Here is a 57,671-nt window from a genome sequence, read left to right as displayed (position 1 = left end):
GCCGCGAAGGTTCAATGCTTCAGCAAGCTCATCAACACGGCGCTTCGTGCGTCCGAAGATGATTGCCAATTCTGGAGATTGGATATCAAGAAGTCGTGTAAGAACATCGAACTTGTTCTTCTCTTGTACTTCAACATAGTATTGCTCGATCAAAGGAACTGTCATTTCCTTCGCTTTGACACGAACAACTTCCGGATCCTTCATGAAGCGCTCAGCGATCTTGCGGATCGGTCCTGGCATTGTTGCCGAGAACAATAATGTCTGGCGTTCGTTAGGGATTTTTGCAAGGATTGCTTCGATATCTTCGATGAAGCCCATGTTCAGCATTTCATCTGCTTCGTCAAGGATGACTGTCTCTACAGTATCAAGACGAATTGTCTTTCTGTTGATATGGTCAAGAAGTCGTCCTGGAGTTCCGACGATGATGTGAGGACCTTTTTTCAATGCGCGGATCTGGCGGTTAATATCCTGACCGCCGTAAATCGCAAGAACTCCGACTCTTTTCCCAGCACCGATTTTGTATAGTTCTTCGGAAACCTGGATGGCCAATTCACGAGTTGGCGCAATGATGATTCCCTGGATATTATGGTTTTCTTTCTTGATCTTTTCAACTAGAGGAATACCGAAAGCAGCAGTCTTACCAGTACCTGTCTGTGCCTGGCCGATTACGTCTTTATTCTCTAGGCTGATCGGAATCGTTTCTGCCTGAATTGGAGTTGCTTCCTCAAAACCCATATTCTTTACAGCTTTTAATGTTGCGGGGCTAATGCCCATCTCTTGGAACATTGTCAACTTTGCTCATTCTCCTTTTTATTCACATTTATCCCGCACCGGTTCTTTCGATGCATCGTTTATTTAAGTGGCTGTTTAAGGATCCAAACCATTTCTGATTCTGGTTAGTTTGTCGTACCTTTACGGCGAAATAGGTGTTCGCACCTTGTGTTTTAAGCAGGGCTGAATCAGCAATTACAACACGCTGAAGCACAGAACCTGAAATATTAGCAAAAAAAGACATTCTCCATCACGGGAGTATGTCCGCTTAAAGGATTTTCTCAGTTAGACACTCAATATTCATGATACCATCTTTAGGAAGGAAAAGCAATTTTTGATGAATTGCTTCAGTTCCTGATTCCCACTCTCGGTTTGGAGGTCAAAAAATTATATACCTCGTCAAATAAGTGTTCTTTTTCATCACAGTGACAAATCAGATGTTTGGAGTTCTTATAAAAAATCAGCCGTTTTTCTTCAGCGCCAATATTTTCATATAGATAATGGGCGCTTTTCGGGGGCACGATGCCGTCACTCTCGCCTTGTGCGATTAAGGTAGGCACCTTCACATCATTGAGAACAGGCTTAATTTTGGTCACAAGCCTGCGAAACTGCAAGGTAGCGGTCATGGGTGTTTCTCTGATTTTTCGTGTATAACGCCTGAATAATTCATTTTCTTTAAGATTCCCTTTTAACGTGTCCCTCATCATTTCCTTGATATCGAACGCAAGCTGTTTAGGATTCACATAATAAGCAGCCGCACTGAGCAGGACAAGCTTATCAACCGGGTAAGTCGAGGCAAGATAGCTGGCAATCAGCCCGCCCATCGAAAATCCGACAACATATACAGTGTCACACTGTTTCAACAGCGCCTTCAATTCATTCTCAGCATGGTCAATCCACTCATTATGTTGGATTCCCTTCAAATTCAGCTCAATGCCATGGCCAGGCAGGGTAGGAACAACTATTTTCCAATCGGTCCTCTCTTTCAGCGACTGGGCTAGTGGTTCCACTTCAAACGGAGACCCGGTAAAGCCATGGATTAAAAGACAACCTATCATAACCAATCACCCATTAGTTTTTCTCGTATTTAATCTTTCCCCATTTTAAATCATTTAACCCAGATTTTCCTCGAAAATGCCTTGTGGAAAAGAACAAAAAGATGTCCAGTAGAACGGACATCTTCTTGTTGTAGATTACTTCTGCAATGCATGGACGACTTCCTCGAGCGCCATGCCGCGTGATGCTTTTACGAGGACAATGGTTTCACCTGTTACATATTTCTTCAGTTCATTGCTTAACTCCTGCTTATCCTGGAAAGCAAATGCCCTTTCATCGCCTAGAACTTCTTTTGCGCCTTTGGCAATGGATTCACTTAGCTTGCCAAAGGTAAATACGTAATCGATTTTCCCTGGTTCAAGGGATGCTCCAACCTTGTAATGATACTCCTCCTCAAGAGGTCCAAGCTCGAGCATGTCACCAAGCACAAGGATTTTACGGCTGTAGCCTGACAGATTGGCAACGAGGTCAATTGCCGCATTCATGGATGTCGGGCTGGCATTGTAGGCATCATTGATGATTTTTTCTCCATGAGCGCCTTCGGAAAGTTCCATCCTCATATTCGTCAGCTTCAAACCTGCAAAGCCATCATTCATTTTTTTAAAAGGAACGCCCAGGAAATCTGCAGCAAGCATGGCTGCCAGCGCGTTCAGGATATTATGGTTGCCAAGCACCGGCAAGTAGAAAATTTCATCAACAAGGTTCGTCTTGAACTTATTGCCATTTTCAAGCGGCTCGATGCTGAGGGGATAAAGGTCATTGTCATGGCTTGCTCCAAATGTTTTAAGCTCCCCATTCCCTTTGTAATCCTTCAGTCTCTCTTGAAGAAGTGGCTCGTCTCCATGGAAAATGATTAGCCCGTTCTCCTGGAGACCTTCGATGATTTCCAGTTTCGCGTCGGCAATCGCTTCCCTTGAACCAAGATCAAGCAGGTGAGATTCTCCGATATTCGTGATGATCACTGCATCAGGTCGACCCAATTTTGTTAAAAACTCTATTTCGCCCTTGCTGCTCATGCCCATCTCAAGCACAGCGACCTCTGTATCTTCACGCAAACGAAGAAGCGTCAGCGGCAGGCCAAGGTGATTATTGAAGTTGCCTTCAGTTTTTTGGACCTTGTATTTTTGGGCAAGGAGATTCGCTGTCATGTCCTTGGTCGTCGTTTTTCCATTGCTGCCGGTAATCCCTACAACCTTGATGTCGAGTGAATTGCGGTAGCTTCTTGATAACTCCTGCAATGCAGTCGTTGTGTCTTCAACAATGATGATTGGCAGGTCTTCTGGCGGATTTGGTACATCTTTTTGCCAGAAGGCTGCAGCAGCTCCGCCGTTTCGGATGACGTCAGCTACAAAGTTATGTCCATCTGTCCGTGCCCCTTTAAAAGGGACAAACAAGTTTCCTTCTTCGATTTTACGCGTGTCGATTGAAACGCCCTTCACCTCTACATCAACAAATTGGCTGACATCATTCAGCGCTCCTGCCATTCGGGCGATTTCTGATAGTGGTTTTTGGATCATTTTTATTTCCTCCCATGAAAAGAGAACACGGCCGCCGCCGTGTCTCCCTGGTTGATTGATTTATAGGTTAAAATGTATATTTGATCTTCTGCTTTTCAGCGTGGCGTTCAATTCCGAGGTTCACCAGCTTTTCGATCAGCTGCGGATACTCGACACCTGTATGCTTCCATAGGAGCGGGAACATGCTGAATGGAGTGAAGCCAGGCATGGTGTTGACTTCATTGATCAGCAGCTGGCCATCCTTTGTCAGGAAGAAATCGGCGCGAACTAGACCAGAACAATCGAGCGCCTTGAACGCAGTAATCGCCATTTCTTTTAGATCAGCATATTGCTGTTCTGTGATTTCAGCAGGGATAATCATCGCTGTATCGCCATCTTCATATTTTGCTTTGTAATCATAGAAATCTTTCTTAGGGACGATTTCACCAACAACTGAGCATTCTGGTTCATCGTTACCAAGTACGCCAATCTCAATTTCACGGGCGACGACACCCTGTTCGATAATGATTTTACGGTCGAATTGGAAGGCCTCTTTGAAGGCTTCCTCAAGCTCCTGCTTGTTGGATGCCTTGCTGATCCCTACGCTGGATCCAAGGTTTGCTGGTTTTACAAAGCAAGGATAGCCAAGTCTTTCTTCAACAAGGCTGTATACCTTTTCGCTGTCTCTTTCCCATTCGCTTCTAAGAGCAGCCACATAGTCCACCTGAGGAAGTCCCGCCTGTGCGAATACATTTTTCATGACGATTTTATCCATGCCTGCAGCTGAGGCAAGTACACCATTGCCGACATAAGGCAGGTTCAACAGTTCCAGCAAGCCTTGAACCGTACCATCTTCACCGTTCGGTCCGTGAAGCAATGGGAAGATTACATCTAGAGTCTGGTTGGATTCTGCACCGCCTGCCTGGAATAATGCTGGTGTGAATGAAGGAGTCGGCAGATTCGAGTTGTCGTTAAACTCAAGCGCCTTTATATTCTCTGCAGGAGCATTGAGCTCGGGACCCTTGACCCACTCTCCTTCCTCCGTTATGTATATAGGATAAATCTCGAATTTTTCAAAATCCAATGCTTTCGTCACAGCCAAAGCTGTCTGCATTGATACTTTATGTTCAGCCGATTTGCCGCCGTATAGCAGCCCGATTCTTGTCTTCATAAAAATAGACCTCCAATAAATTCAATCTGGCTCCACTTTCCGCTTCCTATTTTACCACTTTATTTTTAAATTACGGAATTGTTATCAATTTTTAATAATAACTCTCAAGCTATACTATTTCCTGTTTTTCAGGCGTGAAACCTGCAGGCGAGTTAAAAGTTAACATTCACAGAATAAGTTACCTTTTAAATAGCCGCTAATAGGCAGTAAACCTAATTTAAGTGCCTAAATTACCATATGAATCAACCTTTAATTCTGTGAATGGCTAAATGTCTTAATAATTCATCTATAATCCACCTAACAAAACAAGCGGGAGAGTGAAACAGAAGCATCTGCATATATGTAAAAAACGGCTGAAAAAAGCACCATCAATTCTAGACACTACCTATTAATTGGGAGGTGCCTTTCTTTTAGCTGGAAAAAATCGAGGTTTATTTCCAATTCGCTATAAAAATGTTATTTTCGCTATAATAATCGGATTTTCGCTATAATAATGATATTTTCGCTATATTATTTGGATTTTCGCTATAAAAACTAAGCTGCCGCCCCCATTACAAACTTTTTTAGCCAGCATCCGGCCTATTACGCTATAAAATTAACACCTATAAAGAAAAAAACGCTCAGGTTGCCCTGAACGCTGGTTATTTTACGATTAGTACCGGTGCTTTCACTCGTTTTGCGACTTTGTGGCTGACACTGCCAAGAACCATTTCCTGCAGGCCGTTCAAACCGCGGCTGCCAACGACGACGACATCGAATGCATTCTTGTTGGCATAGTCAACAATGGCCGGGCCTGGTTCACCGAGCAATTTTTCAAACCTGAAGTTCAAACTCTCTTCTTCTAGCATGTTTGTTACTGGCTGGAGCCTGATTTTTCTTTTTTCCTCGACTACTGTCCGATCTGGATTGTGCAGGACATCTTCCTTGGAAGTCTGCCCATCGACAACATAAACAACCGTAATTTCACTATCTCCGTTAAGCTTTGCCAGCTCAACCGCTTTTTTCGCTGCGCGCACCGAATGGTCAGAACCATCAGATGCTAATAAGATTCTCTTAAACATGCTATTCCCCCTACATTTATTTCCATTATCTTATATATAAAGAAAGCACGCTGATTCGTCAACGCGCTTTCCCAAAATATAATTTACGTTTTAATGTCCGGATAGCTTAGCGCCTTCCTGTTTGTGAACGGCTAGTTTGTCAATCAAGTGAGAGCTTGGGTCATTGAGACCGTGCAGACGGACAACTGTCCCGTTCTCTCTTAGTTTAATGACAATTTTATCAATTGCCGCAACGGCTGAGTCATCCCAAACATGGGCATGTGTCAGGTCGACGACAACTTCTTTTGCATTTTCCTTCAAATCGAAGGATTCAATCAGGTCAGTTACTGAAGCGAAAAATACTTGTCCTGTTACAAAGTACGTTCGGCGATTCATTGCAACGTCAAATGTTGATGTGACTTTCACCTTGGAGATTTTCGCCACGAAGAAAATCGCACTCAAAATGATTCCGGCAAATACACCCTTTGATAGATCATGTGTGAACACGGTTGTGACGGTTGTGACAACCATAACGATTGAATCTGTAACAGGTGTCTTTGCCATGCCTTTGATTGATGACCAGTCAAATGTTCCGATTGATACCATGATCATGACGCCAACCAGTGCTGCCATCGGAATTTGGACAACAATATTTCCTAGAACGATAATCAGGAACATTAGGAAAGTACCGGCAACAAGAGCAGACAATCTGCCTCGGCCGCCAGATTTAACATTGATTACCGACTGGCCGATCATTGCGCATCCTGCCATACCGCCGAATAATCCGGCAACGATGTTCGCAATCCCCTGGCCGCGGCTTTCTTTATTTTTATCACTCGGAGTATCTGTCATATCATCAACGATTTGGGCAGTCAGCAAAGATTCAAGCAAGCCGACAATAGCCAAAGCCACTGAATATGGGAAAATAATTTTTAATGTTTCCAGGTTGAATGGGATATCTGGGATCAGGAACATCGGCAATGCAGATGTAAGAGTACCCATATCACCAACCGTCTTAACACCACTGTTGGTCATGATTGCAACTAATGTAATAACAATGATTGCCACAAGTGGTGAAGGAACTGCTTTCGTAACACGCGGCAAAAGATAGATGATCGCCAGCGCGCCAGCTACCATCGTATACATTACCCATGTAGCGTCTACAAACTGCTCGAGCTGTGCCATGAATATCAGAATCGCCAGCGCGTTAACGAAGCCGATCATTACCGAACGCGGAATGAATTTCATGAACCTTGCCAATTTAAACACACCAAACAGAATCTGCAGGACTCCTGTCAAAATCGTAGCTGCCAATAAATATTGCAAACCATGGTCAGCAACAAGCGTCACCATCAACAGAGCCATCGCACCGGTCGCTGCTGAAATCATGCCAGGACGGCCGCCAACAATCGCGATTGTCACAGCAATAGCGAATGAAGCGTAAAGTCCTACCATCGGGTCAACACCAGCAATAATCGAAAAGGCGATCGCTTCAGGAATCAAAGCAAGCGCAACGACAATTCCTGCAAGGATATCTCCTTTAACGTTGCCAAACCATTGTTCTTTAATTGTATTAGTATTCAAGTAAACACCCCTTAAGTTTTTTTGTGGCTTCCTACTCTCAAGCAAGCCGGGTCCGATAAAAACAGGATTTATCATAACATATTTATAAAATTGAGCAACCATCATTGTAAGCGCTATAACTTTTATTTATCTGCGAAATTCGACCGATATCTTCATTTTTCACCTATACATGTTAAAAACCTTAAAATGTAAATTCATCTCAACTGATTAGCTTCTTGCAAGCTTTTAACGAGAACATTTTGATATGATGGTTTGGGAGGTTTTTACATGAAGACATCAGGATTATCTGCACCATTCAAGACGAACTTTTATTATGGCTGGGTCATCGTTTTCATCGCAGGGCTCGGCGTGTTTTTTTCTGGCCCGGGTCAAACATATTCGGTTTCTGTATTTATTGATTCCTACATAAAAGATTTTGGATGGAGCCGCTCCCATGTATCCGCAGTCTACTCGCTCGCGACCCTTGCTGCCGGCATCTGTATGTTCTTTGTCGGCCGCTTCGTTGATAAATGGGGACAAAGAAAAATGTCTGTTATTGTTGGCATCGGGTTGGCACTGGCCAGCTTTTGGAACAGCATGGTCGTAAACACCGCGATGCTGTTCATTGGCTTTTTCCTAATCCGGGTCCTCGGTCAGGGTTCGATGAGCCTGATTCCAAACACCCTGGTACCGCAGTGGTTCATTACGAAACGCGGGAAGGCAATGAGCTTGATGGCCATCGGCGGATTTGCCAGCTCAGCGGCGCTTCCGCCATTGAATGCCTGGCTAGTTGCCACATGGGGCTGGAGCTTTTCGTGGAAGGTCTGGGGCGTCCTGCTTCTCGTCATCTTTGTTCCGCTTGCCTATATTTTAATTAGAAACAAACCGGAGGATATTGGAGAATATCCAGATGGAGTCAAGCCTGAGTGGACAAATGATCCTTCCGATTCAAACAGAACAAGCAATCCTTTTGAAGAGGTGAACTGGACAGTCCAGGAAGCAGTCAAAACTCGTGCATACTGGCTATTGCTGTTTTGTGTAGGAATTCCCGCACTCGTTAACACCGGACTTACTTTTCATTTGATTTCCATTTTTAAAACAAATGGGATTTCGCCGGGAATTGCCGCACTTGTATTAAGCTTGATGGCTTTGATTGGTTTTCCGGTTACTCTGATTGCAGGACCGCTGCTCGACCGGGTAAAAGTACAGTACGTGCTCGCAGGGATTTTTGCAGGGGAAATTATTTTCATTCTCGTCCTGCTGGCAGCTGATCAAACAGCAATCGCGATTGCATTCGGGGTATTATGGGGAATCAGCGGGGGATTTGAAAGGATTACCTTGAATTACGTATGGCCGAGCTTCTTTGGAAGACAGTCACTTGGCAGCATCAAAGGATCGGCCATGACCGTTACCGTGCTCGGTTCCGCCTTGGGCCCTCTTCCATTTGGCCTCGCTTACGATTATTTTGCCGGGTATCAGGAAATTCTGCTGATGTCCATTATTCTTCCGGTGCTTGGGATGGCAGCCGCGCTTCTTGCCAAGAAACCGGAGAAGGAACTTTTGTGATTAATAGGTGTTCCTTAGTTAATTACAACTTATATTAAACGCAGGATTTGGCTTGTTACCGAAATCATGAGGCTTACCGGTTTTCGGGCACATGTTGACCTTACTTGTTACCGAAAGCACCGCTCCTCGCGTTTTTCGGGCACATGTCGGCCTTACTTGTTACCGAAATCACGAGCCTTCCCGGTTTTCGGGCACATGTCGGCCTTACTTGTTACCGAGATCATGAGGCTTCCCGGTTTTCGGGCACATGTTGGCTTTACTTGTTACCGAAATCACGGCTCCTTTCCGTTTTCGGGCACATGTTGGCCTTACTTGTTACCGAAATCAACGCTCCTTTCCGTTTTCGGGCACATGCTGGACTTACTTGTTACCGAAATCACGGCTCCTTTCCGTTTTCGGGCACATGTTGGACTTACTTGTTACCGAAATCACCGCTCCTCGCGTTTTTCGGGCACATGTCGGCCTTACTTGTTACCGAAATCACGAGGCTTACCGGTTTTCGGGCACATGTCGGCCTTACTTGTTACCGAGATCATGAGGCTTCCCGGTTTTCGGGCACATGTTGACCTTACTTGTTACCGAAATCATGAGGCTTCCCGGTTTTCGGGCACATGTTGGCTTTACTTGTTACCGAAATCACGGCTCCTTTCCGTTTTCGGGCACATGTTGGACTTACTTGTTACCGAAATCAACGCTCCTTTCCGTTTTCGGGCACACGTTGACCTTACTTGTTACCGAAATCACCGCCCCTCGCGTTTTTCGGGCACATGTTGGTCTTACTTGTTACCGAAATCAAAGATCCTTTCCGTTTTCGGGCACATGTTGGACTTAATAGTCACTAAAATTCAGAATTAGTCTCATTAGCTCACAAAAAACAACAAAGTCCTGCAGCTCAATGAACTGCAGGACTTTTTTCATCCAATCGGGGTGCATATTTCGATATAATGTCCATCCGGATCTGCTGCATAAGCGACCACCTGGCCCCATGGCTTTTCGGTTGGCTCGAGCAGGATTGGGATTCCGGCGGCACGCAGTTTTTCTACTGCGCCCTTGACGTCCTCTGTTACAAATCCGAGCTCAAAGGTTTGTTCCTTCCTTATTCCATCCGGGATTGGGAGCGTCGTGATTTCGCGGCCGCTTTCCCGGGTGTTCATCGAAAGAACGGTATTGCCAGTTTCATACTCGATATATGTCCCAAATTCATTACGAAGTTTAAGACCAAGCAGCTCACCGTAAAAATGCTTTGCTTTTTCCAGGTCGGAAACATATAAAATGACATAGCCCATTTTCAATTCCATCATCATCACCTCTTAAAAAATAAATTCGAGATGGAATGTCGGGTTTCCTTCATTTATGTTCAATCCCTTTTTTACTCGCTCTATACTTCAATATCGCTTCCTTCGTGCAAGTATAAATTCCCTCGCTGATCAGCTTACCGAGCGGTGTAGCGGTGCCTGCGTAAGAAATTGTTCCTCCCTGCTGGGTGGCGGCGATGCAGATACTATCCGTAGAAATGCCAGCTGACTGGCCAGTAATGCCAGCCCCGCTTCCCTCTAGCTCCTGTAAAACACTAATTTTTGCTTCTGCTGCAGTCATTGCGCTCTGGATAAAAGCTTCCTCGGAAATTCTGTGGTTAATGAACAGCCATGTGTTGATATTCCGTGGTCGGTCCCGATGAGTGTGACCAGCGGAAACCAGGATGAAAATTGACATTCCGTCTGCCTGAAAAAAACGGTATGAAGCTGTGTCTGCTGGCACAGCCGTCATCATCCCAACAGTTTCGCTTGGAAGAAACCCATTTTCCTGCAAATACTCGGCCATCTCCGCCTTATGGTCGCTGCAGTCATACTCCATCGGTACAATCCGGTGCACAAAGGAACTGTGCCAGCCGATTCCGGCACCGGTTATTCCCGAGGACATCGTCCGCAATTTTACCGGTGACTGCAGGACAATCCGGTCTTGCCCGACGTCAAGATACCTGGAATCAATATTAAGGTCACCCTTATGATCGACGTCCGTTTCAGGCACCAGCAGCAGTTGCGGCCTGGCAATTTCCGGGTGGGGATGGTTTTTGATCTGGGTCTTATAGACACTTTTGATTCGCTCTTCCTTTAAAACCTCAGCAGGAGTATCGACAATTAGAACCTCGCCGTTTTCCATCAGCAGCAGCCTGTCACAATATAAAGATGCCAGGTTCAAGTCGTGGAAAATTGAAACGACCGTCAATCCCTGTTCGGATGCCCATTTTTTCAGCAAGTCCAGCAGCTCTTTTTGAAAACTCAGGTCGAGATGGTTCGTAGGCTCATCGAGCAGCAGAATCCTCGGCTGCTGCGCCAATGCCTGAGCGAGGTAGACTCGTTGTTTTTCGCCGCCGGATAGTTCTACGATTGATTTTTCCTGAAGGTGGGTGATGCCCGTCTGTTCCATTACCTTCTGGACAATCTCTTCATCCTCAACTCGCCAGCTATTGAACCAGCCTTTCTGGTGCGCATAGCGGCCGAGCGAAACGGTTTCTTTTACACTATAGGGAAAGGCTTGATCCGCATGCTGCGGCAGGACTGCCATCATCCTCGCAAGCTGTTTCGGTGAATACTGAGTCAATGGCCGGCCATCCAGCTCAATGGCACCTTCCCTGAATTCCAAAGCCCCGCTGATCATTTTTAACAGTGTGGTCTTACCGCTGCCATTTGGACCGAGGATGCCGAACAGCTCTCCTTTGCCTACCTGGAAACAGATGTTCTTCAGGACCTCGCCGCCTGAATATCCGCCTGTCAAACTTTTCACTGTGATCATCGGCCAGCACTTCTTTCCCTGCGATTTTTCATTAAAATAAACGCAAAAACCGGAGCACCGATTAATGCCGTGATCACGCCAATCGGCAATTCCGAAGGGGCGATGATCGTTCTTGAGATCAAGTCTGCAAGGATCAGGAAGCCGCTGCCAATCAGGACGGATAACGGCAGCAAATGACGATGATCAGGCCCCCAGATCGTCCTTGTCAGGTGTGGAATGACGAGACCGACAAATCCGATCGTCCCTGAAACAGCTACGGCTGATCCTGTTAAAAGAGAACCAGACAGCAAAATCAGCAGCTTGCGGCGCTCGACATTGACACCGAGATGCTGTGCCCTTTCCTCACCAAAGGACATCGCATTCAGTTCCCTTGTATTGGCAAGCAAAATCACTAAACCAATCATAAAGAAAGGGAAAATTATTTTAATGTATTCCCAGCCGCGCATCGATACACTGCCAAGCAGCCAGCCGATGATTTGCCGCAGCTCTTCGCCAGATAAAGCAATCATTAAAGAAATGAATGAACCAAGAAATGAACTTAATATAATTCCGGTTAATATTATGGTTTCTACCCTAAGGAGCCTGTCAATTCTCCGGGCAAAAAAGAGCACAAACAAGACGGTGGCGAAGGCGAACAGAATGCTCAGCACCGGCAATGTGAAGGCACCGATCAGCGGAAGCGAAATACCGAAAAACAGCGTAACGACTGCGCCGATGGAGGCACCTGAAGAAATTCCAAGCGTATAAGGGTCTGCCAGTGGATTGCGCAACAGGCCCTGGAACGCGGCACCGGCAATCGCCAGCGACGCACCGACAAGCCCTGCCAGCAATACACGCGGCAGTCTGATTTCCATGACAATACTTGCATACATCGGGTCGATTCCCTGTCCCTGAAAGCGGAAAATCTCAGCACCAATGAGTTCTATAATGGCGGATACAGGGATGGAAACCGTTCCGATGGATATGCCCAGCAGCATCGAAATGATCAAAAACACCGCCGTGATTAGATAGGCGATTGATTTGTTATTTAAAAATGTCCGGGTAAATGGCTTTTGCAAGCTCCTCTGCTCCTTCAGCGAGCCTTGGACCTGAACGGGTTACAAGGTCGGAGTGGACATCGTAAACCTTCTGCTCCTTGACCGCTTTCACATTATTCCAGCCCTGCCGAGCAAGCACCTGGTCAACTGGCTTTTCTGTATAGTATCCATAGGTTGTCACAACCACATCGGGATTACGCTCAACAATCGCTTCAGGATCGACCTTCGGCCAGCCTTCCATATCACCGGCAGCGTTCTTTGCGCCAATCAACTCAAGCATTTCATTGATAAAAGTGTTCTTGCCGGCTGTGTAGATTTCCGGTGCCGGTGAGACCTCTACAAAGACCGTCTTTTGCTCTTCCGGTTTGATTGTTTCAGCCTTCTTTTTCAATTCTGCAAAACTGCTCTTCATATTTTCTACAAGCTCATCCGCCTTTTCTGTCTCGCCAATGGCTTTGCCAATCATTTCAATTGATTGATACACTTCTTCAAATGACTGTGCGTCATTCACAACGACAACAGCAATTCCCGCATCCTTTAATTGCTGAAGGCCTTCTTTTACAGTGTCCGCAGTTGATCCAGGAGCAAGGACAAGATCTGGCTTCAGAGAGATCATTTTCTCGATATTGAATTCCATGCCGCCGATTTTTTCCTTCGACATCGCGTCCTCTGGATAATTGTCGAAATCGGTGACGCCGACAATTGCCTCTCCGTTCTCAAGTGCGTAGACAATTTCCGTATTGCTCGGAATCAGGGAAATGATCCTTTCAGGCTTATCTTCAATGACAACTTCTTCATCAATTGCGTCTTTTACCGTGACAGGGAATCCTGTCTTTTGCTCCTGTGCGGTTTTTTCGCTTTCTTTCTTTTCTGGCTGTGCTTCCGTACTGCAGCCTGCCAAGATCATGGCTGCTGCCATCATTAACATTAATAACTTCTTCATTTGCTTCTCCTCCGATTTTCGATTAACTCTGATAAGTATGGCTTAAAGACAGCCAAAAAACTAAAAAACATCTCCACCTGAAGGGGAGATGTCCGAGTAAGCAAATGTTTTTATCATCATAAAAGACATAGAGCCTGTCGGCACCTCCCTATCCTCGTAGGTTTGTTGGTGCAATGGACAGGCAGGTCTCCTGGCTCATGGTCAATGCTTGCTGCGCCTTCCCATACATTTGTACAGTGGCCGTTGCAGCTTGCTCCCATTTACAGTGGCGGGACCGCGTTGGATTTTCACCAACTTCCCTATTAAGTCTCTTTTAAAAGACACCTGTTCATTTCGATATGTAATTTTCCGCTACATTCAATTATACACGGTTTGCCAAAAATTGCTTCAAATATTTTGTTTTTTCGACTTTATTGGGGGCTCTTTTCTCAAACTTTGTTGCTATTGACTACAAACTAGGACGGAATGATCTATGTTTCTTTGCAAAGTTGACTCTTTTTTATGAGAAATGAGCATGCAAACTTAATACCGACCTGCAAAATAAGCTTTATATTACGTTAAAATCGGCTTTACGATTTTAACATCAATCTTTACGAAAACAGCTTTATTGGGCAAGCAAGCTCCATTCTTTCGCTTTTTTATCGAAGACAATCCTGCCATCCGGATTGCTGCGGCTTGCTTCCTTATATTCATCATGCATGTCATCCATGTTGGCAAAATCCCCGATGATCCAAATTGGTATTTCAATTCTGTTGCGGTTTTGCTGGATGTTCTTCAGCGAAAAAACCGCCCCTTCCCTCAAGGCTGGTGTCAATGATTTCAGGATTTCCTTGCTGACAAAAGGATAGGATTTCTTTTTACGGATCCCGAGCAGCGTTTTTTCCGGCTTCATTTCCCCCAGTTTGCCTGACAGGACATATCCAAGCATGCGGAAAAAGTCATTGAGATTACGGTAATAGGTTTTGTTGTACCAGCCATCTTCAGTGGACAGGAACACAAAGCGATTATTAAGTTGATTATAGAAAGGCAGTTTCAAATGGTGCTTGATATGCCCAAGATATAGAAGCTCAGCGATCTCCTGGGCAGACAACACATTCAGTGCTTCCACTTCCTCAAAATCGATCCAGCAAAAATCTCCGAATGCATGGACATTGGCTTCGACCAGTTTTTCGACGCTGTCCTCAGGCACATATTCAAATAAAGTATGTCTGTTGAACTCACCATCTTCATAGCGATGCTTCAACAGCAGCAGATGGTTGAGTGAATCAGACAATGATCTGGCGAATTCATGGAATTCAATCCCATGCGAGAGCACGTACTGGTCCCGTTCGTTCATATGGACATAAAGTAAATCCCTGCTATAAGGATGGTTCTTTTTCAAAGGCAAGACCTCCCGGAAAAATTCTCAGCTGCAAAATTGCCAGCGGCTCCGTTCAAAATAACACTTCTTCCATTCTAACAAAAACGGCAGAAAATATCTTATTCTGACTCTTCAAAAACATAATTATTATCGGCTTCTTCCGTAAAATAATCCTCGCCAAAGAAGAAACTATTCTCCCTTACTATTCGTCTATTACTTATAGGAAAATGTTACCTCGTCAGGGATTGTAAGGATATTTTATCTCTGCTAGCATAGTATTGTAGAAACGTATCGGACAGGGTGTGGCAAATGGATAAGCCTCTAAAAAAATTTGACCGGTTTGATTGGACATTGACGCTCCTTTTATTGCTGTTTTTTCTGACAAGCTGCTTAGCGATTTACAGCGCCCAGAGAACAGGCCAATATGTTGGACAGAACTTTTTATACAAGCAAATCTTTTGGTACATCGTTGGGTCGGGCATCATTGGCGTCGTCATGATGTTCGACAGTGAACAGTACCGCAAACTTTCATGGTATTTGTACGGTTTCGGAGTCTTTCTGCTGATCTTCCTGTTTTTTGCTCCTGCCAGCATAGCCGAGGAAAGGAATGGCGCCAAAAGCTGGTTCTTCATCGACCCATTCGGTTCGATCCAGCCCTCAGAATTCATGAAAGTCTTTCTGATTCTTGCCCTGAGCAGCACGATCTATGCTCACCATAAAAAACATTCGATAAAAACACTGCAAACTGACTTTTTGCTTTTCATCAAGCTTGGCTTTATAACCGCTTTGCCACTAGGAATGATCATGCTTCAGCCCGACCTGGGCACCTCTCTCGTCGTGCTTGCGATTTTCACCGGAATCATCCTTGTTTCAGGCATCACCTGGAAAATCATTCTTCCGCTCTATGGCGGAGGTGCCGCATTTGGAGCTGGCATATTGTATCTCGTCATCTGGAAGCCGGAAATCCTAAAAGAATACCTGGGTGTAAAAACGTATCAGTTCGGCCGCATTTATGCGTGGCTTGACCCAGAGAGCTACCCTGAATATGGCTATCATCTGCAAAAATCACTCAGTGCCATTGGTTCCGGCATGCTTACCGGGAAAGGCCTAAATGGCAGTGAAGTCTACATTCCCGAAAGCCATACGGACTTCATCTTCAGTGTGATCGGCGAGGAATTTGGCTTTGCGGGCGGCAGCTTTGTCATCAGCCTATACTTCCTGTTAATCTACCATCTGACAAAGACCGCACTGGATACGAATGACCCGTTCAATACCTATATCAGCGCGGGAGTCATCAGCATGATCACCTTTCACGTCTTCCAGAATATCGGGATGACGATCCAGCTGCTGCCGATTACCGGCATCCCGCTGCCCTTCATCAGTTATGGCGGAAGCTCGCTCATGGGCAATATGCTCGCGATGGGGTTGATTTACGGAATCCGGTTCCATCATAAAACGTATATGTTCGCCTCGAGAGACAGGAGTTTTGATATCTGATAATAGTAAGCCCTTATCGAGAGAAGGGTGTTTTGATATATGATTTTTGAAAACCCTTAACAAGTGAATGGAGTTTTGATATATGATTTTTGAAAACCCTTAACAAGTGAATGGAGTTTTGATATATGAAGCTAGTAAGCCATTACCGCGAGAATGAAGTTTTGAGGAATAATTTTACCCAGCTGGCCGCTGACATTTTCGGCATTGATTTTACCAATTGGCATGAAAAGGGCTATTGGGGTGATCGATACATCCCGTTTTCCTTTGCCGACGGAGACCGGATTGTGGCCAATGTATCGGTCAACATGCTCGATTTTATCATTGAAGGAAAAAGCTATAAAGCCCTGCAGATTGGCACCGTCATGACCCATCCTGAATATCGGAACAAGGGGCTGTCAGCAAGCCTGATGAATCATGTTTTGGATGTGTACGAGGGAAATTATGATTTTATCTACCTGTTCGCCAATGACAGCGTGCTCGATTTTTATCCGAGATTCGGGTTTGAAGAAGTTGAGGAGTATCAGTATTCGACAAAGGTTTCTGCTGGGCAGAACCCATTTATTTTGAGGAAACTCGATCTGGCACGTGACCTTGAACTTATCGAAAAAGCGGTTTACGGAAGAGTGCCGGTTTCCCAGGCTTTTTCGACTGCCAATTCCGCCGGCATTACGATGTATCATATTCTGAATGTTTTTCCTGACCACCTTTACCATCACGCAGAAAAAGACGCTATTGTTATTTTTACGAAGGATAACGGGATGGTCCAATTGTATGATTTCATCAGCACTGTACCTGTAGATATGAAAGACATTATGGCGATCTTCGGAGACACAGCTACTGTTCAATTCCACTTTACACCGTATGACAGTGATCTCCAATACCAGCGCTTTCCTTTTAAAAGAGATGGAGCATTGTTTGTAAAAAAGAGAGTCGGACTAGAGTTCCCTCGATTTGTTAAGCATCCTTTTACATCCGAAGCGTAAGCAAAAAAGGAGCAGATCTGCTCCTTTTCTAGTTCTGACCCTCGTTTACCCATAGCTCCACTTTCTTTTCCATTTCCTCCATTAACGCATCGAGGTTTCCAGTATCTTCACGCACTGATTCCAGGTACCTGTCAGGAAATATTTTTTCCAGAGATGACTGATATCGTGTGCCATCTTCTGGTTCTTTATAGCTGATAAATGTATAACCCTCAGCTTCTTTCTTAAGTTTTATGACTGCAGGAACAATATGGCCAGATGGTTCCGACCCTTTTTTCATCCCGACCATATAAGAGTACAAATATACGGTCATTTTCCCATTTTCTTCGTGGGTGCCATATACCTTATGCACTTCGAAGAGTTGGTCTTTATCGTCGTATATATCTGCATATTCATCGATAACGAAGTTCGATATCGCTGTGTTCAGTTTTTCTGGGAGGTGGTCACCCCGGTCGGTGTATCCCGCTTCGCTTTTCTCACAGCCCCATAAAACTGATGTCAATAGCATAAATACCAGAAACCATTTATTCAATAGCACCCCTCCTGACTATGTATAATTTTACCATTAGGCCAGGGTATTTTGGGTGTATTTTATTCAGACTTGATCGTCTGCTTTGCTTTCGTTACCTTTACTATTGAACGGGCAAAGAAAAATGCTATGAACAGCCCCATGATCAAGAGCCCAGTTTTATTCAAATCAAACAACTTAAGCAAAGCCCCTGCCAGAGTTGCAAGATAAAGCAGGCCAAGCATCGCGTTCATTTCCCTGTTTTCAAAATAACCAGTCATTCTTGCGCCGAACTGGGAGCCGACCAGCGTGCCAGCAATCAGCATCAGGCCAATGAAGTAATCGATCTCCGTATTGACCGCATAGGAAATGAACCCCACTGAAACGATGAGCAATACCGCAAACAAACTCGTTCCGACTGCCTTTTTAGGATTGAAACCCAGCGATGTAATGATCAGCGGAACGATGATAAAACCGCCTCCCACTCCAAGCGTTGCCGAGACGAAGCCCCCGAGGAACCCAACAGCCAAAAGCTTTGGCAGTGAAAAATTGGCAGGTGCAGGGATTTCCTCGTCTTTCCTTCTTCCCTGCCGGATCATTTTTACCGCAAAATAAGCAAGCAGAACAATATAGAGGAACGGAATGACGATTTCATCCCAGCCCTTCGCTTCAAGGGCATAGACAAGCGGTCGGGCCAGCTGCGTCGCGGCAATACCGCTCAAACCCATGATCAACCCCTCTTTCCAGAGGATATTCTTCAGGCGGATATGGGCTGTAATTCCCGAAACCGATGTACCCACAGTGAAAAACAAACTGGTTGTGATTGCCTCAAGCGGTGAAAAGCCTAACAATAACAAAATGGGCGTCAGGATAAAACCGCCCCCTACTCCGAAAAAACCAGAGAGGACACTGATCAGGCCGCCCAGCAGCAAATAAAGTATGTATTCCATAGACAACTCCCTCTTCTAATCGAGTTCCTTTATAGAGTACCACTTTTTTCCTATAAATAAAGTATGCGTCACCTTTCTCTGCCGATAAGAGGAAATCATGAAATCGCAGTTAAGCTCCCATTGCTGAAATAGTTGGCTCTGGCAGAAGTAAAAATGGTATACTTCTAACTAGGTTTATTTTGCACGACTTACTATAACAACTCAAAGGAGCTACTGTTTCATGTCTGAATGGATTCACGCGATAGAAGAATGGCTGCTTGAATTTGGTTCATGGGGATTATTCTTCGTGTCTTTCCTGGAATCTTCCTTTTTCCCGATCCCTCCCGATGTTTTGATGATTCCTATGGGTATTGCCAATCCTGACAAGGCACTCTGGTATGCCTTCATCACAACAGCAGGCTCTGTACTCGGTGCCCTGCTTGGCTGGTACATCGGTAAAAGAGTCGGCCGTCCGATCTTGCGTTATTTTATAAAAGAAGAGAAAATTGTCCTGGTCGAACGCTATTTTGAAAAATACGGTGCAATGGCTATTCTGATTGCCGGTTTCACTCCTATTCCATATAAGGTCTTCACGATTTTTTCCGGAATCTCTAACGTCAGGATTCCAACACTCATTATCTGGTCAATCATCGGTCGCGGCCTTCGTTTCTTCCTTGAAGCAGCTATCATCGTCGCACTAGGTGACAAAGCCATGCCATTCATCGAAGAAAACTTCGCGATGCTGACAATCGTCCTCGGAGTCGTTGTAATTGCTGGGTATTTAATTTACGCATATTTGAAGAGATCGAAAAAAGCATAATCATGAAAACCGGGCTGATGCCCGGTTTTTTATTGTTTTTAGACTTTCACAATCGATGGCTCACAAATGTAACCACACAAACCTCTCCTTATATCAATATCTTGTCATCTCTTTAAACCGATGTTCTCCACTTTGTTTATATAGACAGCAATTGGGTAGATTAAAGTAAGCTTGCTAGCTAACTAAGGACTATTTATCGAGTTTAAGGGCTGTATCAGTTCTCGTTCATATCCATACGCATTTCGCAGCCCAACTTTAAAGTCCAATTTAAATAAGGAGTGAGGAGCTTGAACAATAATTTTTACAATGGCTGGGACAGCATTCTTGGCAAGCTGCCAAATGTGCTGATTGCGCTGGCAGTCCTGCTTGTCGGATGGCTTGTCGCAAAATTAATCGAAAAAGCAGTGTACAAGGGGCTGCAGAAAACCAGTCTTGATAACAAGCTTTTTTCAAATGTAAACAATAAGAAGTATTCAGCTGAAAAAATCATCAGTAAGATTGTCTATATTTTGATTCTAGTATTTGTCTTCATCATGTTCCTGAATATCTTAGACTTATATGTATTGACAGAGCCGCTCGTCGGAATGTTCTCAACGATTGCTGCAGCAATTCCGAACATCCTGAAGGCAGGATTGATCCTGTTATTTGCCTGGCTGATCGCTTCAGGCTTGAAATTCCTGATTCAGAAAGGCGGCAAAACACTTGGTGTCCATGAAAAGTTAAGCAAGTACAAGCTTACCGATGACAACCAACAGACTACAAACGCGGTAGATACGGTTGCGAATATTGTATTCTATCTGGTGTTGCTGATGGCCTTGCCTGCGGTATTGTCCGCGCTGAACCTGCATGGTGTTTCAGAGCCATTCGAAAACATGATAGTGGGAATCCTGTCATTTATTCCTAAACTTTTTGCGGCTGCGCTGATTCTTTTAGTCGGCTACTTTGTCGCTAAAATTGTCCGCGATATTCTGACGAACTTCTTGCAAAGCATTGGCACTGAAAAACTAGTCCAGCGTTTTGGGCTTTCCCGCTTGTTTGAAGGCACAAGCCTTTCACGAGTGATCGGCACGATTGCTTTCGTATTGATTTTGATTCCGACAGTTATTGCTGCACTGGAGCGTCTCGATGTCGAAGGAATCTCTGAACCAGCGATCGCAATGCTGAATGACATCCTGACGATGATTCCGAATATCGTCGTAGCCATCATTCTTGTCATGATTGGCCTATGGCTTGGAAAATGGCTGAAGAAATTCACTGCTGATTTGTTAAGAAGAATTGGTTTTGACTCTTATTTTAAAGGCATGGGCTTGAGCAGTTCAGCTAATCGTCCAAACTCGTTAAGCTTATCTGACATTGTAGGCTATATCGTTCAGGTCATCGTCGTCCTTCTGTTTGTAGCAGAAGCATTGAACGTCGTGAAGCTTGATTTCTTCGTCGACCTTGCACGTGGTGTAATCGCGTATCTTCCGCATGTCATTGCCGCGATTGTCATCCTTGGTGTCGGCCTATGGCTTGGCAGCCTTGCGAAGAAAGTACTCAGCAGCATCCTGCAGGGTGATTCTTCAAACGTGCTGGCAACTGTCGCAAAATATGCGATCATCACCATCGCAGTCTTCATGGCCCTTGACCAACTTGGAGTCGCACCTGCGATCGTGAACGCAGCCTTCATCCTGACCCTTGGCGGATTGGCGCTCGCATTCGGACTGGCATTCGGACTTGGCGGCAAGAACTTCGCTTCGAAATACCTGACCAAGTTTGACGAGAAAATTGAAAAAACCAGCATTGATCAGGCAGCGGTCCAGCAGCAGAAAATGAAAAAGAGCAATCCCGTCAACCCGAATCCTGCGACACCTCCGAACTTGAACAATTTGAACCATAACCCGAACCCTGGTTCAACGCCAAACTTGAACAACCCCAACCAGAACAGAAACAATAACCCTATGGATCCGCATAACGGCGACAACCCGTTGAATCCTTAAGAGAACAAAACACAGCTGCCAGTTACGGCAGCTGTGTTTTTATGTATTAGCTGAAATTATCAATGAAGAATATGACGAGAAACACAATGAAGGCATAAAAACTAAGATGCAGCAGCACAGTAGTGAAAAATTCCTTCAGTTTGTCAAATGAAAAAGGTTCACTCTTCCTAGTCCTTGCTCTCATAGCCAGCCTGTCCCCCTCTAGTAAAACTATCCATAAAGCCCATTTTTTTCTTTTAAATAATCATAGCATAATCTAGTACTTTTGTGCCCCTATATTTTATGGGGGAGCCTCATAGCATAGAAAAAACCCTCTAAAAAGAGGGTCATCTCTGGCCGTAGCTCTCGAATTTCTTTGACAGCCGTGCCATTTCTTCATCAGATAGTTCTGTAGGTTCACCAATCGCTTTTGCCTGGTAATAAATCTGGGCGCTGAATTCGATTTCCTCAGCAACTGTAAAAGCAGTTTCAATATTATGGGCACCGGTAATCATGCCATGGTTCGCCAACAGCACGGCTCTTCTGTCCACCATGCCTTCAAATGCTTTTTCCGCCAGCTCCTTCGTCCCGAATGTTGCATAGGGAGCGCATCTTACATTCGGGCCGGCAAACGCCACCAAATACGTGATCGGCGGGATGTCCCACCCTAGAGTCGCAATCGTTTTTGCATATGGTGAGTGGGTATGGACAAGTGCGTTCAAATCATCTCGGCGCTGGTAAAAAATCAAATGCATGTCCAGCTCGCTCGAAGGCTTTTTGCTGCCATCGACGATTTCGCCATCCAAATTTATGATGACCACATCTTCAGGCTTCGTATCGTAATAGTCAATCCCGCTCGGACTGATGGCAACCAGCTGCTTTTCCCGATTGAAAATGCTGATATTTCCACCCGTCCCCTTTGTCAGGCCGCTTGAAATGATTTTCTTGCCGTATTCAACGACTTTCATCCGTTCTTCCAGAAGCAACATGTGATGCGCCTCTCTTTCTCTAAAAATCTAGATAGGGAACGTCTTATTATCGCATATTATGGCTTGAAGCTGAATCCTTTAGTACTTGTAAAAACTGCTCTCCCGTTTTGTAGGCTGCAGAATTCAAGATGAACTGCTTTGCGACTGACAGACAGATTCTCTCCGCTGTAACACGCTGCTTTTCGTCAGCAATCGACGTCAAATCCTTCACCTTTGCCAATCCTGCAATACGGCGTATCATCTCCATTCCAGTTACGGAAGCCGTATCCTGAAGGACAGAATCCAGATACCAGCGATCGAAGCCCTGCTCCTTTGCCATGATATCAGTGACATTTTCCTTCCAGACTGCCAGGAATTTTTCCGCAAAAAGGTTCACCGTATCTTTCATCGTTTCCTCCAGCCAGGAAACATACTTCTCATCAGCATTCGTTACATATGCACGCGACCAGGCGAACATCAGGTTAGCCACTACATTCCCAACGTCATAACCCATCGGTCCGTAAAACGCGAATTCAGGATCGATTACTTTCGTAGAATCTTCCTTTACAAAAACAGAGCCTGAATGCAAATCACCATGCACAAGCGCCTGGGCATTGGTCATGAAAGCAAATTTCAGCTTTGCAGCTTCAAAGCGCAATTTGTCATCACCGTAAATATTCTCTTCAATCCATTCCTTATTGGCCGGGAACAAATCATTTCGGCTGTTATGGTCGGTGAAAGGTTCAGAGTATACAAGGTCCTCGGAAATTTCGCACAATTCAGGGTTGATATAATCCTGGACAAGCGCCTTCTTCGCTTTATGCTCCATGACCACATCCGATGTCAGCAAAAGAGTATTGACCATGAAAGTCGTCAGGTCATCCGCAAGCTTCGGAAAAATCCGTCCTTCATTAAGCGCTGTGCGCAGAATCGTATGATCAGACAGGTCCTCCATCACACAGCAGTTCATTACATCATCAAATAGGTATACATCAGGAACCAGACCAGGCGCCAATTCTCCCTCAAGCTTAAGCACATTGGACTCAATCCTGATCCGGTTTGTAGAAAGCTTGAACTCATCGGAAATCCTCGCTGTATCACCAGCCTGCTTCACAATCAATGATTGATCCGATTTCCCATCTATGACACGGAAGACGTAATTCAAATTGCCATCCCCAATTTCCGTACAGCTCAATTCAGCCTCTTTATCAAAAAAATCGGTCTTTTCCTTCACATATGAAATGACTTCATCAGCCTTCATCAAAAAATAAGTATTAAAATCAGACATGCAGTCCTTCCCCTTTCTCGTAAACAATTATGAAAATCTTTTAAAAATTATTATAGCTTAATCATGTATTTCGACGCACTAAAAAAACTTCCAACCCTGAAATGCAGAGGCGACTGGTTAACTCCGGCAAGCAGTTGATTGATGCGATCTTCGTATTTCTACCTATAAAAAAAGAAGACCGTTATCTGCCTTCTCTTTCATTTTTAATCTCGCTTTCTGGCTTCCGTTTGTACGGTAGGTTCTTTTTATCGGACACTTTCTCTCGCTTCCGCCTTCTGTTTGTCCGATAGAGCCCTTCTATCGGACATTCCCTCTCGCTTCCGCCTTCCGTTTGTCCGATAGAGCACTTCGACAAGAAACGTACTCTCTTACTCGCATGGCAGCAGGATCGTAAATGTGGTGCCTTTTCCTTCTTCACTCTCGACATTGATTTTCCCTCTCATCCTTTGGATGATATCAAAGGAAATCATCATTCCGAGACCTGTCCCTTTTTCCTTTGTCGAATAGTAGGGGTGGCCGAGTCTGTCGAGCTGTTCTTTATTCATGCCGACGCCCTCATCACGGAATTGGATCCTTACATTTTCCCTGTCCACCTTGGCGATGATGTAGATGCTTCCACCTGCGGGCATTGCTTCAATGCCATTTTTCAGGATATTGATAAAAACCTGCCTGATTTCATGGGCATCGCCTTTGATGCAAAGGTCCTTATCAATCGCCTCCACCAATTCTGTATTGGCGAGATGGGAGTAGGATCTCATGAAATCGATCGTTTCTTTTAAGAGTTCACTTACATTTATTTTTGCCATGCTACCAGTATTTGGTTTGGCCAAAGATAAAAAATTATCAATGATTGTCTGGGTACGATCAAGCTCCTGAAGAGAAATCGAGATGAAGAGATTCTGGTTGTCATTCAAATTCCTTTCTCCCTGAAGGACTTGCATGAATCCTCTGATTGTGGTCATTGGATTGCGAATCTCATGGGCCACCGATGCTGCCAGCTGGCTGATGGCTGAAAATTTCTCTGCCTTGTGAAGCTCATGCATCAATTTCCGCTGTAGGTTGGTCATTTCAATGATATAAATGGTGACCGATAGTGCAATAAAAGAGACCAGTGAAAACACAAGCAAGTACAGATAGTCCCCCGCATCGCCGGCGTTGATCATAGCCGCAAGCCGGGTTACTGTGATTAGTCCATAGACAAAAAGGCCGAGGGCGATTTTTCTGTTAACAGTAGTATGCTTATATACTTTTTCAATCGAAAAAAACAAAATCAGTATGACGATATAATTGACGGAAGTGACGGCAAGCTTGTCCATTCCAACAAACCCTTGCAATAACAACAGGACAGCCACAAGCAAAAAGCTATCCACCCTGCTTAGATAAAAAAAGGCAATGAATACAGGAATCAGCTTTAAATCAAATTCCAACCCGCCATGAAATCTTACAGGCAGCGCCATAGTCAACAACAGCGCCGCTAAAATCGCCATTTTAAAAACTTGTTTTTTATAAACCGAGCGTTTTTGCATCCATAGAAAGTTATACATGAAACCGAGTGATAATATAATTGAAAAATGCAGAATCAAATCTTTTACGAACTCTATCATTGCATCCCCCGGGAATCTCCATTTTATGAATATATACCTATATGGTTATTATCTACTCCCTGTATGGATACTTCAATGGAAAATTCAGATTTTTCTACAAAACTATATCATTTTATCCAAAATAGATGTTGTTTCACCCATTTTCTCATGCACTGATTATTGCTGAGTGATCTCTATTCAATTTCGGTTATGAATTCATTTTACTTTTGGTCGTGCAGGCAACAAAGTTTACGAACAAAAAACTTTTTTAACAGTGGCTGTAGAAGTTATGCTATAATAAAAACAACCATTGCTTTACCGCATTAAAACCCCACTCATTATGAGCGGGGTTTTTTTAATGAACTTTTATTCCTGAACATAAAAAAACAAGCTCTGATGACTCAGAGCTTGTTTGTATGGGCTAATCCGTTATTATAGTTTTGTAACGTTAGCTGCTTGTGGTCCACGAGCACCTTGCTCAACGTCGAAAGATACTTCTTGGCCTTCTTCAAGAGTCTTGAAGCCTTCGCCTTGGATAGCTGAGAAGTGTACGAATACGTCTTCTCCACCTTCGCGCTCGATGAATCCGAAACCTTTTTCTGCGTTAAACCATTTTACTTTACCGTTTTCCATTTTTGTTGCCTCCTAGTGTGATATCCACACAATTTGTTACTATTCTTGTCTCAGTGATATCCAGGCGAATCAAGCAGTGCATGTTCTTTCCTTGCATACCGAACAAAAATAATTCTTCCTAAGAATAACAGAATTGAAAGGATAGTGCAAGCAATAAGGAATTTTCCAAAAATAGGGTTTTATAAATTATCGTCCTAAAGACCATAATGGAATTACAATAATGAGCCAGAAAATGTGGTATAATGAAGAGAACATGAAAGGGCGTGGGTAATTGAAAAGCGCAAGCAACCTTTACAAAACAGGTCAGATGGTCAATATTAAAGAATCCGGTGAAACAGTGACAATCATGAAATCCCAATATGTGAAAAACATGAAAAGATATTCATACACTGTAAAAGAATATCCGAGCACCTTTTATTTTGAGGAAGAACTGACAAAAATCTAAGCTGGGATTCCTGGCTTTTTTCTTTGTTTTGCTTTTCCTCTCCACCTACAAAATGTAATAAGAAAGATCACACCAAAGCGTGCGCCTTTTAGCACGCTTTTTTATTTCCCCTTCCAATTCTTCTAGCTCGTTCATTACTTTTTCCCTATATAACCCAAGTTCCCGAAGATTAAACTCTATCCAAACTACTTATTTAGCGTCCCGAAATTTGTCTATAAAATGGGCATCTTACTCTATTAATTGTTTTTATAATATTCCGTAAAATAGAGTTGAATCTAGTTTAATAGGAGGAATGACAATGACTTTGAAAAAGAAGGTTCTATCTGTTTCTTTATCAAGTATGATGGCTCTTGGGGCAGTGACTGCTGTAGCCTTGCCTGCAGGTGCAGTCGGGAATGGACCGAGTGCCGGAAATGGCTCCGTACAAACATCGATTTTGCATACATATGAAAGCTTAACAGAATACCTGAAGACTCAGGATGCCAAACAAGAGGCAATGGAGCTTGAGGTAATTGGCCAGACAGTCAAGGGCCGCGATATTCACATGGCAAAGTATATTTCCAACCCTGAAAATCCAACGATCTTGTTCCTGACTCAGCAGCATGGCAACGAACAGCTGACAACGGAAGGTGCGCTTGAATTCATCAAACACCTTGGTACTGGTAAAACAAGTGGAGTACTCGATAATGTGAACATCCTTGTGATTCCGATGCTGAACGCTGACGGAGCGATGGGCGATGTCAACTTCTCACTTGAGGATTACCATGCAGATGGCGACCGTCACCTTACCCGCTATAATGCAAATTATGTTGATTTAAATCGTGAGCACGCAAAGCAAACTAGCGAGATGGAGCCAGAGGCCCGCGCGCTTCACGAGAATGTTTTTGCCAAATATGACATCGATTACATGATCGACCTTCATCACCAGGGCACCCTTAGTGAAACAGAAGGTGAACTTGTTTCTGGATCGATTCTTTACCCTACAAATGAAAATGTAAAGCCGGAGGTGCTTGAAGGCTCCAAGAAGCTTGGTGCAGTCGTATACAATGCGCTTGAGGATACTGGCTGGGGCCATATCGGCAAATACCGCGGCGGTACTGGAGAAAACATTGGCCGTAACGGAGCGGCTGTCCGCTATGACATCTCGACTCTATTATTCGAAATGCGCGGCATGTCCGATCATTATTACGAGCCATACGCACTGGGACAGAAGAGCAATGGCTACCTGATCAAGCAGACCATCACCACTTTGGATGCTGCAGTCAGAGCTATTGCGGATGACTCTATCGAAACAATGGATATTAGCTTCTGGGATACGCTGCCTGAACAGACGAACAGGCAGAGCGAGGAAGCAGACGAATAAAATGTTCAAACAGTGTGATTCCCCTCTCCGGGTGGATCACACTGTTTTAATTTCGTTGATTTTAATAACACGACATTTATCGTATATAAGTGCCTATCTATTTTTCGTAACATTGTATTGAAAACCCTTACAGGAGGCTTGCCCATGAGATTATTTAATATCGGATTAACTTTCTTGCTATTCTTCAGCCTGTTCCAGGGGCTTGGTCCTTTCCAGGCTTCTGCCTCAAGTAACGAATGGGAAGAGACGATTTATGAACGCCCGGAACAGTATTCAAGCTACACCACGGAAAAAGATGTTTTCATCACGATGAGAGATGGCGTTATTCTAGCGGCTGATGTGCATCTGCCTGATGGCCAGGGGCCGTTTCCTGTCATCCTGACACAAACTCCATATAACAAAAACGTGCGCAGCACAGAAAACCTTAATGAGTATTTTATAAAGCGCGGCTATGCTCATGTTGCAGTCGATGTCCGCGGAACCGGCGCCTCACAGGGAGCATGGGATTCATTCGGTGAAGCAGAACAGCGCGATGGCAAGGAACTCGTCGAATGGGCGGCAAGCCAGCCATGGAGCAATGGCAAGGTCGGTTTGTACGGCTCCTCTTATCGTGCCATCAACCAGCTTTTAACTGCAGCCCAGCAGCCTGAAGGACTGGAAGCGATTTTCCCGATCGTGCCGATGGGTGACATGTACCGCGACATCCTTATGTCCGGGGGAATGGTGAACACAGGATTCATCCCGCTTTGGCTAGGCCTTGTGACCGGCAGCGGCCTGCTCCCTCCTTCCTACACTCTGTCAGACCCTATCATGGGAACGACGGTTTTATTGAACCATACAGGACAATTGCTAGGCTTTCCAGTAAGTACCCTGAGCTCTGCGATTACAGGCGGCGACTTCGCATACGATGGACCAGCCGCACAGTTACGCTCCCCTCTGGCGGTTGCCGATCAAATTGAAGTTCCCGCATTTTTCACCGGCGGACTTCATGACCTTTTCCAGCGCGGCACCCCGCTTCTTTATGAAAAATTAAAAGCAAATGGTGTACAGACAAAGCTGCTGATGGGAAACTGGACGCACGGAAACTACGGTAGCGCCTTGCCGGCCGACAATGTCCCTGCCCTTGATCAGCTTGCGTTACGATGGTTTGACCAATATTTGATGGGAATCAACACGAATATCAATAAAATTCCTGATGTCACTCAGTTTGTATTGGGAGAAAACCGTTTCGAGGTCCAGCCAGGCTGGCCGCATCAGAATGTGAATGCCGAGAAGTTTTACTTGCGCAGCGGTAAGCAGTTGACGAAGGAGAGTCCTTCCTCTTTAGAGACGTCGAGCACGATGCTCCAGCAGCCGATAAACGGCATCTGCTCAGGCAGCACGAACCAGTGGATGGCCGGAATTCCGGATGCCTTGCCATGTACGAAGGATAACAGGCTGACTGAAATGGGCGAGCTCACCTATACAACCGCACCAGTTAATGCTGAGCTTCGTGTATCCGGACCGATTGCCGCTAAGATTTTTGCCAAAACGACGGCGCGTGAACTAGTTCTGTCAGTGCGAGTAACAGATGTTGCGCCTGATGGGTCTTCGCGCGAAATTACTGCAGGCTGGCTAGCCGCTTCGCACCGGGCAGTCGACGAAAACAAGAGCCGCTTCCTCGATGGTGAGAACATCCAGCCATGGCATCCATTTACAAGGGGAGCTGTCCAGGAAGTCAAACCATATGAAGTCATGGAGTTGGACGTCGAGATCTTCCCTAGCAACTTCGTCATCAAAGAAGGCCACAGACTCCGCGTTGCCATCGGTCCAAGCGACTTCCCGCACTCGATGTCGCCGGCACCGCAGCTCCTCAATCAGCTAGGCGGAGTCGCGACGATTTTAAATAACTCAACATATCCGTCATCGATTGTGCTGCCGGTTGTGGAGGAGTAATTTTTCGAGCAGCCTACTGATGGAGGAAGAATTGGTTTTTAAATTGGCCTGCCTGCGATAGATCAAGATCAGACTACCGGTTGTTTAAATATCACTTTTTGAGGTCATGCAAAATCACTCTTTTTAATGAGAATGCCAATTGTGTAAATTTCAATTTTCGCGATTAGACTGCCAACCGTACAAATATCATTTTTTAAAAAGGCTTGCCAGTCAAGGGATTGGCAGGCTTTTTTGCCTTAAAATGTTCACTGGATATTTGGCATTTTTTACACCAGAATATAAGTTGAAAGGATGTGGACTATGATACTAAAAAGTCGGCAAGAATCAGACGAATTAAAAATTATGAATCTCCTGGAACCACGAATGATTTTCACGGAGAAAGAAAGACAAAGACACTATAGCCTGAGGAAAGGATATGAAGGCGAGGTTCAATATGATGCCTGGATGAAGGGGCTAGAGATCGAGCACCTAACTTTGAATGATTTGCTCCTTGAGATGGGCGGTTCCGTTTTCCAAATTGATTCTACTGTCATCTTGCAGGATACCATTTATTTCAATGATGTGAAGTATTACGAAGGTGACTACTATTACGAAGGAGAGCACCTCAAAAAAGTCAACGGCAATGAAGTTAAGGATCCTCTTATACAGCTAAAACGAGGAAGTTCCCTGTTTCGGCAACTGCTCATCAGTCTCGGCTTTAAACTACCAATCAAAGCACTCCTTATTTTCAATAATCCTGAATTCGCCTTATACCAGGCCCCGAGGGATGCACCCATCATTCTCCCCAACCAGTTAAACCGTTTCCTAAAAAACTTGAATAGCAAGCATTCCAAATTGACCAACCTGCATCATACAATAGCTGAAAAACTAATATCTCTCCATATAACCAAATCCCCTTATCAGCGAATGCCATCCTATGAATATGAACAACTACAGAAGGGAATAATCTGTCCTGCTTGTAATAGCTTTATGGACGCCGGCATCGCCCCAAAAAAATATATAAATTGCGGATGTGGTGCCCATGAAGAAATAGAAATAGCAATCATGGGGAGTTTCAGAGAACTAAATTTGTTGTTCCCTGACAGGAGGCTTACTACTAACCTCATTTATGAGTGGTGTAATGGGGTTATACCTAAACGGACAATAAGAAGGATACTGAATAAGAACTTAGAGTTAACAGGCCATGCACAATGGTCTTACTATGAGTAAGTATGGATAATTCCAGAAAAATCTAATTTTTTATACTAAAAGAAGTTTATTGCCGCGCCCTCCATCTTAGTATGGATGGCGCTTTTTACGTGGGTGGCAATTTTTCGTGTCTCCATCACCGCTTTGGATAGCGCTTTTTTCATGATTGGCTCCTTTTCGTGTCTCCATCGCCTCTATGGATGACGCTTTTTTCGGGATTGCACCCTTTTCCTGTCTCCATCACCGCTTTGGATGACGCTTTTTCGGTGTTCGCCCCCTTTTCCTGTCTCCATCGCCTCTATGGATGACGCTTTTTTCGGGATTGCACCCTTTTCCTGTCTCCATCGCCGCTATGGATGACGCTTTTTTCGGGATTGCACCCTTTTCCTGTCTCCATCACCGCTATGGATAGCGCTTTTTTCATGATTGGCCCCTTTTCGTGTCTCCATCGCCTCTATGGATGACGCTTTTTTCGGGATTGCACCCTTTTCCTGTCTCCATCACCGCTTTGGATGACGCTTTTTCGGTGTTCACCCCCTTTTCCTGTCTCCATCGCCTCTATGGATGACGCTTTTTTCGGGATTGCACCCTTTTCCTGTCTCCATCGCCGCTATGGATAGCGCTTTTTCGGTGTTCGCCCCCTTTTCATGTCTCCGTAGCCTCTATGGATGACGCTTTTTCCGGGATTGCACCCTTTTCCTGTCTCCATCGCCGCTATGGATGACGCTTTTTCGGTGTTCGCCCCCTTTTCATGTCTCCATCGCCTCTATGGATGACGCTTTTTTCGGGATTGCACCCTTTTCCTGTCTCCATCGCCGCTATGGATAGCGCTTTTTTCATGATTGGCTCCTTTTCGTGTCTCCATCACCGCTATGGATGACGCTTTTTTCGGGATTGCACCCTTTTCATGTCTCCATCGCCTCTATGGACGACGCTTTTTTCGAGATTGCACCCTTTTCCTGTCTCCATCATTGAAGTAGATAACAGTTTTTTCGGTATTCATACTTTTGTTCTCATGGCAAAACAAAAAACCCAGCCAGCATTTCAAAATGCTGATGTTATATGAAAAAAAAGTCTTTTACTAAGATATAAGAAAACCTCACTAATAATAAGGCATAATGTTTATTGGTTACAAAAGAAAGGCCTTTACTCGTTGTAATATCTGTCACAATACAAAAAACAAGGAAATAAAAAAGTTTTTTACTAGGATACTTAAAATTTCCAGTGTGATTCAATTTAAAAACCAGACAACGATCAGGATAGTTGGCAGCGCAATCAGTAACTTTTACACCAAGGCGTTTCTTAAAGTGGATTTTTAAATAGTGCTGTAAGCAAACCGTCTACACAAAAATCTTCCTTAATTTTTCATTGGTAAAACCCAGACCGCCTGAAGACTTAATAAAAAAGGCGTTAATCCTCCTTTAGGAAAAATACGCATAATTTAAAAACACCCAAACCATATATATCAAGGGTTTGGGCATTATACAATTATTTTTATTCAAGCATTAACTCGCATTATTCCAACTTCCCCATTCTAACAATCCACTTACGTCCATTGATTATTTTAAAGATGGACCTTCTTATTTTTTGTTACTTCTTTATCACAGTTACTTCTACGTTTGCTCCAACAAAATAAGCTATAGCTATTATAAATAGTATTAAAAATAAATTGATTAGAATGCTGCTGTACCAGTAACGAGCAAATAAAGCTACTCTTGAATTAACAATTTCCATATTAAATTTATCCTTAGAATCTTTATCAACATAATGATTAATCTTAGAATAGTGTTCATATACATTTACCACATGATCTTTTTTGTTTTTTGAATATAGTGCAAAAAGTGCGGTAGAAATTATAACAAAAACTATATAAGCAATAGCTGCAGCCCATAAAATATATAGGTTTCCTCGACTTAAGTAACCAAGGAATCCAACAAAGGCCGTCCCGATTAATGCAAGCAAATTTCTTGTAATTAAATTTATACTGTTTGAGATTTCTTCTGAAATTTCTTTGGCTGTTTCTCGAGCGTGTTTTTCCAATTCAAGTTTTTTATCTAAAAACTCTTCAAGTTTTTTGCCCATATAAAGATTAAAGCTGTTCTGTACAGAATTAAAAATAACCGGTATGTATGAAATTAGTTTGTAAATATCATCATTTACTTGCACATTATAACTTACAGCATTTCGAGTCATTGCTAGTTTATCTTGTGTCTGCCCACCATATATAAAAGAGTATAAATTAAAAGTCGATTGTAACGCATCAGAATTAATTCGCGGATTTCCGATTATATCGTGATCCAATTTGAAATCAAGAGTTCTATATCCGATAATTTTTATATTATCATTTGTTGTATAATTTGATACAAATGATAAAAACAGTTTTATATAAACATTACACATAGTTCCTACAATTTTATTTTCTCCGTCCTGAAAAGTAATTAGTTCCGAATAAGTTTTTTTAAACCATAACATTTCCGGTACTAAAACAATTGTTGGATTAATCCAATTACAGTGTAGGTCCCTCTGTAGAAGGATTTCTTCATGTATCGTTAAGTTAATGTCCTGAGAACAAAACACCTTAATCTGATCGCGATCACTTATATAATCAGCTCCAGTTAACAGTGAATAAGTATTGCTTTCAGTATTAAAGGACAAGAACGGATAGAAAATTATTAAGGGTTTGTATTGTCCATTAAAAATATCTGTATCAATTTCCTGTAGTGATTTTTCAAAAAAAGCAGTAGCTGCAGTCGATTCAAAAAATGATAAAACATTAACTGAACTCCAGTCTTCAATATCCAAACTATTCAAAAACACTTCTTTAAACCTTAACTTATTTATTTGAACTGAGATTTGAATAATTGCATTAGGATTGGAAAAAAGCAAATCCATATCATCTTGGTATTCACCTAAAGATGAATGATTTATGTTAACTGAGCCTATGTTATCAAATAAAGTAATTGTTAGAGACTTCTCATAAGTGATGAATAAATGTTTAAGGGAAATCTGACTTAGGCTATTAACAATTTTTTCTAATGGGAGAGAGGATTTTAATTCTAGAATTGAAGCGTCTTCATTATACAATTTACAATTAAAAACGCTTTTTAGTTGTTTGTAATATGTATAAAACTCCATTCCCCTTCACCCCTTATCCATTGGTAACTGTAACTCCCTTAATCAGAATATCACAGATTTCGACTCCGCTATTGTTTTTTCTTTTATTTGTATACTCCACTTTCTCATGTAATAAATGAATGGGGCCTGAAATTTCAATATTATCTGTTGTCTTAATTTTCCTACTGCTCAATACTCTTTCTAGAGACGGACTAGGGGTCGCTTTTAAATCCGGATCACCAATATTAGATAAAACGTGGTTTATATAACTCTTTTTAGTTTCATACATCTTTAAATCTCTATTTTCGTGTAGTAGTTCCTCGTCATTTCCAAATACAGCGTCAGCAAGATCATAAATATTAATATTCTTTTCTAACTTAATATCGTCAACAGTGGTTTTTAAAAGCTTCCTTGTAAGAGGAGTTTCCGGTTGTACGCCGATCCAACTGTTTGTACACTTAAACAATTCCACTGTTTTTTTATCATCTGTCAATAAAACTTCGCAGGCTAAAAAATTGTTTTTAAAAAAATCGGCGATTTTCCCCTCTTCTCCTTGTTGACGATCTAAAATTAATAATGCTGGGTCAGTCGGATCGGCTACTTGGCCAGGCTCAATAATAAATGCTACCTTTTGTAATTTTTGTCTAAGATTAGGGAAGTTTTCCCCTAATACGACAAGCTGAATTTTTTTTAGTCCAGTTTCAGGATCCTCTATAACCTTTCTGGAAACCGTATCGTTGTAATCCATTTTTAAGAGGGCTATGTTCTTAGTACTTCTATCTACATCAGTATACAAAATAACCAGCAAATCTCCTGGCAATATCCGTTTGTCTTCTTCCATTGATGAAAATAGATGCTCAGCAATTGATTGAGAATTAGTCAGAAATTTTTCTTCAGAATCTAATATTATTTCATAAGCCCATTTTTGAACGTACGTATTGGGATTGATAAACCTTGCCAAACGAGATCTATCTTCTCTCAATGACTTAGTAATATGGGTTGTAATGTAATTTAGTAATTTTTGATCAAGGGATTCAAGGTCAATTTCTGATTCACTTAAAACAATTAAACTATCCCTATTATTAATGATATGCAGAGCAATTTTGTTTATCTCTATATTTTCAACATTCCTAAACACTTCAAACATAATATATCCCCTTTTTTTGTCGCTTTATTAACTGAACAATCAAAATTTGACATATTTCGTTAAGTATTCATTTCCACATACTGGTTGTTAACTCCTCTTTTATATTGAAAAAACAAAAAAACTCGGAAAGGGGTCTATTATATTAAACTAAAGCACCCGTTAGTTTAAGTGCAGAGATTCACAATCTTTTTGGTGAAAAATAAAATAGCGACCTTATATTATGAAGGATCGCCATTGTTATTTTGTCCGAGTATATAAAATAAGTTTGATTACGCAATCTCATATCCCAATATCTTGATAATGCTATTTTTGTTTTTGTTTTAACGCATAACTAACGACTATTTGATAGATACCGAAGAGTAAACTTAGTATTACAATTGCAATCCACGAATTTTCTGAGGGAATGATAAAATAAATTAAAGCAAGGATAATCAAAAATACTACGTAGCCAATGTTAAACGCTTTCTTAAAGTCCATATGACCCCCCCTTTTTTTTTAGATTCCAGTATATAACATTTTTCGCGAAAAGTCTTGGGCATAAAGTTCCTGATATTTTGACACTATGCCAGTCATTGCACCCGTTCAATACAGTAATATTAAAAACCTTCAATTATGGTGTGCAGTAACCTTTTTTCCGATAAAGAAAGATATAATGGCAAAAATAATTAAAAAGAAACTAAGAATGCCATAGGCTACACCTTCAAATCCCCTAATGTAAACAAAACTAATATAAAAGATAATAACAGCAGATATACTTAATAGGGTTCCTGGCAACATTCTGACAAACAACGGATAACCTTTCTTTCCAAACCACCAAGTAACCACCATTAGAATAATACCTGGTATAAGAGCAATTAGAAATGGTCCTAAAATCATCATAAAATCGCCTCCTTTTACCATTTTACAGAATGTTCTAGTTAAACATTACTGCCTCGTTTGTTCAATAACGAATTCAACAAAAAGGGTGGAAATCCTTCCTCGATCATCACACCCGTTAATTCAGCTAAGTTTACTTATGCTTCACCCATTCCACTGAGCAAAAGAAGATATCCTATTGTAATAAGTGCAAGAATGTTAAGTATTATTAATAACCATTTCCCAATACCCTTTTTACCTTTCATCCCAAAAACGGCTCCTAATAATGGAAATAAGAACATTGAGATTATTGCTATTTTACCTAATGAACCGAAAGATACGCCATTTATTATCAAAGAAAACAAAATAATGAATGCTCCTAAACAGATAGTTGAAAAAACATTGTAATTTTTCAATTTAACCCTTCCTTAAATTACTTATATAACAGTTTAATAAGAAAACTTAAATCACGTCCCTAACTCTTCTACCCCGTTGGTCATTATTGTGATATTAAACCAAGCATTTTAAATACCTTGTGCTATTTCTTCTTCTTAATCAATGGAACCTGCTATTGCAACATAAATATCCCCAATTAGAGTCAACAGTGCAGCAATTATAATTCCTCCATCCAAGTCCGTTATTACATATTTCTACGGATTTTATCTCTTGAATGTTTCATCTTTCTTAAGCTATCCTGCTTCGATAGTTTAATAAGAACTTCATAAAAAAATAGGGCATAATTCCTTTTTGGGACTACTGTATGCGAAGCTTGTATCAATTCTATGGAAAAGGTATTATTTGGTTTCCTGTTCACGCCATATAAGTAGAGCACACCTATAAATTTTTCATAACTTAATGATTATCTTGCTTCAACAATGAAGCTTGTGAATTCATCACCATCAATTAATACATCGATTTTCCAAAGTCCACCCTTGTTAAGTCCAAACTTTGCATCGCTTTGCATATTCTGTATCTCGTTTTCATAAAGGTTTACAGTCTCATTTGAATCCTTGTGAGTTGCCATCATTTTATATTTTTTACCATTTAAATCTTTGATATCATCCAAAAAATATACGCGATATTGTCTCCCTTGTCCTACTGGAAACTCTGGCTCATTGCTTTCACCGTTCGTTTTAATAACCCCAAACTTTTCTTTTGTTCCAAATAAAGTATTGTTATCATGAGTAAAAGTCGCGCTCAATCCCCAGTATGTCTCATCGCTGCTGGCGCATGCAGTTAACAATAATACAACCGAAATAATAAAAACTAAGTTCTTTTTCAACAGCAGTCACATCCTCTTAAACATTTATTTAATCAGCGTAATACGAATTAATATAACAAAGTTAGTTATGGTCTTCAGTTTTGTTTGCCAGTACCTTAATAAATATCAAAAAAATCATAGAAATCAACAACGGACCAAAGAAGGTCCAAGGTGCCGTCAAGAATTCATCCTTTCCTTGACCTATCATGCCTGCCCATTCACCTGATTCAGACAAATACTTTGGAACTACTTCTTCTGCTGCTGCGATGTTTCCTGGCTTGGATCCACCGATAAAGTATTGAAAAACCCCTAATTGAATAAGCAACAACAAATTGATTGATAATTGCTGAAGAAATGTAACGATAAGCCTGTCTTTTAAAACCGGGATAATGTGCTTAGTATAAATACGCCAACTGCTTGCCCCTAATTGATTGGAAGCTTCAATATATTCATTTTTCAATACATTTCGAGATTCTTTTGTCAGTACAGCAGAGAGTATTGGGATCCCAATGAAAACAAACAGGAAAAATTGATACAGCACGATTTTCCAGAAGCCCATTTGAACAATCGCTTCTTTTAAATCAGGAGATAAGAGCAGTACTAAGATAAGGCTAGGTATATATTTAAAAGGAATGAAGACTGTTTCAACCCATTCACTTATTCTTTTGAATGGAAAAACGAGAAAATAAGTTATTATCAAGCTGACTAAAATTCTTAAGAATGAAACCCCGGTAACAAAAAGGATTGTATATTTGGCTCCTTCTATCATTCTAACAGCAAGGTCGTTTCCAACTTTATCAGTTCCCAACGGATGAGTTAAAGACGGTGGGAATGGAGCTTTCCCAATAACCTCACCGCTTTCGTTATAACGGATACGTTCGGGTTCGGCATCTGTTATAAAAATAGATGAATATACAACGCTAACAAACAACACTAATAGTAATAGTCCTATGATTAACAACAATGGTTTTTTTAAATTATTCATGCTGTGGTACCCCAATTTTTCTTCCTATGAGTTTAATTAACAGTATTATTAAGCTATAAGGAAGTAGAATTAAACCAACGGCAAGGATAAAGATTTCAGGCGAAACAAACCTATAAAGCAATAATGTGAAGCCATCAATCAAAAATAGGTATTCTACTAAAATCAAGCTCGTAATCATCATCCAGTATATGAGCGATAAATATTGAGAAAAAGAATATATGATATTTCTAACTACATGTTTTGTGAATACCTCCAGCTGACTAAGCCCCTTAGCCCTTGCAAAGTCTACATACAGTTTTTCGTATTCTTCTTCGAACAAAGTAATCATGATTCTGATCAGCATAAAAAGAGGTACCAGCATGAGACAAATAATGGGCATGATGTATACTTCCGTGTTCAAACTATATATTTGTAAAAACTTAAGCCCCGTCTTTTTATACAAATAAATTACTCCGAACTGAAAGCTCATGATAATAAATACATCCGGCAAAGTTTCAAGGATAGAAATAATCTTTCTAACTAACCTTTTAGCTTTCAAAGGGAGCCAAAGGTACATATAAACAAAAGTAAATGCAAAAATTACGCCAAGTAATAATGCGTTAAACAACACTGTCATGGAGTAGCTATACGCTTTTGGCAAATAATTAAAAACTGAAATTGTTTTAACCATTTGAGGGATAAGTATTAACCCATCTTTTAATGAAAGTAAATTTCCGAAAGTAGTTTTAACTGTATTTAAAAATTCAAATGGATAAAACCCCAAAATGTTTTGGTTGTAAATTAGTGAATTCATAGAAGCCAACATAAGTACGGTAAGAAAAAGTAATAACGCTTTCAAGAAGAGCTTAATTCCTTTTGACAATATGTACACGTTAAGAAACTGCAAGTAATTCTTCATTTAGTCTCCTTTCTCATAAAATTCCGCTAATATTTAATACGAATAACACGTTAAAAAAGTTCCATAATTAGTAAATGTATGCACAACGAACATTAATTAATCTTAATAATATTAAAGAATCATTATTCAACTAAACTCCTTTAGCTTAAAAACCTATTTATAAGACGTGAAGGTTTTCGATAGTAAAGGATACAATCTTTTGATTTTCATCTAATAAGGCTTCACATGATAACGTTAAGTCGCTACTTTGATTATCGATCCAAAGTTCAAATTCTAAGGCATATCCAGAACCATCATTATATTTATAAAAAGCGACGTTTTCATAAGCTGCATCAGGCGGAACCGTCAAAGCCCATAAGCCCAACTCTTCTCTAAGGTCATTTATTGTAAGCCCGTTTTGTAACTTTCCTTGGATAGCAATAAAATCACATTTAACAAGTTCTAAAATAGTTTCTAGAAGTAACTCCTTAATTTTGTTTTGTGTCTGCATAAACCCACCACACAGTGTTTATAATTATGCAAATACCTTCTTAAGCTAACCTGCCTCGTTAGTTTAAGAATGATCTTTCACATACTCTTTATTTATTTTAACACAAATTTCCAATATGCCTTTAATAATATTGATAAGTTTGGGAGTCATTATATTTTCAAAAACAAAATAACAACCTAATTAACGCATCTTTTAACAAGTGTACATAAATTATTGTACGCTCGCTAATTTGCATGCTAAAAGTGGTGCTAATTAACATGGTAAATCCATGAAAAACGACCGAAACCATTGTTCTATAAACTAAAAAAGAGGTGCGAATTAGCGTGCTAATTCCACCTCTATTCCGTTTTTCTCCCTCTCAGCCGAACGGGTTAACTCAATGAGTGGGGTTTGTTTTTTAACAGTTATTTTATTCCATACTTCTCAAATAGTTGTTCAATTTTTGGGTGAATTGGTTTTTTAAGACCGGCTGCTCGTATGATCCTCCACTTGGCTGCTATTTTATAATTTTCATTTAATTGACTAATTGTAAATCTTACTCTCCTTATCTGAAATGCGACTGTATCTTCAAGATAATTATTAAGGAAAGTCTTACTAATCGGTAACTTTTCTAAATGTTTTTGTAAGAGATTTCGTTTACCTACCTCGGCCCCTACGCTAGAAATTGTAATTTGCTTTAAAGGTTGTTGGTTTAAAAGCTTCGTTACTGCCTTGTGAATTTCCATCTTCAATTCATAATCTCTTTTATTCCAATCAATACGCGTATTAATTCTTTCCCTTTTTATTTTTGGACAGTATTCTTTAAGCCATTGTTTATCATTACGGTATAAAAACATATATAATGATTTATTTATATTTCTAAGTTGTGTGACAGATAATCCTTCATTTTGTAAAACTAAGGCCATCCATTCTTTCTTTTTAGCAATAATTCCATTATCTTTTGTTTTTTTATCTTTAATCAGGTTATGTTTCGCATACTTTATTACAGTTCCAGTATCTACCTCAAGTATGTTTGCCACAGCTCTATAACTCATTTTACCCTGATGTATCATATCTTTTACTGTATTGATCCATAGATCACCAAATTGTTTTACCCGACTTATGCTTAATTCCTTTCCCTCACCTTGATCCATCTCTCTTTTGGTGTAGTGAAATCCGCATTCGCATTTAAAGGTCCCAATCTTTTGCTTTGTACGTGAGCATATTGCTACATCGGTTATAACGGGTTTACCATAATGCTCTGCTGCTTTATTTAAACAAAAATATGGTCCATTTCCAAAAGGGTTATCTTTATGACATGTCACAAGGTGAATAGACTCTAACGATTCACCCAAAAAGTGAATAAAAAGCACGTGTCTTATTGGGTGGAAGGCTTTTCTATGTTTTCTTGTTAAGGCTTTTAACCAGCATGAAGATTCCTCGTAGTGGACAGTTGACTGACAAGCTTTTAAAACTTCCTTTCCATAATAGGAAATAAACTGTTCGGCTAGAAGTTTTTGATTTACATATCCACTTGAGGACAAATAACCTTTGTTCCTTAACAAAATTTTATATATTTCCTGAAGCCTCTGTAAATCAACATTAAACTCTTTACTCGACAAAAGAGTGCACTGTTTTGCTAGCGTAGAATATATAGTCCATGATTTTTGCTCATTTATTTGTATACATGGCCTAATGTAACTAGCATTGGTGGCAGGAATAAACATATTCCTACTTACAGAACGGAATCGTACATTACTTTCATATAAAACAGTATCATGCTTAGGACATACAAAAACTCCTGGGAGTTGATGTGGAAGATGCCAATAAGTCTCCCCATTAACCTTTAAATCCTCTTTATGACATTCAAAACAAAAATAAAAAAAGGGCTTTTCTTTAATTCCACTGGCCATTACCCCAGTAATCATATGTACTGCACCTTTATGGTTTCTTGAAGTCATAGCATCCCTTACAGTACCTTTTTTATCTGCGGTAATAAAGTTAGTGTAAAAATAAAAAAAGGTATGATTTTGAATTAGGTCATTAACCCCTACTCTCATAAAGGTATTTAATTGTTTACTTACTACACTCAAATTTATTGGTAAATCAGGCACCGCCAATTGAATTGCATGTCCAAATAATTCCTGGGAAGTATATTTGGGACTTTGATTAAGTGAGTATTCATGATACCTAGCTACAAAGCTGTAAAACAACTCATTAGGGTAAAGCTTGGGAGAAAAACCTATCATTTTTTACCACCCTAAATTATAAATTCCTCGACAGGTGATGTAATGTATCCTTCAGAGAATAATGAATCATAAGCTGATTTTTTACTTTTTTTACCTTTATCAATTATCTTCGCTAACTGGTTAATTGATTTATTTTTTAAAATCTTATTTTTTTGATCACCCTTATGTACCATTTCCGTTTCAAGGATAGTTATTGCCCTCACCAGAATATCATTGGAATTACCTGTTGCTGATTCCTTATGGGCTTTCTTAACTGCTTTTTCTGCAAGTTTAGGCTCTATATCTAAGGTAATTAAAGCATGAATTGCTTTTTCAACCTGTGAAATTTCGAACTTTTTCTTCTGCTTCTCTTGCTCTTCTTTTTTCTTTTGCAAACTCGCTCTTAAATCAATTTTGCTTTTCCTTTGTTCAAGAAACGACTTCAAGTCCATAGGAGTGATATCCTCATACTTAGCAATTTCAGATTCTCTCCCGGATTTTAGAGCCTTTAACATTGGTTGAACAAGTTTTAAGTCCTCTTTACCAACCTGAATAATAGCAGAAGATGTAATTGTCTCCTTACCAGTTTCAATTGCTCTGCTTTGAGCTAGAGAGAATAATTTCACAGCGATATCGAGTATTCCCTGGCTTTCATCATACATAGTTTGCTTTAACTCATCAGTTAAAGGAATGAAATTAGAGGTCCATTGATATTTCCACATTTCTTCTATGAGCATTTCCCAATCATCACCATACTTCATCTGTTCCCAAACCATATCACCTTGACCACTACCCCGTCTTGCTTGCCTAAAATCTTGTTGTAACACAGCCCGAGCCTTCATCGTACCGATTAAGACCACAGGAATACCAATCTCATTAATAAGAGTGACAAAGAAATTCATCATCTTTTCAGAATTATTATCCTTTGTTGTCAGTAAATGCTGAATCTCATCAATAATCAATGCACCAATACAATGAATCCTTGCTATCCTGCCCATTTGAACCACTAATGCACTTATCGAGTTTCTTGGATTCCCGTATTTATGGAGATAATTCGTTCCTAAAATCTGATCTAACTTTAAAAAGAAATCCATACAAAGTGTTTTTAGAGATCCATCATGTGGACAGTTAAGTTTTAACCACACAACTTGAAGTCGGTTGATCGGGCTTTGATGTAGGATAATCTGAGGGTATAGAGAAAGAACTTTTTCAATAGCTGACGTCTTCCCAATCCCTGAAAAACCCATTAGGGTAAAACTTGAAGCAGAGGAGGGCAAACCTGAACCATTACCATTTAAAAATTTTACTTCATTAGAATCCAGTGGATTTCTTGACACATAACCTGAACGAATTAATCTGGATATCCTTCTTTCTAAATCTAGATGCTGAGATACAGGCTGGAAAAATTGCTGAAGTCTAAAGAGCATATGATAACGCAGCTCTTCAGATAATTGCCTTTCCTTTTTATGATAAAGTGGCTCAAACCTCATTTTCCCATAAGCTTCTGATAGCGATAATATAGAGGGAATTGCTTCAATCAATGGGTTTCCCTTATATTCTTCAATGTATTGTTCACGGTATTTCGCAGCAGGAAATTTACGGGTATTAATATTGTTTTTATCCATGTTTCTGATCTCCAATTGTATTTTGAGAGAGTATCTCTTTTATTGACTTTCTGTTGTACTCGTTTTCTGTAGTAGGAATTGTTTCTTGATTTAGTTCCTTTTTGACTGCCTTATCATCCTCTATAGGTGTAATTTGAAAATATTCTTTCTCTCTTAAGAGTTCCTTTTCAACAGTACGATTTTCTCTAATGTCGCTAACCTTTTTGCTATTACTAATACTTTTACTCTGCAGTGCATCAGCTTTTTTAATAGCAGATGAAACTGTTTCTTGGATTTCGTTAATTAAATTAATTTCTTCTTTAAGTTGTGTATGTTCGTATCTCTTCGTCTGGAGGTCTTCATACTGCAATAGGTACTCAATATCTTCCGTACTCATATTCATAAATCTTTCTTCATACTCCAATAATGTGCAAACCTCGTATGTGGCTCCGTTATCGCTTAGCAAATAGATATTAGTCATGTTTCGTGGATCATAAGCTATATTTACATTCCAAGACCCTTTGATATTGGCAGTTGAAAACCATGAATTTTTAATTGCATTGTCGCATATATAGTGCATTTTTTTAAATCGAATTCCCTTTTCTGTTACAGTTGCAACATCATGTGGCATTAAATTCAATTTTATCTTATCAATACTGTGAAAGGTTAACTTGCCGGAACGACGTTTAACCCCCCAGTTCCATAAATGATTAGGGGTTGGAATTACATCATCTTCTATCATTTCTTTATCCCTTGGATAGTTTTTTATTAAATGATGATTATTGTGATAAATTATTTCTGCTATGATTATCTTTGTGAAATCTTTAATTGTTAGTTTTGCATCAAGTCGATAATCTTTAGAACCCCTTTCTCTATAGTCTTTTTCCACATATCCAGGTAGAAAGGGCTTAATCCTGCCTTGAAAGACATCAAAGTATTTTTCTATTAGACCTTTCCAATCCGGTCGATAAGGAGCCGCATTTTCAGGATCTAAATTGAATACATTTACTAATCTCTCGACGTTATAACCTTCAAATTCCCCTCTATCTGCTAGTAGTTGCTGTGGAAGATGTTCACATGGCCATTGTTCTTTTGTTATCTTAATTCCGTATTCCGCACAAAATTTTTGTTTATCGCTTGCTGTATTTGCGATTGCCATCATAGCACCTAACCAGGATGGTCCCTCTAAACCTACATACATCCCCACCACGGAGCGACTAAATATATCAACCACAAAATATACAATTGGACGACCTATAATCCAATCCGGATTATATTCAGAGACTAAATAAACATCCGCAATGGTAGCATCAATTTGGAATCTAGATCCAGGTCCAAAAGATTCAAATGTAGATGAACCCATCAACTCTCTATAGTTTTGTTCGTATTTAATTCTCCCTACTCTTGGAATTATTTTTTGCTTCTCCGTATATTCCGTTTTCAAGAAATATCTAAGTTGATTTATTGTTGGAATGGTTGCTTTATCCTTAAGTATTACTTTTTCTTTTCCATTGTCGTAGTATGTATCCTCTAAATAAAACTTCCTTACCATCATTTTGTATGCAAAAGGAAGACTGTTTTTCTTTTGATTAAAATAAAATGACTGCAAACTAACTCTGAAGATTTTTTTTATAGACTCGTCTCTAATTACCTCGGACTCTAATTCTTTAAATTTTACAGGTCTACCCATTTTCCTTTTGGGTTGTTTCTCCTTACCCTTTCCTCCACAATTAAGAAAATCAGGAATTAAGGCATTAGGAATCTTCCCCCTCTGCCAGTAACGACGGAGATACTTATATAATGTAGGTTTACTGATTTTGTGTACCACCAGCAGTTCTTTAATCAACTTGCCTCTTTGCTCTTTAAAATATATTTCTGGCTCTTTATAAACAATATCCTTGATAATATCCCATGCTAAATCTCTATCAGCAATTGCCTTGTCACTAATATGTCCTTCAGCCAAACCATTGGAATCTGATCTTTCTTTTAGAAGGTCACCCTCCAGAAGACCATCTATTAACTCCTTTACATTCTTAATTACCGGGAAAGCATTTGTATCATGAGTATCGATGATAAAGGCATATTTATTATTTTCACTCAACCAAAGTATCCTGTACTCTTTCTTATTATTTGGATTAACAATTATTTCATTGACATATAAATTCATGAAATGTTCTCCTCATCATTTAGCTCTGTAAACTCTATGGTACTTACATGGGCTCTTAGATTAATATCTTCCTGCATATTCACCCTTAATTCTTTTTTAGCAAGCAGATATTTATATAGACTCAGCCCTGTTCCTTGTTCCAGGGAGTATTTCTTGTCAAAGAAGTCTAGAATCATAAGAATCGTACCTTCACTAATTTTTAATTCTTTATATAGCAACTTAGCTAGTAGTAAATCTTCATCCTCCAAATAGTAACTTTTATGGATGTATTCAACATTTTTCCATAAACTTTTTGGAATATCCTTTTCAGTTATTATCCCCCATCTAACCCCCTGGTTTTCCCAATACTGGCGTTCAATTTCTAGTTTTTCGATTGTTCGTTTATCATTTAATTTTTCTTCAGGCTTAATGCTCTTTGCCAGATAACTGAAGTTTTTACCATCCTTTAAAGTTATTAAAAAATCAGTTGTCATAACTATCGGAGTTTCTGTATCTGTAACCTTTGAATGCATAATTTGTTTTGACTCCGCAATTTTTGTTGTCAACTCCCTATCCAAGGGAAATTGTTCCCTAATATCGAATACATTTTCTGCCCAATCTAAAATATACATATAGCTATACTCAAGATCAGAAAACAATTGCATCTTCCTGTTTGTCTTCCAACTTTTTGGCCTATGAGTTCTACCGAGGGAGGCAAAGTCTTGATTGGTTAGCCATGGTAAATATTTATCAAGTTCTCCACTCCCACGTCCATCCTTTAAATACCTTGCAATTTTTTCTTCTGTCCATTTTGTTTTCCTTTTTGCCATTTGTATTGAACCCCTTTTATCTCCAAAAATAAATAGTTTATTTTTGGAGATATGTATTATGAATTTTTACGAGTTCCTCTGCGTATAGCTCAGCCTCCCTTTTGAGAGACCTCCTCACTCCTGCCTTCTCGGTTAATTTATGTTTGCTTACAATCTTTTCCATAAAAAAATCTTTTAACGCTCTATCGAGTTTCCTTTTTTGGAAATCAACAGTTGATTCCTCTATTGTGGATATAAAGGAGGTTGTCAATGGAAATTTCTCGCTTTTTGATTTCAACTTATTCCCCCCCGATATATTTCTAGTAAGTGCAGTAGGAGACTTTCTAATTATTTTTCCTGCATTTTGCTCAAGTATCTGCCATTCTTTATCTAGCTGCTTCAGCTTTTTTAAAAGAGCCAAATCCTCTTGTATAAACTTCTCTTCTTTTTTTGTTGTAAATCCTATTCGTGAGGAAGGGCTATTAGCATTAATCCATTTCTTATCATATTGATGCAACCAGGCAAAGGCTGCTCTATTTAGTGCGGATAGTTGGGAACGTGAAAATTCCGGGTTTTCTCTTTGTAAGTTCTTCCAAAGCTGTCTGTATTTTAATGTTTTTTGATTTCGTAAACCCTCATTATCTCTTTTCTTTCTAGCTAATCCGTTTTGAATCGGGTCAATACCCTCATTTATTATTTTTCTGATTGTCGGAGTACTGAGTTGAGTTTTCTTGGCTATATCTTTCATTGATATACCATTAATAATTAACTTTTGAAATTCCGCTTCCCATACATGGCCTTTTTTCATCACTCTGTTACTAAAATATTTCACTTTTAAGGGATCTTTTTCCCCATAACGTAATCTATAGACGTAGCCACAATCACATATAAAATCCGCTTGAAAATCTCTATTACCATCATGAATATTAATAATAATTTCTTTTACAACCTTTTCTGAATAGTGATTAGATAATGGATTTAAACATAGCCACGGGCCCTCTCCAAATGGAGCAAATTTAGGGTTTTCTTCAAAGAATTTTTTTACAGATCCAGCCATTGTAATCATTAATAAAACATGACGGACAGGATGCATTTTATAAATCCTTTTACTAGTAAAAAGTGAATCAATCCAATTATTGTTTTTTGGATTTGAATTTAATAAATTAAGAACATCGTCTCCAAATCTGGATAAAAGCAAACCATTTAATTTTTTTTTCATCTTTGAATTTGGTATTGCGATTCCCAATATCTTTATGTATTCAAGATATTTAGGAGTAATATTTTCGATAAATACTTCATCAAGACTGTGGTTATAAAAATAATCAATATTTTGAGTAAGCTCGGCAAGCTTAGTTAACACCACACTATCCATATTTTTTTCAGGTACGGAGATTAAAGATGGATTCGGTATCTCAAATTTATTTAATTCCTGTTTAACAATTTTGGTTTCATGCACATTTAAAGCTCTTACGTGCTTATAACACACAAAAACACCTTGCGTCTGAAAGAGCCTTTGCCAGTAACCTTCACCGTTTTTCTGAAATTGTTCTTTTAAACAATAACTACAGTAATATAGATGTTCCTTTGATGGGACTTCGCTTAAACTGTCCCGACGCCTGTGAAGGAAATGTTTATTCTCGGTTTCATGTTCGTCTCGGGTTCTGAAAGGGGCTGCAAAAGGAAAGGTTGTATGACCTCTAATAAAGTACTCAGAAGTATAATCATTGGAAAAGGGCTTCAATTTTTTCGAGAGGCTTTCCATATTACTTATGTACTCTCTTTTAATACTAACCATTGTTTTACCCATCAGCTCATTATGAATTTGGTATCTAGACTTAATTCCTATGTGTTGAGAGTACCTAGCAATGAGGCTATAAACTGTTTCATCTTTATAAGGATGCGGGAAATAACTAATCATTTCTCTCTTCTTTCTAAACATTACTATCAAGTGGTGTAATATTCGTTATTTTCATTGTAAAAATAGACCAAAACAAGAAAAACTGCTCCCTAGGGAACAGTTTTTCTAATATTAGCTACTTGAATTTTATTTCAAATATCTTTTGGCTCATTCGCCAGTTTTAGGTAATACAGTAAAGAACTTTTTTATCTGGTAAAGAACTTTTTTATCTGGTAAAGAACTTTTTTTTTATGAAACAGCTGACTGGGTTCCATAACAAAATTTATTCAACCGTAACAGATTTAGCCAGGTTACGTGGCTTATCGACGTCACAGTCGCGGTGCAGCGCTGCGTAGTATGAGATCAACTGCAGCGGGATTACTGAGATAAGAGGTGTTAATAGGCTGTGCACTTCTGGGATGACGAAGCGGTCTTCATCTGTTTCCAGTCCATTCATGGAGATGATGCACGGGTTTGCTCCGCGGGCAACGACTTCTTTGACGTTTCCACGGATGCTCAGGTTGACAAATTCTTGTGTTGCAAGGGCGATAACTGGTGTGCCTTCTTCGATCAAAGCGATTGTTCCGTGCTTCAGTTCTCCGCCAGCAAAGCCTTCTGCCTGGATGTACGAAATTTCCTTCAGCTTCAACGCGCCTTCAAGGCCCACGTAGAAGTCGATTCCGCGTCCGATGAAGAATGCGTTTCTTGTAACAGTCAGGTATTCGCGAGCGATGCTTTCGAATTCTTCTTTATCATCGCAAAGAGCTTCCATCGCAGTCGCCACAATTCCCAGTTCCTGTACAAGGTCGAAGTCAACTTCGTGACCAATTCCGCGAGCTGTTACTTCTGCCAAAATTGCTAGGACAGCAAGCTGTGCTGTATATGCTTTTGTTGAAGCAACCGCGATTTCAGGACCAGCGTGAAGAAGTAGAGTGTAATCTGCTTCACGGGAAAGCGTTGAACCAGCAACGTTCGTAATCGTCAAAGCCTTGTATCCCATCTCTTTCACTTGAACCAGAACCTGGCGGCTGTCCGCAGTTTCTCCGCTCTGTGAAATGAAGATGAACAATGGCTTCTCAGATAGAAGTGGCATATTGTAGCCGAATTCACTTGAGATATGAACTTCAACAGGAATCTTCGCCAATTTTTCGATGAACTGCTTGCCGACAAGACCTGCATGATAAGAAGTTCCAGCCGCGATAATGTAGATACGATCTGCTTCCTTCATCGCAGCAACGATGTCAGAGTCGATTTCAAGGGCGCCTTCGCCATCCTGGTAGTTCTGGATGATTTTACGCATCACAAGCGGTTGCTCGTCGATTTCCTTGAGCATGTAGTGCGGGTAAGTTCCCTTTTCAATATCGCTTGCATCAAGTTCTGCTGTGTAAGGAGCACGTGAAACCACTTCTCCTTCAAGGTTCTTGATTGTCACTTCGTCTTTCGTGACAATGACCATTTCCTTGTCCATCAGTTCAACATATTGGTTAGTTACCTGAATCATTGCCATTGCGTCACTGGCAACAACATTGAAGCCATCGCCAAGGCCGACAAGAAGCGGACTCTTGTTCTTCGCCACAAAAATCGTGTCTTCATTTTGCTCATCTATGAGGGCAAGTGCATATGAACCATGTAAAATTGTCAGCGTCTTACGGAAGGCTTCTTCCAGGCTCAGACCTTCGTTTACGAACAGTTCGATTAACTGGACGATAATTTCAGTGTCTGTTTCACTTTTCAATTCGACATTCTGCAAATACTCGCGCTTCAATAGATCATAGTTCTCGATAACACCATTGTGGACAAGAGTCAGTCTGCCAGTTGTGCTCTGGTGAGGGTGAGCGTTCACCTTGCTTGGAGGACCGTGAGTCGCCCAACGAGTATGGCCGATTCCAGCGTTGGCCATTACATCATTGTCCACTGCATTGCGAAGGTCCGCAATGCGTCCTTTTTCCTTAAAAACGTGAACTCCCTTTTCGTTCATGACTGCGATCCCCGCAGAGTCATACCCTCTATACTCAAGCTTTTCCAAACCTTTTAATAAAATCTCTTTCGAGTCATTATTACCGATATATCCAACGATTCCACACATAACTTCTGTTCCTCCTGTACGACAGGGGGCAAGAAGCCTCTTAAATAGGGGCATCTTGCCCCCTTATCTCATATAATTGGTTTGAGGTCAGACTACATGAATCCAATCCTCTTTAGTTTTAGCATCCCCATCTTTTTGTGCATTAAGTTGCCCTAATGTTTTGAAGATGGAATTCGCGGCTGTGCTTTCAGCCGGGAGGCATCCGCCGAAACTTCGATAAACCTCCACCTCGTCAACTAATCCACATTTTCGGTCAAGGATTAGTCCTGGCGCTTTAGTTTTCCATTGATCTACCTCTGCCCACCTTTCGAAAATATTGTTTTTAAGGCTAATACTAAACAAACAAGCCTTTTTCAAAAACAGGATTATCATACATGATACATACCTATCAGTCAATAGAAAACAAAGGAAAACAGCCCTCCCGTACAATTACCCTATACCGGCCGACTGAAAACTCCCTTCCTAAATAAATATGCATAAGGGCTCATTTATGTACCAGAGCCCTTATGCATATGATGATTACTATTCTTTTAATCCCATTTCTTCTTCAACAACGACAGCAATTCGTCTTACATATTCTTCGCAAAGCTCTGCTGTTGCTGCTTCTGCCATGACACGTACCAATGGTTCGGTTCCTGAAGGACGAACAAGGATACGGCCATTGCCGTTCATTTCTGCCTCAACCTGTTCGATTACTTCTTTTACCTTCTCGTTATCTGTTACATGGTACTTATCAGTCACTCGGATATTCACGAGAACCTGAGGGAATTTCTTCATTTCCCCTGCCAGCTCTGACAGCGGCTTATTTGTTGCTTTCATGATGTTGGCAAGCTGCAAACCTGTAAGCAGGCCGTCACCGGTTGTGTTGTAATCCAGGAAGATGATATGGCCGGATTGCTCGCCGCCGAGATTATAGCCGTTCTTCTTCATTTCTTCCACTACATAACGGTCGCCAACCGCTGTTTGAACACTTTGAACTCCATGTTCCTCAAGGCCTTTGTAGAAACCAAGGTTACTCATCACAGTTGATACAACAGTACCTTGTTTCAGCTGTCCGCGTTCCTTCATGAATTTTCCGCAGATATACATGATCTGGTCGCCATCAACGATGTTTCCTTTTTCATCAATCGCAATCAGGCGGTCGCCATCTCCATCAAAAGCAAGGCCTAAATCCGCTCCCTTTTCCTTTACGAATTCAGCAAGTGCTTCCGGATGTGTCGATCCGACGCCATCATTAATGTTCAGGCCGTTAGGCGATGCGCCCATCGTGGAAGTATCCGCATCAAGGTCAGCAAACAAATGCGTAGCCAATGATGAGGTTGCCCCATGTGCGCAGTCAAGCGCGATATGCAGACCTGTGAACTCTTCATCTACAGATTGCTTTAGATACTGAAGGTACTTTTGGCCGCCTTCAAAGTAATCATTTACCTGTCCAAGGTTGGCACCTACAGGACGAGGCAGCTCATCTTTGTCCATATCCATCAATTGTTCGATTTCATTCTCTTGATCATCAGATAGCTTATATCCATCTGGCCCAAAGAATTTAATTCCATTATCCGCTACTGGATTGTGAGAGGCAGAAATCATGACGCCAGCCTGGGCGCCAAGGGCCTTCGTTAAATAGGCCACCCCTGGAGTTGAGATTACGCCGAGCCTCATAACTTCCGCTCCGATTGATAATAGACCGGCTACCAGCGCTCCTTCAAGCATATGTCCGGAAATACGAGTGTCCCTTCCGATCAACACCTTAGGGCGATCATGTTCCTTTGTAAGGACATAGCCTCCAAAGCGGCCGAGCTTGAAAGCTAATTCTGGCGTTAGTTCGCTGTTCGCAACACCACGTACTCCGTCTGTACCGAAATATTTACCCATTCTTAGAATCTCTCCTTGTATGAAAAATTGCAGTCATTACACATCTTTTTTCGCAACCGATATACTGGCCGTTTCTTTAGCCAGTTTCCACGTTATATTTTGAGGTGCAGTCACCTTCATCTCGACTTCATGATTCCCTTCATCAAGCTCCGACACATCGATCAAGATTTTAAAATCATCGGGTGACAGGGCCGAAACAATATCACTCGGTCCAGAAACGGTCAAATTAGTCTGGCCGTCTGCGGGATCAAGGAAATTGACTTCATAGCCGGCATCCATCCCATCAAGTTCAATTGGAATATTAGAGATGTTTATCTCGGAGGCCTTTGTGACTTTTACGGCCACTTTTACCGTTTCAGGCGAAACCCGGACAATTCCTTCGCCAATAATGACTGGAAGGGTGATATCCGTATCCTCCTCAATCTTGCTCAAATCCACTTCGACCCTGACACGATCAAATTTCTCAAGAACGCCTGGGTCAGCGATGATTTCAGCTTCCTTCGTTTCCAAAGTGATTGAATCGATTGTTACCCCGCTTGGAGGAGTTCCTTTCCGGATAATATCAATTGGTACCTTTTTGCTTGAGCTTTTAATCGGGATCGTTACCTCGACAACCCCAGGTTCGACAACAACATCAAGTTTATTCATATCTTTATCCAGAGCAAGAACACTTGCTTCTCGTGTGATGGTGTCTGATACCTTCCCTGAAGAATTGACAGTTGCTTTCACATAAGTGATCCTGTCGATAACATCCTTTGCACCTGTTATTTGGACTTTATTAGGCTTTACTGATGGCTTTTCAGCTATATAACCTTCCTCCACTATATTCCCGTTGAATTCTGCCTCCACACTGAATTCCTTCGTAACCTTTTCCTGGATTGACACATTTGCATACCCAGGTTCGATAGTTACGGTCAGGCGGTCTGAGACATCTTTAATAGTGATTGGCACTCGCTGATTGCCAATTTCGGCATCTGTTAAATCAACGAACACTTCGAAGTTCCTCAGTGTCTTCGCCTGCTGCACAAGATTTTTCGGTCCTTGAAGCGTTACGGAAACTGTTTCAGGAACACCGGATACAACCAAAGTATCGGTATCATAAATCCTTTTAACCGGCACTTCTTCAATCGTCTCAACCTTTTCATCTGATGGCACATTCACATCGCCAGGCTTATCGGGATCGTTTTTAGGTACTGATCCAAACAGCAGGACAGCAAGAACAAGGGCAACGACTTTTATGAACCAGGGATTATCCATCCATTTATCCATTTTTCTTCCCCCTCCAATTCCAGCGGGTAGAAGCTGCCTGCTTTATTCTTGATGGCGAAACCAGCTCGGCTGTAAGCAGTTCCCTTAGCGTTTCCCCGCTCAAGTCCCTGTAAAGTTCGCCATTCCGGGTAACCGATACATTCCCTGTTTCCTCAGACACGACAATCGTGATACTATCGGTTACTTCACTGATTCCGAGCGCGGCTCTGTGCCTTGTACCCAGTTCCTTCGAAATGAAAGGACTTTCCGACAGCGGCAAATAACAAGCTGCCGCGGCAACGATGTTTTTCTGTATCACTACAGCTCCATCATGAAGCGGTGTATTCGGTATAAAAAGATTAATTAACAGTTCAGAAGAGATTTTTGATTGAAGCTGTATGCCTGTCTCTATGTAATCACTCATTCCTGTTTCTCTTTCAATTGAAATCAATGCCCCGATCCGGCGCTTAGCCATATAATCGGTTGCCTTGATAATGGCCTCAACCATCTTCTCTTCGTCTTCCTCTTCCTGCAGGCCTGATCTGGAAAAAAGCCGCCCTCTGCCGAGCTGTTCGAGTGCCCGCCGCAATTCGGGCTGGAAGATGATGATAATGGCCAGGAATCCCCAGGTTAGTACTTGTTCCATCATCCAGCTGAGCGTATTCAATCCGAAGTAATCACTGATAAACTTTACAATCAGGATGACAAAAATCCCTTTTAAAAGCTGGACAGCCTTCGTACCTCGAATAATTGCAATCAGCTTGTAAATGACGAACCAAACCAGGAGAATGTCAACAATATTAGCTAGATATTCTAGAAAATCGAAATCCGCAAACGACATTGCACTTCCTCCAGTAGTTTAGTAAGGCACCTTCAGAGGTCTCTAAGAATGCCCTGAAGGTTCATCAGCCTTTTTAAAAGGCTTCTTTCGTAACTTTGTTGCTAACTATAGAAAAGTAAAAATCGGCTTCAGGGTTTTCGAGTGCACTGCCGGTTAAGGAGCAGAAAGAAAGATGAAGCCTTTCAAAATGCGGTGTAAAAATCATACAATGCAAAATCGCCCTTTGTAAAAAATACAAAAGAAGACCAATCGTTTCAGCTATAAACAAAGGTAACTTTTTTATTATACCATAAGCTTTGTTCAAATTATAATGATGTCAACTTGTCTGCTGACCCCCAACCAACCCTTACAAAAAGGAGCCTTAAAAAACAGCCATTCCTATTGGAATGACTGTTCCTTTTCGTCGTTCTCAAAAAGATCTGCTGTGTTTTTAGCCGTCTTCTTAATATGGTACCAGATCCACTCAAACACTTCATTGACCTCGGTTATTTCACCAGTGACATTGCCTGCTGAAGCCAGGTATTTCTCTCCGTTAATCAACTCACCGTTAATCACTGTGACATTACCCTGGACCTCGCCTTCAATTTTCACCTTGCCATTCCTGACAACGACATCACCCTTGACGACTTCTCCTTCAGGCACGATGACTGTGTCATTTTCAACAATCAGATTAGGCTGCTTCGATACGGAAAACTGGTGTTCTTCATTCCAAGTCGAAAAGATGCTGCCAGTCATTAACGCCAGGAAAAGCGAGGCAGCTGTTAACAATGGATGGCTTCTGAACCAGCGTTGGATTTCCGTCTTTTTCTTTTCCTTCGGCAGGCCGGCCATCACTTTTGAAGTAAAATCATCTGGTGCCTGGATATGGGAGGTGCTCTGCACAAGAGCGATTGACTTATTCAGCTCCCTGAAGTATTCCTGGCAATCTGAACAGCTTTGCAGGTGCTCTCTTAATATCTTTTCATGGTCTTCGGAGATTTCTTCATCTAAGTATTCATGCATATAGTCGATAATTTGTTCGGAACATTTCATATTCTTTCACCTCACCTTATACGTGTCGCAACTGCTGCCTTAAGGCTTCTCTTCCTCGATGGATCCTCGTCTTCACTGTGCCAAGCGGTAAATCCAGTATTTCGCTGATCTCATTCAGGCTGAGTTCTTCAATATACTTTAATACGATTACGGACCGATATTTATCGGGTAGCTTTGAAATTTCCTTTTGGATGGTATCCTGCAATTCGATACTTTCTACCTCATCCTCAGGTAAGGGTGTTTCAGATGGAACCTGGGAATACATCGTCAAGCCTTCTGTTCCAGGTACTTCCGCATCAAGAAAATAATCTGGTTTCTTTTTGCGAATCCGGTCAATACATAGGTTAGTAGCTATTCTATACAGCCATGTGGAAAACTTCAAGTTTTGATTGAAGCTGTTAATATTGATATATGCACGGATAAAAGCCTCCTGTGCAATATCTTCTGCCTCGTGCCGATTCCCGAGCATACGGTAGCAAAGCTGGAAAACCTTGTCCTTGTATACTTCAACAATCTCTCCATAGGCATTCTGGTCTCCCTTGAGTACTTGCTTTATTCTGTGTTTTACGATTGTCTCCATTAGTTTACCTCCGCGCTTCATGCGGCTAATCGATATACGAATCGATTCCGTAAAAGGTTTCGTTTTTTTTATAAAAACTTTATTTATGTATGTAATTGACAAAATCATCTACTAACTGACTTTTTTTGCGAAAAAAGCAAAAAACACGCTAACACAATATTAACAAATTTTTACCAGTTTGGTTTAAAAAGTTTTTTTCAGGGTATAAATGAACTATATTTCATTGAAAGCGAGGAAATAATCAATGTGTGCAGAAACGTTGCTGAAGGATATTGAAAATTGCCGTAAAGAAATGGTTGAATTAGCCGCAAAAACCTCGCTGTCAAATCAACGGGTTGTAGACATCAGCGCTAAACTCGACCATTTACTAAATAAATATTATCACTTATCTTCCAAAAAGACATTCCTATATTAATAATAAGAGAGCAGCAGCCAGACCTGGCCGCTGCTCCTATTTTTTCTCACTAATATGAGTCTATTCCCAAACTATATGGGCATTACAAAAGTTTTTCACCAAATAAAGACCCCATCAACGCCACTGCCGCGACAGCTGTCTTGTTCTTTTCATCAAGTATTGGGTTGACTTCGACAAATTCAGCTGATGTAATGATTTTTGATTCAGCCAGCATCTCCATAGCCAGGTGGCTTTCACGGTAGCTGATGCCTCCAGTTACCGGTGTACCGACACCTGGCGCATCTGTTGGATCCAGCCCATCAAGATCAAGAGAAAGGTGGACACCATCCGTCTTATCTTTAAGATAGTTGACTGTTTCCTCAATGACCGCAGCCATTCCGAGTCGATCGATTTCGTGCATTGTGAACACTTTGATACCCATTTCCTTGATCAGATCCTTCTCACCCTCGTCCAGCGCACGCGCGCCGATTATGACAATGTTTTCTGGCTTTACTTTTGGCGCAAATCCGCCTAATTGAGTCAGCATCTCATGACCCAAACCCAGGCTCGCAGCCAACGGCATTCCGTGAATATTACCAGACGGAGAAGTTTCCGCTGTATTCAAGTCCCCATGCGCATCATACCAGATGACACCCAGGTTCTTATAATGCTTGGATACACCTGCCAATGTCCCTATCGCAATGCTATGGTCGCCGCCTAATACAAGCGGGAATGACCCTGATTCTATAATCTTGTCTACCTCATCTGCAAGCAAACTATTTTTCTCAGCAACTAATTCCAGGTTGCGAAGATTGCTGTTAGGATCAATCTTCACCTCTGGTCTCCCAACTGCGATATCACCCAAATCCTCTATCTCATCAAATAACACTCTCAGTCTTTCATTTATTCCAGCATAACGGATTGCACTTGGGCCCATGTCGACTCCCCTTCTCATCTGACCCAAATCCATCGGCATGCCAATAATCGAAAGTTTCTTCATTGTTTTCTCCCCCTTGCTATCTCTCGTCTACTCCTTATTTTAAACGCTTTCATTCAAATGACTCAACTGGACAATTTCATGAATATATATACGGTTTGGAATTGAGTGAATTTATTAGTATAGGATTCTTATTGAAAAATTTATCTCAGCTTTGCCGGCAAATTGGAAATAGATTTTATGTATAGGAACAAGCAATTGCTGACGGAGTAATACAGGAATCTTGACAGCTTTGGGCTTTTCCACCTGAAACCTGTCACAATAAAGGCCTTTTTCTTGACAGCATTGACCTCTAACACTTGAAACCTGTCACAATA

At 41.2% G+C, this 57,671-nt stretch carries 50 protein-coding genes and 1 riboswitch (1 of these 51 running past the window's edge); of the genes, 10 read left to right on the top strand and 40 right to left on the bottom strand.

Going from position 1 to position 57,671, the window contains the following annotated elements:
- From cshA to J7I80_RS19125, 6 genes are all read right to left on the bottom strand, one after another.
- Positions 1-792, bottom strand: the 5' portion of a protein-coding gene (gene cshA, locus J7I80_RS19150; protein WP_285289160.1) for a degradosome RNA helicase CshA. Its footprint begins 690 nt before the window's first position; the window shows 792 of its 1,482 coding nt (coding positions 1-792); it begins with the start codon at positions 790-792; its stop codon lies beyond the left edge, outside the window.
- 326 nt (positions 793-1,118) lie between these two features.
- Entirely contained in the window at positions 1,119-1,829 is a 711-nt protein-coding gene (locus tag J7I80_RS19145) for an alpha/beta hydrolase (RefSeq protein WP_214740468.1), read from the bottom strand.
- A gap of 135 nt (positions 1,830-1,964) precedes the next feature.
- The gene (locus J7I80_RS19140; protein ID WP_214740465.1) at positions 1,965-3,344 is read right to left on the bottom strand and encodes a UDP-N-acetylmuramoyl-tripeptide--D-alanyl-D-alanine ligase; all 1,380 of its coding nucleotides are present in this window, start codon (positions 3,342-3,344) and stop codon (positions 1,965-1,967) included.
- Between the two features lie 67 nt (positions 3,345-3,411).
- The gene (locus tag J7I80_RS19135) at positions 3,412-4,494 is read right to left on the bottom strand and encodes a D-alanine--D-alanine ligase (RefSeq protein ID WP_214740463.1); all 1,083 of its coding nucleotides are present in this window, start codon (positions 4,492-4,494) and stop codon (positions 3,412-3,414) included.
- A 641-nt stretch (positions 4,495-5,135) separates the two neighbouring features.
- Entirely contained in the window at positions 5,136-5,555 is a 420-nt protein-coding gene (locus J7I80_RS19130; protein ID WP_192472902.1) for a universal stress protein, read from the bottom strand.
- Positions 5,556-5,645: 90 nt separating this feature from the next.
- Entirely contained in the window at positions 5,646-7,118 is a 1,473-nt protein-coding gene (locus J7I80_RS19125) for a SulP family inorganic anion transporter (RefSeq protein WP_251027865.1), read from the bottom strand.
- A 267-nt stretch (positions 7,119-7,385) separates the two neighbouring features.
- Between J7I80_RS19125 and J7I80_RS19120 the strand changes: the two genes are divergently transcribed.
- Positions 7,386-8,663, top strand: coding sequence for an MFS transporter (locus tag J7I80_RS19120; RefSeq protein ID WP_214740461.1), 1,278 nt, complete (start codon positions 7,386-7,388; stop codon positions 8,661-8,663).
- Between the two features lie 914 nt (positions 8,664-9,577).
- Here the strand turns inward: J7I80_RS19120 and J7I80_RS19115 are convergent.
- From J7I80_RS19115 to J7I80_RS19095, 5 genes are all read right to left on the bottom strand, one after another.
- Positions 9,578-9,961, bottom strand: a complete 384-nt coding sequence (locus tag J7I80_RS19115; RefSeq protein ID WP_214740459.1) for a VOC family protein — start codon at positions 9,959-9,961, stop codon at positions 9,578-9,580.
- Positions 9,962-10,010: 49 nt separating this feature from the next.
- A complete protein-coding gene (locus J7I80_RS19110; RefSeq protein WP_214740457.1) occupies positions 10,011-11,456 on the bottom strand; it encodes a heme ABC transporter ATP-binding protein in 1,446 nt (481 codons plus the stop codon).
- A complete protein-coding gene (locus J7I80_RS19105) occupies positions 11,453-12,514 on the bottom strand; it encodes a FecCD family ABC transporter permease (protein WP_214740455.1) in 1,062 nt (353 codons plus the stop codon). The genes J7I80_RS19110 and J7I80_RS19105 overlap by 4 nt, the downstream gene beginning before the upstream one ends.
- Positions 12,480-13,436: an ABC transporter substrate-binding protein gene (locus J7I80_RS19100; RefSeq protein ID WP_214740453.1), complete on the bottom strand. Its 957-nt coding sequence runs from the start codon at positions 13,434-13,436 to the stop codon at positions 12,480-12,482. Before J7I80_RS19100 ends, J7I80_RS19105 begins: the two co-directional genes overlap by 35 nt.
- Positions 13,437-13,599: 163 nt before the next feature.
- Positions 13,600-13,779: riboswitch (cobalamin riboswitch) on the bottom strand.
- 261 nt (positions 13,780-14,040) lie between these two features.
- Complete coding sequence (locus J7I80_RS19095) at positions 14,041-14,817, bottom strand: hypothetical protein (RefSeq protein ID WP_214740451.1); 777 nt, start codon at positions 14,815-14,817, stop codon at positions 14,041-14,043.
- Positions 14,818-15,105: 288 nt separating this feature from the next.
- Here J7I80_RS19095 and J7I80_RS19090 point away from each other — a divergent pair, with 288 nt between their 5' ends.
- A complete protein-coding gene (locus J7I80_RS19090; RefSeq protein WP_214740449.1) occupies positions 15,106-16,293 on the top strand; it encodes an FtsW/RodA/SpoVE family cell cycle protein in 1,188 nt (395 codons plus the stop codon).
- Positions 16,294-16,418: 125 nt separating this feature from the next.
- Positions 16,419-17,276, top strand: coding sequence for a GNAT family N-acetyltransferase (locus tag J7I80_RS19085; protein ID WP_214740447.1), 858 nt, complete (start codon positions 16,419-16,421; stop codon positions 17,274-17,276).
- 28 nt (positions 17,277-17,304) lie between these two features.
- Here the strand turns inward: J7I80_RS19085 and J7I80_RS19080 are convergent, their stop codons facing one another.
- Complete coding sequence (locus J7I80_RS19080; protein WP_214740445.1) at positions 17,305-17,805, bottom strand: hypothetical protein; 501 nt, start codon at positions 17,803-17,805, stop codon at positions 17,305-17,307.
- A gap of 59 nt (positions 17,806-17,864) precedes the next feature.
- On the bottom strand, positions 17,865-18,731 hold the full coding sequence (locus J7I80_RS19075; RefSeq protein WP_214740443.1) for a sulfite exporter TauE/SafE family protein: 867 nt from the start codon (positions 18,729-18,731) through the stop codon (positions 17,865-17,867).
- Positions 18,732-18,951: 220 nt separating this feature from the next.
- Here J7I80_RS19075 and J7I80_RS19070 point away from each other — a divergent pair, with 220 nt between their 5' ends.
- Together J7I80_RS19070 and J7I80_RS19065 are read left to right on the top strand one after the other, a co-directional pair.
- Positions 18,952-19,530, top strand: coding sequence for a YqaA family protein (locus J7I80_RS19070; protein ID WP_214740441.1), 579 nt, complete (start codon positions 18,952-18,954; stop codon positions 19,528-19,530).
- Between the two features lie 287 nt (positions 19,531-19,817).
- Positions 19,818-21,509 carry a mechanosensitive ion channel gene (locus J7I80_RS19065; protein ID WP_214740439.1) on the top strand — a complete coding sequence of 564 codons (1,692 nt, stop codon included), beginning with the start codon at positions 19,818-19,820 and terminating at the stop codon, positions 21,507-21,509.
- 46 nt (positions 21,510-21,555) lie between these two features.
- Here the strand turns inward: J7I80_RS19065 and J7I80_RS19060 are convergent, their stop codons facing one another.
- The 5 genes from J7I80_RS19060 to J7I80_RS19040 all read right to left on the bottom strand — a co-directional run bounded on the left by J7I80_RS19060 (position 21,556) and on the right by J7I80_RS19040 (position 25,960).
- Entirely contained in the window at positions 21,556-21,693 is a 138-nt protein-coding gene (locus J7I80_RS19060; protein ID WP_214740437.1) for a hypothetical protein, read from the bottom strand.
- A 142-nt stretch (positions 21,694-21,835) separates the two neighbouring features.
- On the bottom strand, positions 21,836-22,477 hold the full coding sequence (locus J7I80_RS19055; protein ID WP_214740435.1) for an L-fuculose-phosphate aldolase: 642 nt from the start codon (positions 22,475-22,477) through the stop codon (positions 21,836-21,838).
- A 46-nt stretch (positions 22,478-22,523) separates the two neighbouring features.
- A complete protein-coding gene (mtnK, locus tag J7I80_RS19050) occupies positions 22,524-23,744 on the bottom strand; it encodes an S-methyl-5-thioribose kinase (protein ID WP_214740433.1) in 1,221 nt (406 codons plus the stop codon).
- 368 nt (positions 23,745-24,112) lie between these two features.
- Positions 24,113-25,348 carry an ATP-binding protein gene (locus tag J7I80_RS19045; protein WP_214740431.1) on the bottom strand — a complete coding sequence of 412 codons (1,236 nt, stop codon included), beginning with the start codon at positions 25,346-25,348 and terminating at the stop codon, positions 24,113-24,115.
- A 411-nt stretch (positions 25,349-25,759) separates the two neighbouring features.
- Positions 25,760-25,960 carry a cold-shock protein gene (locus tag J7I80_RS19040; RefSeq protein WP_023626356.1) on the bottom strand — a complete coding sequence of 67 codons (201 nt, stop codon included), beginning with the start codon at positions 25,958-25,960 and terminating at the stop codon, positions 25,760-25,762.
- 271 nt (positions 25,961-26,231) lie between these two features.
- On the opposite strand from J7I80_RS19040, the gene J7I80_RS19035 reads away from it, so the two are divergent.
- From J7I80_RS19035 to J7I80_RS19020, 4 genes are all read left to right on the top strand, one after another.
- The gene (locus J7I80_RS19035; RefSeq protein WP_192472923.1) at positions 26,232-26,405 is read left to right on the top strand and encodes a hypothetical protein; all 174 of its coding nucleotides are present in this window, start codon (positions 26,232-26,234) and stop codon (positions 26,403-26,405) included.
- Positions 26,406-26,703: 298 nt separating this feature from the next.
- Positions 26,704-27,768, top strand: coding sequence for a M14 family zinc carboxypeptidase (locus J7I80_RS19030; protein WP_214740429.1), 1,065 nt, complete (start codon positions 26,704-26,706; stop codon positions 27,766-27,768).
- Positions 27,769-27,912: 144 nt separating this feature from the next.
- On the top strand, positions 27,913-29,703 hold the full coding sequence (locus J7I80_RS19025) for a CocE/NonD family hydrolase (protein ID WP_214740427.1): 1,791 nt from the start codon (positions 27,913-27,915) through the stop codon (positions 29,701-29,703).
- A gap of 300 nt (positions 29,704-30,003) precedes the next feature.
- Positions 30,004-30,912 carry a nuclease-related domain-containing protein gene (locus J7I80_RS19020; protein ID WP_214740425.1) on the top strand — a complete coding sequence of 303 codons (909 nt, stop codon included), beginning with the start codon at positions 30,004-30,006 and terminating at the stop codon, positions 30,910-30,912.
- Positions 30,913-31,189: 277 nt separating this feature from the next.
- Here J7I80_RS19020 and J7I80_RS23560 read toward each other — a convergent pair whose 3' ends face one another.
- From J7I80_RS23560 to sigW, 21 genes are all read right to left on the bottom strand, one after another.
- Positions 31,190-31,315 carry a hypothetical protein gene (locus J7I80_RS23560; protein ID WP_285289159.1) on the bottom strand — a complete coding sequence of 42 codons (126 nt, stop codon included), beginning with the start codon at positions 31,313-31,315 and terminating at the stop codon, positions 31,190-31,192.
- Between the two features lie 290 nt (positions 31,316-31,605).
- Positions 31,606-31,731 carry a hypothetical protein gene (locus tag J7I80_RS23555; protein WP_285289158.1) on the bottom strand — a complete coding sequence of 42 codons (126 nt, stop codon included), beginning with the start codon at positions 31,729-31,731 and terminating at the stop codon, positions 31,606-31,608.
- Between the two features lie 750 nt (positions 31,732-32,481).
- Positions 32,482-34,026 carry a hypothetical protein gene (locus tag J7I80_RS19015; protein ID WP_214740423.1) on the bottom strand — a complete coding sequence of 515 codons (1,545 nt, stop codon included), beginning with the start codon at positions 34,024-34,026 and terminating at the stop codon, positions 32,482-32,484.
- Positions 34,027-34,039: 13 nt separating this feature from the next.
- Entirely contained in the window at positions 34,040-35,152 is a 1,113-nt protein-coding gene (locus J7I80_RS19010; RefSeq protein WP_214740421.1) for a nucleoid-associated protein, read from the bottom strand.
- 606 nt (positions 35,153-35,758) lie between these two features.
- The gene (locus J7I80_RS19005) at positions 35,759-36,031 is read right to left on the bottom strand and encodes a YesK family protein (protein ID WP_214740419.1); all 273 of its coding nucleotides are present in this window, start codon (positions 36,029-36,031) and stop codon (positions 35,759-35,761) included.
- Positions 36,032-36,165: 134 nt separating this feature from the next.
- The gene (locus J7I80_RS19000; RefSeq protein ID WP_214740417.1) at positions 36,166-36,423 is read right to left on the bottom strand and encodes a hypothetical protein; all 258 of its coding nucleotides are present in this window, start codon (positions 36,421-36,423) and stop codon (positions 36,166-36,168) included.
- 443 nt (positions 36,424-36,866) lie between these two features.
- Complete coding sequence (locus tag J7I80_RS18995; protein WP_214740415.1) at positions 36,867-37,289, bottom strand: hypothetical protein; 423 nt, start codon at positions 37,287-37,289, stop codon at positions 36,867-36,869.
- 61 nt (positions 37,290-37,350) lie between these two features.
- Positions 37,351-38,253: an ABC transporter permease subunit gene (locus J7I80_RS18990; protein WP_214740413.1), complete on the bottom strand. Its 903-nt coding sequence runs from the start codon at positions 38,251-38,253 to the stop codon at positions 37,351-37,353.
- A complete protein-coding gene (locus J7I80_RS18985; protein ID WP_214740411.1) occupies positions 38,246-39,151 on the bottom strand; it encodes an ABC transporter permease subunit in 906 nt (301 codons plus the stop codon). Before J7I80_RS18985 ends, J7I80_RS18990 begins: the two co-directional genes overlap by 8 nt.
- 157 nt (positions 39,152-39,308) lie before the next feature.
- Positions 39,309-39,641: a DUF7668 domain-containing protein gene (locus J7I80_RS18980; protein WP_214740410.1), complete on the bottom strand. Its 333-nt coding sequence runs from the start codon at positions 39,639-39,641 to the stop codon at positions 39,309-39,311.
- 404 nt (positions 39,642-40,045) lie between these two features.
- The gene (locus J7I80_RS18975; RefSeq protein ID WP_214740408.1) at positions 40,046-41,869 is read right to left on the bottom strand and encodes a TnsD family Tn7-like transposition protein; all 1,824 of its coding nucleotides are present in this window, start codon (positions 41,867-41,869) and stop codon (positions 40,046-40,048) included.
- 11 nt (positions 41,870-41,880) lie between these two features.
- Complete coding sequence (locus J7I80_RS18970; protein WP_214740406.1) at positions 41,881-43,473, bottom strand: ATP-binding protein; 1,593 nt, start codon at positions 43,471-43,473, stop codon at positions 41,881-41,883.
- Positions 43,466-45,619, bottom strand: coding sequence for a Mu transposase C-terminal domain-containing protein (locus J7I80_RS18965; protein WP_214740404.1), 2,154 nt, complete (start codon positions 45,617-45,619; stop codon positions 43,466-43,468). The genes J7I80_RS18970 and J7I80_RS18965 overlap by 8 nt, the downstream gene beginning before the upstream one ends.
- Entirely contained in the window at positions 45,616-46,428 is an 813-nt protein-coding gene (locus tag J7I80_RS18960; RefSeq protein ID WP_214740402.1) for a TnsA endonuclease N-terminal domain-containing protein, read from the bottom strand. The genes J7I80_RS18965 and J7I80_RS18960 overlap by 4 nt, the downstream gene beginning before the upstream one ends.
- Before the next feature lie 37 nt (positions 46,429-46,465).
- Positions 46,466-48,325, bottom strand: a complete 1,860-nt coding sequence (locus J7I80_RS18955) for a TnsD family Tn7-like transposition protein (RefSeq protein WP_214740400.1) — start codon at positions 48,323-48,325, stop codon at positions 46,466-46,468.
- Between the two features lie 262 nt (positions 48,326-48,587).
- Positions 48,588-50,390 (bottom strand): glutamine--fructose-6-phosphate transaminase (isomerizing), encoded by a 1,803-nt coding sequence (gene glmS, locus J7I80_RS18950; RefSeq protein ID WP_214740398.1) that lies wholly within the window; start codon positions 50,388-50,390, stop codon positions 48,588-48,590.
- Positions 50,391-50,912: 522 nt separating this feature from the next.
- Positions 50,913-52,262 carry a phosphoglucosamine mutase gene (gene glmM, locus J7I80_RS18945; RefSeq protein WP_214740396.1) on the bottom strand — a complete coding sequence of 450 codons (1,350 nt, stop codon included), beginning with the start codon at positions 52,260-52,262 and terminating at the stop codon, positions 50,913-50,915.
- A gap of 36 nt (positions 52,263-52,298) precedes the next feature.
- Positions 52,299-53,531, bottom strand: a complete 1,233-nt coding sequence (locus J7I80_RS18940) for a CdaR family protein (protein ID WP_214740394.1) — start codon at positions 53,529-53,531, stop codon at positions 52,299-52,301.
- The gene (gene cdaA / locus J7I80_RS18935) at positions 53,524-54,351 is read right to left on the bottom strand and encodes a diadenylate cyclase CdaA (protein WP_214740392.1); all 828 of its coding nucleotides are present in this window, start codon (positions 54,349-54,351) and stop codon (positions 53,524-53,526) included. The genes J7I80_RS18940 and cdaA overlap by 8 nt, the downstream gene beginning before the upstream one ends.
- 378 nt (positions 54,352-54,729) lie before the next feature.
- The gene (locus tag J7I80_RS18930) at positions 54,730-55,383 is read right to left on the bottom strand and encodes an anti-sigma factor family protein (RefSeq protein WP_214740390.1); all 654 of its coding nucleotides are present in this window, start codon (positions 55,381-55,383) and stop codon (positions 54,730-54,732) included.
- A gap of 16 nt (positions 55,384-55,399) precedes the next feature.
- Positions 55,400-55,963, bottom strand: coding sequence for an RNA polymerase sigma factor SigW (gene sigW / locus J7I80_RS18925; RefSeq protein ID WP_214740388.1), 564 nt, complete (start codon positions 55,961-55,963; stop codon positions 55,400-55,402).
- Positions 55,964-56,207: 244 nt separating this feature from the next.
- On the opposite strand from sigW, the gene J7I80_RS18920 reads away from it, so the two are divergent.
- Positions 56,208-56,378: an aspartyl-phosphate phosphatase Spo0E family protein gene (locus J7I80_RS18920; RefSeq protein ID WP_214740386.1), complete on the top strand. Its 171-nt coding sequence runs from the start codon at positions 56,208-56,210 to the stop codon at positions 56,376-56,378.
- Positions 56,379-56,460: 82 nt separating this feature from the next.
- On the opposite strand, the gene rocF is transcribed toward J7I80_RS18920, so the two are convergent.
- Positions 56,461-57,357 (bottom strand): arginase, encoded by an 897-nt coding sequence (gene rocF / locus J7I80_RS18915; RefSeq protein ID WP_214740384.1) that lies wholly within the window; start codon positions 57,355-57,357, stop codon positions 56,461-56,463.
- Between the last annotated feature and the right edge of the window lie 314 nt (positions 57,358-57,671).

Origin of the sequence: Bacillus sp. ISL-41 (assembly GCF_018613235.1) — a bacterium.
In the GTDB taxonomy this organism is placed as follows: Bacteria; Bacillota; Bacilli; order Bacillales; family Cytobacillaceae; genus Mesobacillus.
The sequence above is the reverse complement of the archived record's forward strand: the minus strand, read 5'-3'. Positions and strand labels throughout refer to the sequence as shown.

What these genes read in the sequence shown, in the direction of transcription:
- J7I80_RS19085 (WP_214740447.1), top strand. Translation starts at nt 16,419, where the DNA reads ATGAAGCTAGTAAGCCATTACCGCGAGAATGAAGTTTTGAGGAATAAT.
- J7I80_RS19010 (WP_214740421.1), bottom strand. Translation starts at nt 35,152, where the DNA reads ATGTTTGAAGTGTTTAGGAATGTTGAAAATATAGAGATAAACAAAATT.
- J7I80_RS19040 (WP_023626356.1), bottom strand. Translation starts at nt 25,960, where the DNA reads ATGGAAAACGGTAAAGTAAAATGGTTTAACGCAGAAAAAGGTTTCGGA.
- J7I80_RS18980 (WP_214740410.1), bottom strand. Translation starts at nt 39,641, where the DNA reads ATGCAGACACAAAACAAAATTAAGGAGTTACTTCTAGAAACTATTTTA.
- J7I80_RS19020 (WP_214740425.1), top strand. Translation starts at nt 30,004, where the DNA reads ATGATACTAAAAAGTCGGCAAGAATCAGACGAATTAAAAATTATGAAT.
- J7I80_RS18920 (WP_214740386.1), top strand. Translation starts at nt 56,208, where the DNA reads ATGTGTGCAGAAACGTTGCTGAAGGATATTGAAAATTGCCGTAAAGAA.
- glmM (WP_214740396.1), bottom strand. Translation starts at nt 52,262, where the DNA reads ATGGGTAAATATTTCGGTACAGACGGAGTACGTGGTGTTGCGAACAGC.
- J7I80_RS19005 (WP_214740419.1), bottom strand. Translation starts at nt 36,031, where the DNA reads ATGATGATTTTAGGACCATTTCTAATTGCTCTTATACCAGGTATTATT.
- J7I80_RS19110 (WP_214740457.1), bottom strand. Translation starts at nt 11,456, where the DNA reads ATGATCACAGTGAAAAGTTTGACAGGCGGATATTCAGGCGGCGAGGTC.
- J7I80_RS23560 (WP_285289159.1), bottom strand. Translation starts at nt 31,315, where the DNA reads ATGAAAAAAGCGCTATCCATAGCGGTGATGGAGACAGGAAAAGGGTGC.
- sigW (WP_214740388.1), bottom strand. Translation starts at nt 55,963, where the DNA reads ATGGAGACAATCGTAAAACACAGAATAAAGCAAGTACTCAAGGGAGAC.
- J7I80_RS19135 (WP_214740463.1), bottom strand. Translation starts at nt 4,494, where the DNA reads ATGAAGACAAGAATCGGGCTGCTATACGGCGGCAAATCGGCTGAACAT.
- glmS (WP_214740398.1), bottom strand. Translation starts at nt 50,390, where the DNA reads ATGTGTGGAATCGTTGGATATATCGGTAATAATGACTCGAAAGAGATT.
- J7I80_RS19130 (WP_192472902.1), bottom strand. Translation starts at nt 5,555, where the DNA reads ATGTTTAAGAGAATCTTATTAGCATCTGATGGTTCTGACCATTCGGTG.
- J7I80_RS18930 (WP_214740390.1), bottom strand. Translation starts at nt 55,383, where the DNA reads ATGAAATGTTCCGAACAAATTATCGACTATATGCATGAATACTTAGAT.
- cdaA (WP_214740392.1), bottom strand. Translation starts at nt 54,351, where the DNA reads ATGTCGTTTGCGGATTTCGATTTTCTAGAATATCTAGCTAATATTGTT.
- J7I80_RS19115 (WP_214740459.1), bottom strand. Translation starts at nt 9,961, where the DNA reads ATGGAATTGAAAATGGGCTATGTCATTTTATATGTTTCCGACCTGGAA.
- J7I80_RS19060 (WP_214740437.1), bottom strand. Translation starts at nt 21,693, where the DNA reads ATGAGAGCAAGGACTAGGAAGAGTGAACCTTTTTCATTTGACAAACTG.
- J7I80_RS19055 (WP_214740435.1), bottom strand. Translation starts at nt 22,477, where the DNA reads ATGTTGCTTCTGGAAGAACGGATGAAAGTCGTTGAATACGGCAAGAAA.
- J7I80_RS19015 (WP_214740423.1), bottom strand. Translation starts at nt 34,026, where the DNA reads ATGGAGTTTTATACATATTACAAACAACTAAAAAGCGTTTTTAATTGT.
- J7I80_RS18940 (WP_214740394.1), bottom strand. Translation starts at nt 53,531, where the DNA reads ATGGATAAATGGATGGATAATCCCTGGTTCATAAAAGTCGTTGCCCTT.
- J7I80_RS19025 (WP_214740427.1), top strand. Translation starts at nt 27,913, where the DNA reads ATGAGATTATTTAATATCGGATTAACTTTCTTGCTATTCTTCAGCCTG.
- mtnK (WP_214740433.1), bottom strand. Translation starts at nt 23,744, where the DNA reads ATGTCTGATTTTAATACTTATTTTTTGATGAAGGCTGATGAAGTCATT.
- J7I80_RS19070 (WP_214740441.1), top strand. Translation starts at nt 18,952, where the DNA reads ATGTCTGAATGGATTCACGCGATAGAAGAATGGCTGCTTGAATTTGGT.
- J7I80_RS19030 (WP_214740429.1), top strand. Translation starts at nt 26,704, where the DNA reads ATGACTTTGAAAAAGAAGGTTCTATCTGTTTCTTTATCAAGTATGATG.
- J7I80_RS19145 (WP_214740468.1), bottom strand. Translation starts at nt 1,829, where the DNA reads ATGATAGGTTGTCTTTTAATCCATGGCTTTACCGGGTCTCCGTTTGAA.
- J7I80_RS19075 (WP_214740443.1), bottom strand. Translation starts at nt 18,731, where the DNA reads ATGGAATACATACTTTATTTGCTGCTGGGCGGCCTGATCAGTGTCCTC.
- J7I80_RS19090 (WP_214740449.1), top strand. Translation starts at nt 15,106, where the DNA reads ATGGATAAGCCTCTAAAAAAATTTGACCGGTTTGATTGGACATTGACG.
- J7I80_RS18975 (WP_214740408.1), bottom strand. Translation starts at nt 41,869, where the DNA reads ATGATAGGTTTTTCTCCCAAGCTTTACCCTAATGAGTTGTTTTACAGC.
- J7I80_RS23555 (WP_285289158.1), bottom strand. Translation starts at nt 31,731, where the DNA reads ATGAAAAAAGCGCTATCCATAGCGGCGATGGAGACAGGAAAAGGGTGC.
- J7I80_RS19100 (WP_214740453.1), bottom strand. Translation starts at nt 13,436, where the DNA reads ATGAAGAAGTTATTAATGTTAATGATGGCAGCAGCCATGATCTTGGCA.
- J7I80_RS19045 (WP_214740431.1), bottom strand. Translation starts at nt 25,348, where the DNA reads ATGATAGAGTTCGTAAAAGATTTGATTCTGCATTTTTCAATTATATTA.
- J7I80_RS18970 (WP_214740406.1), bottom strand. Translation starts at nt 43,473, where the DNA reads ATGGATAAAAACAATATTAATACCCGTAAATTTCCTGCTGCGAAATAC.
- J7I80_RS18965 (WP_214740404.1), bottom strand. Translation starts at nt 45,619, where the DNA reads ATGAATTTATATGTCAATGAAATAATTGTTAATCCAAATAATAAGAAA.
- J7I80_RS18985 (WP_214740411.1), bottom strand. Translation starts at nt 39,151, where the DNA reads ATGAAGAATTACTTGCAGTTTCTTAACGTGTACATATTGTCAAAAGGA.
- J7I80_RS18955 (WP_214740400.1), bottom strand. Translation starts at nt 48,325, where the DNA reads ATGATTAGTTATTTCCCGCATCCTTATAAAGATGAAACAGTTTATAGC.
- J7I80_RS18990 (WP_214740413.1), bottom strand. Translation starts at nt 38,253, where the DNA reads ATGAATAATTTAAAAAAACCATTGTTGTTAATCATAGGACTATTACTA.
- rocF (WP_214740384.1), bottom strand. Translation starts at nt 57,357, where the DNA reads ATGAAGAAACTTTCGATTATTGGCATGCCGATGGATTTGGGTCAGATG.
- J7I80_RS18960 (WP_214740402.1), bottom strand. Translation starts at nt 46,428, where the DNA reads ATGGCAAAAAGGAAAACAAAATGGACAGAAGAAAAAATTGCAAGGTAT.
- J7I80_RS19140 (WP_214740465.1), bottom strand. Translation starts at nt 3,344, where the DNA reads ATGATCCAAAAACCACTATCAGAAATCGCCCGAATGGCAGGAGCGCTG.
- J7I80_RS19120 (WP_214740461.1), top strand. Translation starts at nt 7,386, where the DNA reads ATGAAGACATCAGGATTATCTGCACCATTCAAGACGAACTTTTATTAT.